Raw genomic sequence first — 56613 nt, forward strand, 5'->3', positions numbered from 1 at the left:
CGACCTGGCTGCCGCCGTACGTGAAGTCGTCCTCCAGCTCCTGGTAGCGCTCGGCGCGGGTGCGCCGGTCCCGCAGCGGCACGACGGTGCCGGCCTCGATGTCCGCGCCGCGCTCGGTGATCTCCGTCTTGATCCGGTAGACGTCGAAGTCGACATTGACCCCGTCGGCGACGGCCTGCTCGTAGGTGTACTCGGACACCAGGTTCTGCTGGAAGAAGCCGAGCGTCTGCTTGACCGGCGTGGCGGTCAGCCCGACCACGAACGCGTCGAAGTATTCGATGACCGCCCGCCACTTGCCGTAGATCGAGCGGTGGCACTCGTCCACCACGATCAGGTCGAACGTCTCCGGTGGGAGCTGCGGGTTGTAGGACACCTCGGCCGGCTCGTCCAGGTCGTAGCTGTCGTAGTCGCGGTCGTCCAGGTCGACGTCGGGCAGCTCGACCCCGCGCAGGGCGCCGTAGAGGCGCTGGATGGTGGAGATGACCACGGCGGACGAGTCGAGCATTCCGGTGCCGGAGAGCCGGTCGACGTTGTAGAGGTCGGTGAACTTCCGGCCGTCGTCGGGGGCCTGGTAACCGGCGTACTCGCGCAGCGTCTGCTTGCCGAGGTTGTTGCGGTCGACCAGGAAGAGGATCCGGGCGGCGCGGGCGTGCTTGAGCAGCCGGTAGCTGGCGGTCACCGCGGTGAAGGTCTTGCCCGCACCGGTCGCCATCTGGATCAGCGACCTCGGGCGGTCCTCGGCCAGCGACCGTTCCAGCCCGGCGACGGCGTCGACCTGCGCGGGTCGCAGACCCAGCCGGTCCAGCGCCGGCATCCGCCGCAGCCGGGCCCGCAGCGTCGGCACGGCCGGATCGTCGTCGGCCTCCCGCATCCACCGGGCGAGGGTCGCCGGCTGGTGGAAGGCGAAGACCTCCCGGGTACGCGGGAACGGGTCCAGCCGGTTGACGAAGGCGGTCTCCGTACCGGTGGCGACGTACCCGAACGGCAACGGCTCGTCCCGCCGCCAGGCGCTGAGCTTCTGCGCCGGGGTGAGCCCGCTCAGGTAGCGGTCGAGCTGCGCCTCCACGCCGCGCGGGGCGGTGCCCTCCCGCTTCGCCTCGATCACGCCGACAAGTCGCTGGTCCACGTAGAGCAGGTAGTCGGCGCGGCCGGTAGCGAGCGTCACCTCGCGGACAGCGACGCCGGTGGCCGCGAACAGGTTGATCTGGTTCTCGTCCTGCACCACCCAGCCGGCGGCCCGCAACTGCCTGTCGATCTCGGCCCGGGTCTGCACCTCGTTGAGCGGTTCGTGCGAGGCGCGACGGGCACGGGTGATGAACTCTTCCCGCCGGGCAGCGGAAACCCGCCCGGGCTTGCGCAGCTCGGCGGCTCGCTGGGCCTCCTGCGCCGCCGGCTCCAGACTCGCCACGAGGGCAGCGGCCTCGCCCTGGCGGGCGCTCGCCTCCCGGACCGCCCGTTCCGCCGCCGCCTGCGCGTCGGCCTGGGCCTGCACCAGCGACGGCTTGCCGTCGAGCAGCAGCTTGGTCTGCGCCAGCTCGTTCTTGTAGCGCTCAAGCTCGGCCGCAAGCGCGTCGGCGACGCTCTGGGGCACCTGCTGAGGGGGCGGCGTGGGCGGGACGAAGCCGATCGGCGAGCGGTCGCCGGTCAGCGCTCGGTGGAACCAGACGCCCAGCTCGAAGCAGGTCCGCAGCAGCTCCAGCGCGGCGCGCACCTCACCCAGATGATCGTGTACGGCGCGGTTGCCCTGGTCACGAAGCCGATCGAACGCGCGGTAGATCTCCGGAACGAGCGTGCCGTTGGTCTGGAGCGCCTGCACGCGGTGGAAGAACTTCTCCGACTGCGGCCGGGCGTCGGTGCGGCGCACCAGATCCTTCGCCAGCTCGTCGCCGAAGGCGCGGATCTTGAACATCGCCGCCTGCGCGTCGACGTAGACGAGCAGCTCGGCGCCGGCGCCGTACCAGACCAGGAGTGGATGATCCTTGAGGAAGCCGAAGTTGGCGGACTGCTCTGCCAGCCGTCGTACCTGTCGCTGATCCACAGCTCTCCACGCGCGTCGCCGGGGAATGAACACGTCAGGATAGGAACGATCGATGCTTCACGCAGCACAATCGAACGCCGGAATCAGGTATCCGACAGAACCCGTTGAGCCCCTTGTCGCCGTCGATCTTGGTACGCGCACGCCCCGCGAAGGGCGGGCGCGTACCAAGATCTCGCCTAGCGTGGTGCAACGCGGCAGCCGGTGTCGGGGCCGGTGTCGGCTACGCCGCAGTGGAACACCTCGACCGGGGCGGCGTCCACGTCGGGCACCTTCGCGACGGTGAGCAGCGCCAGCCGCTTCGCGACCGGTTCACCGGAGTCCGGGGCGTACCGGATGAGGCCGCTGACCCCCGGGTAGCCGCCGGCGGCGTTCTGCCGCAGCACCTCAGCGTGCACTCCGACCGGGTTGACCGAGCGGGGCTCCCAGCGGCGGCCGGTGTCGGCGTGGCGCAGCCGGGCGGCGAGGCTCTCCAGCGCGCGTACCGTCATCATGGTGGCGTCGTAGGCCAGGCTGACCCGCTCGCCGACCGGTGGGCCGGTCCCGGCGCGGCATCGGGGCGGGTCGAGCAGGCCGTCCGCGCCGATCCAGGTGAGGAAACTGCCGCGGGCGTCATCGCGCCCGGCCTGCGCGGCCCGCAGCGACGCGCAGGTGGCGAGGGCCGCCTTGGACACGTACGTGACCGGCAGGTTGCCCGGCGCGCTGGCGCGCAGCCCCGGGTTGGCCATGTAGCGGTTCACCGAGTCGTCGGCGACCAGGTGCCGGGGCGGGTTCGCGCCGCACTCCTTGAGCGCGCGCATGAACCCGTCGAACTCCGACCAGCGGCCGGCGAAGAAGAGCATCCCGGGGTAGCCGCACTCCTGGGTGAGCCGCCGTCCGCTGCGCCACTCGTCGAGCCGGCTGATGCGATCGCCGAAGCGCTCCCGCAGTCCGTCGACAAGCGTGGCGACGTACAGGTCGTCGGCGAGCGAGCTGCCCTCGCCGGTGGTCCAGTAGACGTGCGCCTCCCCCACCCGCAGCACCTGCCGGGCGTACGCCTCGACCATCCGGGCCTGGTCCCGGTTCGGCGCGGACATGGCCAGGTAGAGGCTGGAGTTGGCGTCCATCCGGTCGGCGGACAGCGTCGGGGCGAGCACCGGCAGGCCGACCCGGTTGAGTTCGCGCAGCGCCGCCGCCGTGCTGGTGCGGCTGTCCACCAGCCCGATCACGCCGAGCACGGTGGGGTCGTCGCGGGCCAGCCCTTCCAGCATCCGTACCGCGTTGTCGGCGTGCCGCATCTGCCGCCCGGCGTTCGCCACCACGATGTGCAGCAGCGCCGCGTCGTCCGCCGCCGCCGACTCCTGGAGCAGGGCGTACTGGGCGGTGGCCATGCCCTCCAGTTCCTCCCGCTCGGAGACGTAGGACTCCTCGTCCGCGCGGGTCCGGTTGCCGGTGAGGCTGCCCAGGTAGACCAGCGTCAGGTAGGGGCGGCGGTGCTCGCTGCGCCGCCACACCTCCTCGGCGGCCCGGTTCTGGGCGAAGATGCGCCGCTGCACGGCACGCAGCCGGTCCTGCCCGGGTTCGCTGTTGAAGACCTGCCCGGCGGTGTCGCTGTAGCCGACGCACTCCCCGGCCACGAGCCGGACGGCGACCCGGTCGGCGGGCCAGGGGCGGCAGTCCGGCGCCCACCGCCCGTGCGCCCACACACCCAGCCCGGCGACGAGCGCCAGGGCCACCGCTGCGGGCAGGAACCGCCGTGCCCACCAGGGCGGGTCGGGCGCGACCAGGGCGGGCGGGACGCCTCCCACCGGGACGTCGACGTCCCTGTCGTCCGCCTCCAGCAGCATCAGCCAGGCGCCGGGGCGGCGCAGCCGGCGGTTCTCCGGCAGCGCCTCGGCCCACTCCTCGTACGCCTCCTCGGCCTGGTCCAGCGGCCGGCCCGCTGCCGGTTCCGGCGGCGGGCCGGCGGCGACCGCGACGACGAGCAGCGGGTCGTTGCGGCCGGTCTCGTTGCGCACCTCGTCGACGAGCCGGACCAGCGTGTGCCCGACGTCGTCCGGCCGCGCGCCGTCGAGCACCAGCACCGGATAGGCGGTGCGGCGCCAGTCCCCGGGCCGCCAGAACCGCCGCCGGTACGCCAGGCGCAGGTCCTCCAGGAACGCGTGCAGCAGCAGCTTCTCCACCTGGGCGGGGTGTTCGCCGTCGCGCCATCCGGCGGTGAGCCGCTCGGCGAAGCCGAGGAACGTCACCGACTGCCGGGGCGCCAGGTACTGCTGGCGCATGAACCAGCGGTACTGACGCCCCACGAGCGGCACCCGGCCGGAGACGGCGATCCGGAACACGACGCTGGGGACGGCCCGCCACAGCAGCCAGAGCAGCAGGTGCAGTGCGGTGCCGAGGCCGGAGTCGCCGCCGACCTGGGGGTCCTCACCGGCCCGTCGCCCGCGCCAGTCCCGCAGCCGGCGCACCAGCGCGGCCCGGCCGCCGTCGGCGGCGTCCAGGTCCACGGCGAGCGTCTGGTGCATCAGCCAGTCGGCCAGCGGGTAGTGCCGGAACCGCAGCCGGGGCGCGCCGAACGCCTCCACGGAGAGCTGCCGGTGCAGCTCGCGCAGCACGGCCGCGACGTCGTCGCCGGCGGGCCGGCCGGTCAGGTCCAGCACCGCGTGCGGTACCCGGCGCCCGGCCCGGCGCGCCGCGAAACGCCGCAGCAGGGCCGCGACCGCGCCGTCCCCGGCGGGCCGGACCAGCCAGAGCAGCGGGAGCCGGCGGTCGCCGCGGCGGGGCCGCCGCAGCAGCCGGGCCAGCAGGGTGAGCAGTTCCGGGCCGGCGGCCGGGAGCTGCTCACGGACCGGCCGCGGCCGGGTCACCGGTTCGCGCATGGTCACCTCCGGGTCGCACGGGGTGTCGCACCATTGTCGATGCTCGATGCAACCCGGCAAGGGCGGGGCCCCGCTCGACGGACGGATGCCGAGCGGGGCCCTCTCCTCACATGCGGATCAGCCGATGGCGGCGGTCAGCGCGGCCAGGTAGCCGTAGCGGTAGCCGTCCGCGTTCGGGTGGTACGCCTCGATGACGCCGCTGACGTCACGGATCCACGGCTCGGCGGCGCACACGCCGTGCCCGGCGAAGAACGGCCGCGCGTCGACGAAGGTGCCCCCGGCCGCGGCGGCCCGGCCGGAGATGACGCCGTTGAGCGTGTCGGCGGCCTGGTTGAGGATGGTGCGCTTGTAGCTGCTCATGGCGAGCAGTCCACAGGAGCCGGTCTCGAACAGCCGCGGGTAGCCGAGCACCACCAGCCGGGCGTTCGGGGCCCGGTTGCGGATCGCGGTGTACGTGGCGTCGAGCCGGCCGGGCAGCGTCGCGGTGGTGAACGCCTTGGACTCGTTGACCGCGCTCTCGCAACTGGACGTGCTGCCGAAGCGGCAACTGGTCATCACGTCGGCGAAGCCGGCGTCGTTGCCGCCGATGGTGATGGTGACCAGCGTGGTGCTGCTGCTGAGCTGGCCGACCTGGTTGGCCAGCACGTCGGCGGTGACCGCGCCGCCGCAGGCCGGGAACTTGAAGCTGGTGACCGAGTGCGCCGCGGCCCAGAGCGGGGCGTACGACTTCTGGCTGCGCAGGCAGGTGGACAGGTCGTACGGGCTGGCGCCGACGCCGGAGGAGTAGGAGTCGCCGAGGGCGACGTAGTTGACGGTGGCCGCCCGGGCGGCGCCGGGCAGGAGCACGGCGCCGAGAACGGCCGCCAGTACGGCGGCGAGCGCGGTACGGACGCGACGGGACATGACAGAGCCTCCACGGGGCAGGGGTGGTGGAGCCCGTTGACCGCGCGCGTGGCCGAGGGATCGATGCTGTTACTGGTCGGTAATGCTATCGAAACATTCGCAGAAATTGAATAGCCGAGATGGCCGGACGGGACAGATATGTTCACATGTGTCGATTAGCTTGACGGTGACGACACCCGACGGAGGGAGTCCCACCGTGCGACGTGCACTCACGGCGGCCATCGCCGCCCTGACCCTCACCGCGGCCGGCACCACAGCGACCGGCGCACCCGCCCAGGCCGTCCCCGGCGGATGGGGCCGGCCACAACCCGGGGCGGCCACCCCGACGCCGGGTGGCCCCGGGCTGGGCGACAGCTACTTCCCCGACTACGGCAACGGCGGCTACGACGTCGGCCACTACGACATCCGGCTGCGCTACGAGCCGGCCACCGACCGGCTCAGCGGCACCACCACGATCCTCGCCACCGCCACCAAGGACCTGTCCCGGTTCAACCTGGACTTCGCACTCGACGTCGAGTCGGTGCGGGTGAACGGGTGGGTGGCCGGCTTCACCCGGGCCGGCGACCACGAGCTGGTGATCACCCCCGCCCGGCCGCTGACCAAGGGCCAGCAACTCACCGTCGTGGTGAAGTACGCCGGCGTGCCGTCACAGACCACCGTCTACGGCTACACCGCGTGGACGCGTACCGCCGACGGGGCGCTCGCGGTCAACGAGCCCGAGTCGGCCTGGTGGTGGTACCCGAGCAACGACCACCCGAAGGACAAGGCCACCTGGGACGTCTCGGTCTCGGTGCCCACCGGCGTCGAGGTGATCAGCAACGGCGTGCAGCCGCGTGACCCGCTGCCCGAGGCCGGCAACCGCACCCGGTGGAGCTGGCGCAGCGTCAAGCCCGGCGCGACGTACCAGGCGTTCCTGGCCATCGGGCAGTACGACATCGTCACCGACACCGCGCCGAACGGGCAGCCGGTGGTGAACGCGTACAGCACCACGCTGGGCGAGCGCCTGCCGGCCGCGCGGGCCAGCATCGAACGCACCGCCGAGATCGTCGACTGGGAGAGCGGGCTGTTCGGCCCGTACCCGTTCGAGGCGCAGGGCGGCGTGGCCGGGCCGGTCGACGGCATCGGCTTCGCGCTGGAGACGCAGACCCGCCCGGTGTACGGCCCCGGCTTCTGGCGGCGCGGCGCCAACCCGTACGTGGTGGTGCACGAGAACGCCCACCAGTGGTTCGGCGACTCGGTGTCGGTGGCCGACTGGCGGCACATCTGGCTCAACGAGGGCTTCGCCTCGTACGCCGAGTGGCTCTGGTCGGAGGAGCAGGGCGAGGGCACCGCGCAGGAGCTGTTCGACTTCACCTACGACAGCTACCCGGCCGACTCCGAGTTCTGGCGGGTGCGCCCCGGTGATCCGGGCCCGAGCGGGATCTTCGACGACGCCGTCTACGACCGGGGCGCGATGGCGCTGCACCAGATCCGGCTCGCCGTCGGCGACGCGGCGTTCTTCCGCATCCTGCGCACCTGGACCGCCAAGCGGCAGTACGGCAACGGCACCGTCGGGCAGTTCCAGGCGCTCGCCGAGCGGATCTCCGGGCGGGATCTCGACGCGGTGTTCACCACCTGGCTGTTCACGCCCGGCCGGCCCGACGTGGCCATCGCCGCGCGCACGACCGCCGCCCCGGCGCAGCCCGCCTCGTGGGCGAAGATCCGGGCGGCGCACGACCTGCTCGGCCGCTGACCGGCGCCAGCCGGACCGCTCCCCACGACGGGGGCGGCCCGGCCGGTGCGGGGTCAGCGCGCGGCGAGCGGCTGGCGGGCCGGGTCGACCGGGGCGGGCAGCTCGCCCACCCCGCCCAGGTACGCGTGGATCGCCGCCGCGGCGGCGCGTCCCTCGGCGATCGCCCAGACGATGAGCGAGGCGCCCCGGTGCATGTCGCCGGCGACGAAGACGCCGTCGGCGGCCTGCCAGTCCGGGCGGGCGTCGACAGCGCCCCGGCCGTTGCGGGTCACCCCGAACTGCGCCAGCATGGGCTGTTCCTCGGTGCCCTCGAAGCCGATGGCGAGCAGCACCAGGTCGGCCGGGATCTCCCGCTCGGAGCCGGGCAGCGGGGTGACGATGCGGCGGCCGTCCACCTTCTCCACAGTCACCTCGGCGATCCGGACCGCGCGGACCTGGCCGGTGCCGTCGTCCACGAACTCCTGCACGGCGACGGCGAACACGCGCTCGCCGCCCTCCTCGTGCGCCGGGTAGGTACGCAGCAGCCACGGCCAGGTCGGCCACGGGTCGCGGGCCGCGTCGCGCTCTGTGGGCGGCTGCGGGTAGAGGTCGAGCTGGTGCACGCCGGCCGCACCCTGCCGGTGCGCCACACCGAGGCAGTCCGCCGCGGTGTCGCCACCACCGATGATCACCACGTGCTTGCCGGCGGCGTCGATCGGCGTACCGTCGGGCAGCGTCGCGAGGGCGGGCCGCCCGTCCCCGGCGGCGGCCACCACCCGGTTCGCGGCCACCAGGTGCGACATCGCCTGGTGCACGCCGCGCAGCGCCCGGCCGGGCGTGGCCGGGGTGTCCCGGCCCTGCAACGCGCCGCACGCCAGCAGCACCGCGTCGTGCTCGGCGCGCAACTGCTCGGCGGTCACGTCGACGCCGACCTCGACGCCGGTCCGGAAGCGCACGCCCTCGGCGGTGAGCTGGGCCAGCCGCTTGTCGATGTGCTGCTTCTCCAGCTTGAAGTCGGGGATGCCGTAGCGGAGCAGGCCGCCGATCGCGTCGTCGCGCTCGTACACGGTGACCGTGTGACCGGCGCGGGCGAGCTGCTGCGCGGCGGCCAGCCCGGCCGGGCCGGACCCGACCACCGCTACCGACCGGCCGGTCAGGGCGGAGGCGGGCCGGGGCCGCAGGCCGTCGCGGGCCACCGCCGCGTCGGCGATCTCCACCTCGACCTGCTTGATGGTGACCGGCTGCTGGCCGCCGAGGCCGAGCACGCAGGCCGCCTCGCACGGCGCCGGGCAGAGCCGGCCGGTGAACTCGGGGAAGTTGTTGGTGGCGTGCAGCGACTCCACAGCGGCGTCCCAGTTGCCGGTGCGGACCAGGTCGTTCCAGTCCGGGATGCGGTTGCCCAGCGGGCAGCCGTCGTGACAGAACGGGATGCCGCAGTCCATGCACCGGGTGGCCTGCTCGCGGATCAGCTCCTCACCGGCAGGCGGGTACACCTCGCGCCAGTCGGAGATGCGCACCGGCACCGGACGGCGGGCCGGCAGCCGCCGGTCGTAGCGCAGGAAACCGTTCGGGTCAGGCACGAGCCACCTCCTGGGCGACCACCCGGGGCGCGGGCGGTACCGGCGCGGCCGACGGCACGCTGAGCGCGCTCATCACCGCGTCGTCGACGTCTCGGCCGGCGGCTTCGGCGGCCCGCATGATCTCCATGACCCGGCGGTAGTCCCGGGGCACCACTGCGGTGAACTCCTCCACCGCCTGCGGCCAGCGCTTGAGCAGGTCCTCGGCGACCGCCGAGTCCGTCTCGGCGAAGTGCCGCTGGACCAGCTCGTGCAGCCGGTCGCGTTCCTCGTCGCGCAGCGGCGACAGGTCCACCAGCTCGGCGTTGACCAGCCGCTGGTCGAGCCGGTGCACGAACGCGGTGCCACCGGACATGCCGGCGGCGAAGTTGCGCCCGGTCGGCCCGAGCACCACGACGGTGCCGCCGGTCATGTACTCGCAACCGTGGTCGCCGAGGCCCTCGACCACCGCCACCGCGCCGGAGTTGCGCACCGCGAACCGCTCCCCCACCCGGCCGCGCAGGAACACCTCGCCTCCGGTGGCGCCGTACAGGATGGTGTTGCCGGCGATGATCTGGTCCTCGGCGCGACGGCCCGCTGCGGCGTCCACGCCGACGAACGGCGCGTCGGCGTCCGGCCGGACCACGATCCGGCCGCCGGACAGTCCCTTGCCGACGTAGTCGTTGGCGTCGCCGTACAGGCGCAGCGTGACCCCGCGCGGCAGGAACGCGCCGAACGACTGGCCGGCGGTGCCGCGCAGCCGGAACTCGATCGTGTCGTCGGGCAGGCCGGCGCCACCGAAGCGGCGGGTCACCTCGCCGCCGAGCATCGCGCCGACGCTGCGGTGCTCGTTGCGGACCTCGACCTCGACCCGGACCGGAGTACTGTCGCGCAACGCCGGCCCGGCCAGCTCGATGAGCCGGTTGTCCAGCGCCGCGTCGAGGCCGTGGTCCTGGGCGCGTACGCCCCGGCGGGCCGCGCCCTCGGGCAGCTCCGGCAGGTGCAGCACGCGGCTCAGGTCGAGCCCGTGGCCCTTCCAGTGGTCGATCGCGCCGACCACGTCGAGCAGCTCGGTGTGGCCGATCGCCTCGTCGATGCTGCGGAAGCCCAGCTCGGCCAGGTAGCCCCGGACCTCCTCGGCGAGGAAGAGGAAGAAGTTCTCCACGAACTCGGGGCGGCCGGTGAAGCGCTCACGCAGCACCGGGTTCTGGGTGGCGATGCCGACCGGACAGGTGTCCAGGTGGCACACCCGCATCATCACGCAGCCCTCGACGATCAGCGGCGCGGTGGCGAAGCCGAACTCCTCGGCGCCGAGCAGCGCCGCGATCAGCACGTCCCGGCCGGTCTTGAGCTGGCCGTCGACCTGCACTGTCACCCGGTCGCGCAGCTTGTTGAGCAGCAGCGTCTGCTGCGCCTCGGCCAGGCCCAGCTCCCACGGGGTGCCGGCGTGCTTGAGCGAGTTGAGCGGGGACGCGCCGGTGCCGCCGTCGTGTCCGGAGATCAGGATGACGTCGGCCTTGAGCTTCGCCACGCCCGCCGCGACGGTGCCCACGCCCACCTCGCTGACCAGCTTCACGTGCACCCGGGCGGCCGGGTTGACGCACTTGAGGTCGTGGACGAGCTGGGCCAGGTCCTCGATGGAGTAGATGTCGTGGTGCGGCGGCGGGGAGATCAGGCCGACGCCGGGGGTGGCGTGCCGGGTCCGGGCGATCCACGGCCAGACCTTGTTGCCGGGCAGCTGCCCGCCCTCGCCGGGCTTCGCGCCCTGCGCCATCTTGATCTGGAGGTCGTCGGCGTTGACGAGGTATTCGCTGGTCACGCCGAACCGGCCGCTGGCGATCTGCTTGACCGCGGAGCGCCGGGCCGGGTCGTGCAGCCGCTCGACGTCCTCGCCGCCCTCGCCGGTGTTGGACTTGCCGCCGAGCCGGTTCATCGCGATGGCGAGCGTCTCGTGCGCCTCCGCCGAGATCGACCCGTACGACATGGCGCCGGTGGCGAAGCGCTTGACGATCTCGCCGGCCGGCTCGACCTCGTCCAGCGGCACCGCCGGGCGTACGCCGGTGCGCAGCGTGAACAGCCCGCGCAGCGAGCCCGCCTGCGCGGCCAGTTCGTCGACCTTCGCGGTGTACTGCCGGAACACGTCGTACTGGCGGCTGCGGGTGGCGTGCTGGAGCAGGAAGACGGTCTCCGGGTTGAACAGGTGCAGCTCACCCTCGCGGCGCCACTGGTACTCGCCGCCGACCTCCAGCCGGTCGCTCGCCTGCGCGCCCGGCGCCGGCCAGGCCCGCCCGTGCCGGGCCGCCACCTCGGCGTGGATCTCGGCCAGCCCGATGCCGCCGATGGTGCTCGGTGTGCCGCGGAAGTACCTGTGGACCAGGCGGGTGTCCAGGCCGACCGCCTCGAACACCTGCGCGCCGCAGTACGAGGACACGGTCGAGATGCCCATCTTGGACATGATCTTCAGGACGCCCTTGCCGAGCGCCTTGACGTAGTTGCGGACGGCCTTGACCCGGTCGACGCCGCTGAGCACGCCGGTGGAGATCATGTCCTCCACCGACTCGAACGCCAGGTACGGGTTGACCGCCGCCGCGCCGTACCCGATCAGCACGGCCGCGTGGTGCACCTCGCGGCAGTCGCCGGACTCGACGACCAGCGCCACCTGGGTACGGGTCTGCTCGCGGACCAGGTGCTGGTGCACCGCCGCGGTCAGCAGCAGCGACGGGATCGGGGCCAGGTCGGCGTTGGAGTCCCGGTCGGAGAGCACCAGGATGCGCACGCCGTCCTCGATCGCCTCGGAGACGTGCCGGCAGATCTCGGTCAGCCGGGCCTTGATGCCGGCGCCGCCGTCGCGGATCCGGTACAGGCCGGAGACCCGGACCGCCTTGAAGCCGGGCAGGTCGCCGTCCTCGTCGATGGACAGGATCTTCGCCAGCTCGTCGTTGTCGATCACCGGGTACGGCAGCACGATCTGCCGGCAGCTCGCCGGGCCCGGGTCGAGCAGGTTGCCCTCCGGCCCGATCGTGGACGCCAGGCTGGTCACCAGTTCCTCCCGGATGGCGTCCAGCGGCGGGTTGGTGACCTGGGCGAAGAGCTGATGGAAGTAGTCGTAGAGCAGCCGCGGCCGGGTGGACAGCGGGGCGATCGGGGTGTCCGTGCCCATCGAGCCGATCGGCTCCGCGCCGCTGCGGGCCATCGGGCCGAGCAGGATCTTCAGCTCCTCCTCGGTGTAGCCGAACGTCTGCTGGCGGCGGCGTACCGAGTCGTGGGTGTAGACGGTGTGCTCGCGCGGCGGCAGGTCGTCCAGCTCGATCAGGCCGGCGTGCAGCCACTCCTGGTACGGCTGCTCGGCGGCCAGCTCGGTCTTGATCTCGTCGTCGGAGACGATCCGGCCGTTGACGGTGTCGACGAGGAACATCTTGCCCGGCTGGAGCCGGCCCTTGGCGACCACGGTGGCCGGGTCCAGGTCGAGCACGCCCGCCTCGCTGCCCAGCACCACCAGGCCGTCGGCGGTGTGCCACCAGCGGCCCGGGCGCAGGCCGTTGCGGTCCAGCACCGCGCCGACGATCTCGCCGTCGGTGAACGCGACCGACGCCGGACCGTCCCACGGCTCCATCAGGCTGGCGTGGAAGCGGTAGAACGCGCGCTTGTCGGCGCGCATGTCCGGGTCGTTCTCCCACGCCTCGGGGATCATCATGAGCACCGCGTGCGGCAGGCTCCGCCCGGCCAGGTGCAGCAGTTCGAGCACCTCGTCGAAGTTGGCCGAGTCGGACGCCGCCGGGGTGCAGACCGGAAAGACCCGGCGGATGTTGCCGGGGATGCTCGGGCTGCGGAGGAGCGCCTCCCGGGCCTGCATCCAGTTGCGGTTGCCGCGGATCGTGTTGATCTCGCCGTTGTGCGCGATGAACCGGTACGGGTGCGCCAGCGGCCACGACGGGAACGTGTTCGTGGAGAAGCGCGAGTGCACCAGCGCGATGGCGCTGACCACCCGCTCGTCGGTCAGCTCCGGGTAGAACGCGGGAAGCTGGTCCGGGGTGAGCATGCCCTTCCACACCATGGTGCGGCCGGACAGCGACGGGAAGTACGCCGGCACGCCTCGCTCGGCGGTCTCCCGCTCGACCTGCTTGCGCAGGCAGAACGCCACCCGGTCCAGGTCGAGCCCGGTCAGCGGGGAGCCCGCCGGGCCGGCCGGCGATCCGGTCAGCCGGTGGGCGGCCACGAACAACTGCCGGACCCGGGGCATCGCCGCGAGCGCGGTCTCGCCCAGCCCGGACGGGTCGGTCGGCACCTCCCGCCAGCCGAGCACGTCGGCGCCCTCGACCAGCGCGTACTTGTCGACCACCTGGCGGGCACGGGCCTCGGCCGCGTCGTCGTCGGGCAGGAACACCAGGCCGGTGGCGTACTGACCGGCCGGGGGCAGCGGGAAGTCGACGGTGGCGCGCAGGAACGCGTCCGGCACCTGGATCATGATGCCCGCGCCGTCCCCGGTGTTGTGCTCCGCGCCCCGGGCGCCCCGGTGGTCCAGCCGGCACAGCGCCCCGAGGCCGTTCGCGACGACCTGGTGCGAGCGCCGCCCGTGCAGGTCGGCCACGAAGGCCACGCCGCAGGCGTCGTGCTCGTACGCGGGGTCGTAGAGCCCGGTCGCCTGTGGGGCCGACTGCGGGCTGTGAGGGTACGGAAAGGCCACCGGGCCTCCTGTCGTCACTCAGGATGGATCATGATGGGGACGACGTCGGCCCTCTGCGGTTTATTGAGTCTACGTTAGGGCTTCCGGCGCAAGGCCAGTTCAGATTGATCACACTTCCAGATGCTGGGACGTGTAGTCTCGCGCGGTGGATCTCGCACGTGCTGACGCACTCGCCCGGTTGGAGCGGTTCTACGACGCGGTGCCCCGCGACGGGGCCCGGACCGAGGAGTACGGCGCCCTGGTGCTGTTCGTCCGGAACGGCGCCGGATGGCCGTTCTACGCCCGGCCCCGGCTCGACGCCGACGAGCCGCCCACGCTCGCCGACGTCACAGCCGTCCGCGCCCGGCAGCGGGAACTGGGCCTGCCGGAGGCGTTCGAGTGGGTGCACGAGCACCAGCCGGATCTGCTCGCCGTGGCCCGCTCGGCCGGGCTCAGCGTGCTGGAGGCGCCGCTGATGCTGCTGGAACCGGAGCGGCTGCCCGACCCGGGGACGCTCAGCGACGTACCGGTGCGGGTGCTGGACCCCGGCGACGCCGGCTTCGCGGCGGACATCGCGCTGCGGCGGGCCGTCGCGGCGGTCGGCTTCGCCAACGGCGGCAACGCGCGCGGCGACGCCGGGCCGGCCGAGCGCGACGCCGCCCTCGCCCAGCTGGACGTGGCGGCGCTGGAGGAGGAGGCGACCCGGGTCGCCGACGGGCGGCGCATCTCGGTGCTCGCCGGTACGCCCGACGAGGGCGCGCTCGCCAGCGGCATGGCGATGCGGGTGGACGACGTGGCGGAGATCGCCGGGGTGGCCACGCTGCCGTCCGCCCGGCAGCGTGGGCTGGGCGCGGCGGTGACCGCCACCCTCGCGCGGGAGCTGCGCGCCGCCGGCACCGACCTGATCTTCCTGAGCGCCGGCAGCGAGGACATCGCCCGCGTCTACCTGCGGGTCGGGTTCCGCCGCGTGGGCACCGCCTGTATCGCCGAGCCCGCCGCCGTCATCTGAGCACCGGCCGGCCGCCCGCCCGCGCCGTCGTGGGGCGGGCCGCTTCCGGCCGGGCCCGCTGCGGGACGGTCAGCGTCGGGACGGTCAGGACGGCGGCTGCCAGGCGGCGGCCGCCGCGGCGGCGGTGTTGCGCAGTCGCGGGCTGATCGTGCCCAGGGCCGCGTCCCGGGCACGCAGCGCCAGCCGGCCCCGGGCCTGCAGGACCGCCGACATCCGCCGGGTCTGCCGGACCATCGTGGCCGCACGGGGGCGGCGCAACCTGTCGTACGCGGTCACCGCGTCCGGCAGCCGCGACTCCCGCAGCAGCCCGGCCAGCGTCGCCGCGTCCTCGAACGCCAGGCAGGCGCCCTGCCCGAGGTGCGGCGGCATGGCGTGCGCGGCGTCGCCGAGCAGCACCACGCCGCCCGGGCCGGCCGGGAAGCCGTACGCCTTGGGCAGCGGGCGCAGCTCGCGGATCTCCTGCTGGACGACGTCCTCCGGGTCGGTCGCCTCCAGCAGCGTCCCGATCGGGGCGGGCCAGCCCGCGAACCAGCGTTTGAGCAGCGCGAGCTGGATCTCCGGCGGCTCCGGCCGGGGCGCGCCCGCGGCGGTGGCGACCCAGTAGACGCCGCCTCGGCGGGACGCGCCCGCGGTGCCCCGCTCGCCGAGCGAGGCGGCCAGGAAGCGGTACCCGGCGCCGAGCGTCTCGCCGTGCACCGGCTGGTCGTCCGGCAGCTGCGGGGCCCGGTACCAGGGGATGACCGCCCGCCAGGCGGCGCACCCGGAGCTGACCACCGCGGTCTCCGGTGCGAGGTGCCGGCGGATCTCGCTGTCAGTGCCGTCGGCGGCCACCACCAGGTCCGCCTCGTAGGTGTGCCGGCCGTCGCCCACCGCCGGACGCTCGCCCGACGCCGCGCGTACCGTCCGCACGGTCACGCCGGTACGCAACTCGACCCGGTCGCCCAGGCCGGCGATGAGCGCGTCGTGCAGATCCTCCCGGTGCACCACCACCGGCATCCGCTCGGCCGGCGTGGACCGGGCCTGCACCAGCCAGTGGCCGTCCGGCCGGCGCACGCCGCCGTCGGGCAGCGGGGTGGCGATCGCGTCCAGCCCGTCGCCCAGCCCGAGGGCGCGCAGCGCGCGTACCCCGTTGGGCCAGAGCACCACGGCGGTCGCCTCCGGGCGGACCCGGTCGGCGCGTTCCAGCAGCGTGACCTGCCAGCCCGACCGGGCCAGCACACCGGCCGCCGCCATTCCGCCGAGGCCGGCGCCGACCACCACCGCGCTGCGCATGACTCCCCCGCTCAGCTGTCCCGGTCCGCCGGGCGCCCGCCGCCGTCGGCCCGGCCGGCGTTCGTCCGCTCGGCGTCCGCCCGCTCCGGTTCGGTGTCGTCCTCGGTGTCGTCCCCGTCCGCCCGGTCGGCCGTCGCGCTGTCGTCGTCCGTGCGGCCCGTCGCGGCGTCGTCGGCGGCGGACTCGGCCCGTGCCGGTTCGTCATCCGGCTCCGGGGGCAGCACGCCGGTCTCCCGGTACGCGTCGAACTGTTCCTCGGTCACCACCCGGTAGCCCTCGGGCGCGGCCGGCCCTGCGGTGGCCTCCCGGGCGGAGAGGTCGACCTGGGACACGTCGCCGGCCGGACCGGCCGCGGGGGCCGGCTCGCCCACCGGCACGAGGTATTCGCGGGGACCGCGGACCCGGATGAAGTAGGCCAGCGCGCCGAGGAAGACCAGCGCGGCGGTCCACACGTTGAGGCGTACGCCGAGGATCAGGTTCGCCTCGTCGGTGCGCATCAGCTCGATCCAGAACCGGCCCGCCGTGTAACCCATCACGTAGAGGGCGAACGCCCGGCCACGCCCGAGCCGCAGCTTGCGGTCGAGGAACAGCACCAGTGCGGCGACGCCGACGTTCCAGAGCGCCTCGTAGAGGAACGTCGGGTGGTAGAGCCCCGGCTGGAGCACCGGGTTGCCGGCGTCGTCACGCAGCGCGTGACCCGGGTTGTCCGGGTCCATCACGTGCACTTCCATGCCCCACGGCAGCGTGGTCCGCCCGCCGTACAGCTCGTTGTTGAACCAGTTGCCCAGGCGGCCGACGGCCTGCGCCAGGGGCAGCCCCGGGGCCAGCGCGTCGGCGATGACGGTGAACGGGACGCCGAGCTGCCGGGCGGCGAACCACGCGCCGACCGCGCCACCGGCGACCGCGCCCCAGATGCCGAGACCGCCCTCCCAGATGTAGAGCGCCTTGATCGGCTCGCCGCCGGCGCCGAAGTATTTCTCCGGCGAGGTGATCACGTGGTAGATCCGCGCGCCGATGATGCCCGCGGGCACGGCCCAGACGGCGATGTCGAGCACCGCGCCCGGCGCCACACCGCGGCGGCGCAGCCGGTACTCGGTGACCACGCAGGCCACCACGATGCCGAGGATGATGCAGAGCGCGTACGCCCGGATCGGAACCGGACCGAGCTGCCAGACGGCGGTGCTGGGGCTGGGCATGGCCGCCAGTGGGGTCATCGGGGCGAGGGTCACGGGTGCACACGGTACCGGTGCGGACTGTGTGTGCGGCACCCCGGGCCGCCTGCCGCGCGGGTCGGATGACTTCTGGTTTGCACGGTCGTAGGCTCTTTGTCCATGAGCCCGCTCACCTGGGCGGTCGCCGCTGTCGTCACCGACGGGTCCGGCCGGCTGCTGCTCTGCCGCCGGTCCGAGGGGGCCCGCCGCTGGGGGTTGCCGGGCGGGCGGCCGCGTCACGACGAGAGCCCGGCGGACGCCGCCGTCCGGGCGGTCCGGGCGGAGACCGGGTGGGCGGTGGACCTGGTCGACCTGGTCGGCCTCTACCGGGTCACCGACCCGGATGCCTCCCCGCCACCGGCCGGGCGGTGCGGCGGGCGGCCGGACGTGCTGGTGCACGTGTTCCGCGCCGCGCCGGCCGGTGTCGAGCCGCTGAGCGAGCCGGTGGCCGGCTGTCTGGTGCAGTGGTGGCACCCGGAGGGGCTACCCGGTGCGCTGACCCCCACCACGCGTGCGGCGGTCGCGGACGCGCTCGCCGGGCGCTCCGGCGTGCTGCGCCGCACCACCGTCGCCGACGGTTCGACGGCGGAACCCGCAGACGGTCCGCGCACCCCACCCGGCCAGCGCGCGTCCGGGCCGGTCGACAGCGGCAAGCGCTGACCGTCGAGGTTGCCCGACCGCTTTCCAGATCTTGGTACGAAGTGGCCCTCACAGGGGCCGTTTCGTACCAAGATCTCGGGCGGAGAGGCGGCCCGTCAGCGAGCGGGGTTGCGGACGCCGTCGGCCAGCTCGGCGCTGAGCTTGCGCAGCGCGGTCAGGCCGGCGGCCTGGTCCGGTGCGTCCAGCACGCAGCGGACCAGCGCGCTGCCCACGATCACCGCGTCGGCGTACCCGGCGACGGTGGCGGCCTGCGCGCCGGTGCCCACGCCCAGGCCGACACCGACCGGAATGTCGGTGACCTCGCGCAGCCGGGAGACCAGCACCGGGGCCGCCTCGGAGGTCTGCGCCCGGGCACCGGTGACGCCCATGATCGCGGTGGCGTACACGAACCCGCGGCAGTGCTCGGCGGTCATCCGCAGCCGCGCGTCGGTCGAGGACGGGGAGACCAGGAACGTGCGGTCCAGGCCGTGCGCGTCGGAGGCGGCCAGCCACTCGGCGGCCTCGTCGGGGATCAGGTCCGGCGTGACCAGGCCGGTGCCACCGGCGGCGGCCATGTCGCGGGCGAACGCGTCCACGCCGTACTGCTCGATCGGGTTCCAGTAGGTCATGGTGACCACGCTCGCCCCGGTCGCGGCGACCGCCTCGACGGCGCGCAGCGTGTCCGCGACGCGGACGCCCCCGGCGAGCGCGATGTCACTCGCCTTCTGGATCACCGGGCCGTCCATCACCGGGTCGGAGTACGGGATCTCCACCTCGATGACGTCCACGCCCGCCTCGACCATGGCCTTCATGGCGGCGATGCTGCCCTCGACGGTCGGGAAGCCCGCCGGCATGCAGCCGACCAGCACCGCCCGCCCGTCCGCCCGCGCCTTGTCGAAGGCGACCCCGATGCGGCTCACGCTGTCACTCCTTGTCGAGGATGCCGAAGTACGCGCCGGCGGTGTGCACGTCCTTGTCGCCCCGGCCGGACAGGTTGACCACGATCACCGGCTCCCGGCCCAGCTCCTCGGCGAGCCGGGGGGCGATGGCGCGGGCGCCTGCGAGCGCGTGTGCGCTCTCGATCGCCGGGATCACGCCCTCGGTGCGGCAGAGCAGCTCGAACGCGGCCATCGCGTCGGCGTCGTCGACCGGCAGGTAGGTGGCCCGGCCGGTGTCGTGCAGCCAGGCGTGCTCCGGGCCGACGCCCGGGTAGTCCAGGCCCGCCGAGATCGAGTGCGACTCGATGGTCTGCCCGTCGGCGTCCTGGAGGACGTACGTGCGGGTGCCGTGCAGCACGCCGGAGGAGCCGCCGGTGATGCTGGCGGCGTGCCGGCCGGTGTCGACGCCCTCGCCGCCGGCCTCGAAGCCGTAGAGCCGGACCCCGGTGTCCGGCACGAACGCGTGGAAGATGCCGAGCGCGTTGGAGCCGCCGCCGACGCAGGCCGCGACCGCGTCCGGCAGCGCGCCGGTCAGGTCCAGGCACTGCCGGCGGGCCTCCTCGCCGATGCCGCGCACGAAGTCCCGGACCATCTCCGGGAACGGGTGCGGGCCGGCGGCGGTGCCGATCAGGTAGTGGGTGTCCTCGACGTTGGCGACCCAGTCCCGCATCGCCTCGTTCATCGCGTCCTTGAGCGTGCGCGAGCCGGCGGTCACCGGGACGACGGTGGCGCCGAGCATCCGCATCCGCGCCACGTTCAGCGCCTGCCGCTCGGTGTCCACCTGGCCCATGTAGACGACGCATTCCAGGTCGAACAGCGCGGCGGCGGTGGCGGTGGCGACGCCGTGCTGGCCGGCGCCGGTCTCCGCGATGACCCGCCGCTTACCCATCCGTTTGGTCAGCAGCGCCTGGCCCAGCACGTTGCGGACCTTGTGGGCGCCGGTGTGGTTGAGGTCCTCGCGCTTGAGCAGTACCCGCGCGCCGATCTGCGCGGAGAACCGCCGGGCCTCGTAGAGCAGCGAGGGCGTGCCGGCGTAGTCGCGCAGCAGCGCGCCGAACTCGGCGAGGAAGTCCTCGTCGCCCATCGCCTTCCGGTACGCCGCGTCCAGCTCGTCCAGCGCGGCGACCAGCGCCTCGGGGACGAACCGGCCGCCGAACCGGCCGAAGTGACCGGCGGCGTCGGGGACCTGGCCGGTTGCGGGTGCGGCGCTCATCGCGGGCGTCCTCTCGGATCGGGTGCCCGGCGGCTCAGCGCACCGGGCGGGGCGTCGCCGGGTGGTTACCGGCGTTGACCAGCTCGGCGACCGCTTCGCGCGGGCTCTTCTGAGTGACCAGGCCCTCGCCCACCAGCACGGCGTCGGCGCCGGCGGAGGCGTACCGGATCAGGTCGTGCGGACCGCGCACCCCGGACTCGGCGATCTTGACGACGCTGCTCGGCAGGCCGGGCGCGATCCGCTCGAACACCGAACGGTCGACCTCCAGGGTACGCAGGTCACGGGCGTTCACGCCGATGACCTGGGCGCCGGCCTCCAGGGCGCGGTCCGCCTCCTCCTCGGTGTGCACCTCGACGAGCGCGGTCATGCCGAGCGACTCGATCCGCTCCAGCAGCCCGACCAGCACGTTCTGCTCCAGCGCGGCGACGATCAGCAGCACCAGGTCGGCGCCGTGCGCGCGGGCCTCGTGCACCTGATAGCTGGAGACCACGAAGTCCTTGCGCAGCACCGGCACGTTCACCGCGGCCCGCACCGCGGCGAGGTCGTCGAGCGACCCGCCGAACCAGCGGCCCTCGGTGAGCACACTGATCGCCCGCGCGCCACCTGCCGCGTAGTCCCCGGCCAGAACGGCCGGGTCGGCGATCTCGGCCAGCCGCCCCTTGGACGGCGACGAGCGCTTCACCTCGGCGATCACGGCCACACCGGGGCGGCGCAGGGCCGCGTACGCGTCCAGCGGTGGCGGCGCGGCGGCGGCCAGTTCCCGGATCCGCTCCAGCGGAACCTGCTCCTGGCGCCGGGCCACGTCCTCGCGCACACCGGCCAGGATCTCGTCGAGCACCCCTGCGGACGGCGCCGCTCCGGCGTCGTCCCCCTCCGCGTGCGCATGCTCAGCAGTCACCAACGGACTCCCCTCTCCGGGCGTCATGGGCCGATGCTAGGGGGCGCCACCTGGCGACGAGTGCCGGGGGGTATGGCGCACCTCACGACATGGGCTGTGGCATGATGCCCGACTTCTGGTGAACGCCATGTCACGCAGCGCCACCGATGACATCGACCGTCACCCATCCCCTATCTCACCACGATCGTTCCGGGCGCGCAGGACGGGTCCCGGCGGCCGCTGTGACCAAGCTCAAGGACCTCCGGCCCTGCCCAGGTCGCCCGCGGTGCGACAGCGTTGACCTGTGCTTCACGGCGGCGAAACGTCCGCCCGGAAGCATCGTCGTCGGGCACACTCGACGCCGGCGGCTGCCGACCGTCGCCAACGATCTCGTATGGGGTGACCATGAGCGCCAACGGGCCGACCGAGACCATCGGCTTGACCACCATCTCCCGTACCGTCGCCTCGCTCGCCGTCGGCGTGGTGCACACGCTCGAACGCGCGGTGGCCGGTGACGGCCGGATGCGTACCGCCCGGGGCAACGCCTGGGAGGCGGTCTGCGCCGACCGGGCCCGCGCCGCCCAGCGCCGCGAGCTGGAGCGGCTGGTGGCCGAGTTGGCCGCCGCGCGGGCCGCGGCCCGGCAGCGGCGCGACGCCCGCGAGGCGCAGCCGGTCAGCTGACCGTCGGGTCCTCGCCCCGGTCCAGCGCGTCCCACGCGTCCCGGGTGCCGCGCTCGACCGCCGGCCGGCCGGGCTCGTCCGCCGGAGCGGACCGCCGCTCGTACCGGGCGCCCATCGCCGGCCAGCCGTCGCCGCGCAGCGCGGTGAACGCGCCGCCGGCCGCCAGGGCCAGGCCGCCCGCCAGCACCAGCGCCGGCCACTGCCGGCTCACCCCGGCCTCGGTCAGGCCGATCCCGCCGCCGACCGCCACGGCCACGCCGACAGCGGCCAGCAGCACACCCAGCAGCCGGCGCAGCCGGCCCCGGGTGGCGAGCACCGCGCCACCGCCGGCGAGTCCCACGTACGTCAGTGCCAGCACCCAGGGCAGCAGCTCCGTACCGGTGCGCTCGGCCCGCCCGGACGGCAGCGACGCCCGGGCGGTCACCTCGACCGACCAGGTCCGGGTCACCGCCCAGCAGGCCAGGCCCGCGCCGGCCAGGCAGAGCAGCACCGCGTACGCGAGTTCGCGCCGCCCGCGGGCCGGCGGCGCGGTGGCGCCGGGCGCGCTCACCGGGCGGCCCGCAGCGTCTCGGCGGCCGCGATCGCGGCGAGGACGGCGGCGGCCTTGCTCCGCGTCTCCTGGTCCTCGGCGGCGGGGTCGGAATCAGCCACGATCCCGGCGCCGGCCTGCACGTAGGCGCGGCCGTCGCGGATCAGCGCGGTACGGATCGCGATGGCCATGTCCAGGTCGCCGCCGAAGGCGAAGTAGCCGACGGTGCCGCCGTAGACGCCGCGCCGCACCGGCTCCAACTCCTCGATGATCTCCATGGCCCGCACCTTGGGCGCGCCGCTGAGCGTCCCGGCCGGGAACGTCGCGGCCAGCGCGTCGAACGCGGTGCGGTCGTCGCGCAGTTCCCCGACGACTGTGGAGACGATGTGCATGACGTGGCTGTAGCGCTCGATGGTGGCGAACTCGGGCACCTCGACGGTGCCCGGCCGGCACACCCGGCCCAGGTCGTTGCGGCCCAGGTCGACGAGCATCACGTGCTCCGCGCGTTCCTTGGGGTCGGCGAGCAGCTCGGCGGCGAGCTTGGCGTCGCCGTCCGGGGAGCCGCCGCGCGGCCGGGTGCCGGCGATCGGGTGCAGCAGCGCCCGCCGCCGCCCGTCCGGCCCGGCGCTGACCTTGAGGTGCGCCTCCGGCGACGAGCCGACGATGTCGAAGCCGTCGAAGCGCAACAGGTACATGTACGGGCTGGGGTTCGTGGTGCGCAGCACCCGGTAGACGTCGAGCGGGTCGGCGTCGGTGGGGCGCTCGAAGCGCTGGCTGAGCACGATCTGGAAGCACTCGCCGGCCCGGATCGCCTCCTTGGCCGCCTCCACCGCCTCCGGGTAGGCGCCCGCGGGGGTGCGGCTGACCACCTCGCCGACGCCGGGCCGGCCGACAGTCGAGACCATGGGCGGAATCGGCCGGGACAACGCGCTGGTCATCGCGTCGAGGCGGCCGACGGCGTGGTGGTACGCGGCCTCGACCCGCTCGGCCCGGTCGGGGTCGTCCAGCGGCGGCAGCACCGCGTTGGCGACCAGGATCGCGGAGCCCTCGTAGTGGTCGAGGACCACCAGGTCGGTCGCGAGCATCATGCCCAGCTCGGGCACGTCCAGCTCGTCCTCGGTCAGCTCGGGCAGGCGCTCGAACCGGCGGACCAGGTCGTACCCGAGGTAGCCGACCAGGCCGCCGGTCAGCGGCGGCATGTCACCGGCCGGATCCCAGCCCGGCCCGGCGAGCGCGGCGACCGTCTCGCGCAGCACGGTGACCGGGTCGCCCTCGGTGGGCACGCCCGCCGGTGGCGTGCCGGTCCAGCTCGCCGTGCCGTCGCGCTCGGTGAGCGTGGCGCCGCTGCGTACCCCGATGAACGAGTAGCGCGACCAGGCCGTGCCGGCCGAGCCGACGCCCTGTTCGGCGGACTCCAGCAGGAACGTGCCGGGACCGCCGGCCAGCTTGCGGTAGACCCCGACCGGCGTCTCCGCGTCGGCGAGCAGCCGCCGGGTCACCGGCACGACCCGCCAGCGGGCGGCCAGGTCGGCGAAGGTGGACCGGTCCGGGTTGACCGTGCCGTCGGTCACGGGGTCGCCTCCGGGGAGCTGACCGGCAGTTCGGTGAAGAAGCAGGTGCGCTGCCCGGTGTGGCAGGCCGCGCCGACCTGCTCGACGCTGACCAGCAGCGCGTCGCCGTCGCAGTCGAGCGCCACCGAGCGCACGTACTGGTGGTTGCCCGAGGTGGCGCCCTTGACCCAGTACTCGCCGCGGCTGCGCGACCAGTAGGTGGCCCGCCCGGTGGTGAGCGTGCGGTGCAGCGCCTCGTCGTCCATCCAGGCGACCATCAGCACCTCGCCCGAGTCGTGGGCGCGGACCACGGCGGCGACCAGGCCGTCCGGGGTGCGGCGGAGCCGGGCCGCGACGGCCGGGTCGAGCCGGGACGGACGGGCCGGTCCGGGAGCGGGGGCGCCGGTCAGCGGCGCGTCAGGGGCGGGCACGGTTGACCATTCTCCCGCACGCGGTCCGGGCACCGCCGACGTGTCCCGGGAGGCGGGCGTCACCGTCCCCAGCGCCCGGCCCAGCCCGCCGAGGTAGCGGTCCACCCGGCCGTCGACCAGCGCCTCGGCCAGATCCGCGCCGTGGGTGGCGGCGATCTCGTCGGCGTACGGGCGGATCAGCGGGAGGATGCCGGTGACCAGCCGTCCGGCGGCGGCGCCGACCTCGGCCGGGTCACCGGCGCGCAGCCCGAGGCAGAGCAGCATGTCGTGGCGGTAGCCGGGCGGGGCGACCGGCAGGTCCAGCGCGGCGGTCAGGGCGGCCCGGCGGGACACCACACGGACGGTCGGGTTGGCCGGCCGCAGCACCGAGGGGCAGAGCCGGGCCAGGTCGGCCGCGGCGAGCCGGACCCCGACCGGGTCGTCGGCGACGCGGGCCGCGGCGACCTTGCCCAGCGTCGCGATCAGCTCCTCCAGGCGCGGCTCGTCGGCGGGCTGGCAGAGCACCGGCAGGTCGATCCGGCGACGCCATTCCGGTACGGCCCACAGCAGCCGGGCGGGCGCGGTGACCGGGAGCCCGAACGCCCAGTCGGCGGGCTGGCCCAGGCGGCGTACCCAGGAGCGGATGTCGCGGGCGGCCACGGAGACGTGCACGAGGCGACCGGCGAACTCGGTCAGGTACGCCCGCCGGGCCGCGTACGGCGTGCCGCGGCGGGACGTGGCCTGTCGGGCGCCCGCGCCGGCGGCCCGTCCGTCGTCGGCGGCCACGAGCACGTCCACGTCCACGTCGCTGTGCTCGGTGGCGGCCCGCCGGGCATGGCTGCCGCGCAGCATGATCCCGACGACCGGCCGGTCGGCGGCCTGCCGCAGGCGGGCGGCCCAGTCGTCGAGGAACGCGGTGTCGGGCAACTGCGCTGGACCCACGGCGCCATGGTGCCGAAATCCGATCTTCACCGCAATGACCGTTGCCGGACCCCGTGTCCGCCACTGGGGCGTTCAGCCGGATTCCTCCTCGGCCCGGCGGTACGCGTCGATCTTGTGTTCGAGGACCTTCAGGTCCTCCTCCAGCTCGGCCATCCGGGCCAGTACACGGGCCCGGTGCGCCTCGAACAGCGCCCGTCGCGCGCCGAGCGTGCTGTCGCCGTGCCGGGCCAGTTCGGCGTAGCGGCGCATGTCGCGCACCGGCATCCCGGTGCGGCGCAGCCGGGTGAGCAGGAACAGCCAGTTGACGTCGGACTCGGTGTAGCGCCGGCGGCCCGACGAGTCCCGCCCGACGCGGCCCACCAGGCCCTCCTGCTCGTACCAGCGCAGCGTGTAGGTGGTCAGGCCGACCCGTTCCGCCGCCTCACCCACGGTGAGGCTCATCTCCCGCGTGCTGATGTCCACGTCCTCCAGGCTTCCAGTTCGAGCGCACTCGAAGTCAAGTACCTCGTTGCCCTCGGGGAGGAATTCACCTACCGTTGAGTTCAACGGGCGATGAATTGACGGAGGCGAGCATGGACGACGCGGTGTCGGTCCGCGAGCTGGTGGTCGACCGGGGCGGTCGGCGGGTGCTGCACGGCATCACCTGCGGGGTGCCCCGGGGCACCGTGACCGGGCTGCTCGGGCCCAGCGGCAGCGGCAAGACCACGCTGATGCGCGCGGTGGTCGGCGTGCAGACGGTCGGCTCCGGCGCGGTCGACGTGCTCGGCCGCCCCGCCGGCTCCGCCGACCTGCGCCGCCGGGTGGGCTACCTGACCCAGGCGCCGAGCGTCTACGCCGACCTGACCGTGCGGGAGAACGCCCGCTACTTCGCGGTGCTCCAGGGCCGGGGCCGCGCCGAGGCCGACCGCGCGGTGAACGACGTCGGCCTGGCGAGCGCGGCCGACCAGCTCGTCGGCACGCTCTCCGGCGGCCAGCGCAGCCGCGCCTCGCTCGCCTGCGCGCTCGTCGGCGAACCGGAACTGGTGGTCCTCGACGAACCCACTGTCGGCCAGGATCCGGTGCTGCGGGCCGACCTGTGGGCCCGGTTCCACGCCATGGCCGCGAACGGCACCACGCTGCTGGTGTCCAGCCACGTGATGGACGAGGCCGCCCGCTGCGACCGGCTGCTGCTCATCCGCGAGGGCCGGCTGGTGGCCGACGACACCCCGGCCGCGGTCCGCGCCGCCACCGGGACCGACGACCTGGAGGAGGCGTTCCTGCGCCTGATCCGCGACGCCGAGGGAGAGGCGCGATGAACGGACGGATCCTGGCCGCCACCACCGGGCGCATCCTGCGCCAGCTCCGGCACGACCGGCGGACCGTGGCGCTGCTCGTGGTGGTGCCGTCGGTGCTGCTCACGCTCGTCTACTTCATGTACGTCGACCAGCCCGCCCCGCCCGGCGCGCCCGGCACGTTCGACCGGGTGGCCCTGATCATGCTGGGCTTCTTCCCGTTCATCATCATGTTCCTGGTGACCAGCATCGCCATGCTCCGCGAGCGCACCACGGGCACGCTGGAGCGCCTGCTCACCACGCCGCTGGGCAAGCTCGACCTGCTGTTCGGGTACGGGATCGCGTTCGGCCTGGCCGGAGTGCTCCAGTCCACTGTCGCCTCGATCGTCGCGTACCGGGTGTTCGGGCTGGAGACCGCGGGCAGCGCGTGGCTGGTCGTGCTGATCGCCGGTGTGAACGCGGTGCTCGCGGTGGCGCTCGGGCTGTTCTGCTCGGCGTTCGCCCGCACCGAGTTCCAGGCGGTCCAGTTCATGCCGGTGGTGGTGGCCCCGCAACTGCTGCTGTGCGGCCTGTTCGTGCCGCGCGACCAGATGGCCGGCTGGCTCCAGGCGGTCAGCGACGCGCTGCCCCTGTCGTATGCGGTCGAGGCGCTGCAGGAGGTCGGCGCGCACGCCGAGCCGACCGGGACGATGTGGCGGGACGTGGCGATCGTGGCCGGGGCGGCGGTGGCGGCGCTGGTGCTGGCCGCCGCGACACTGCGCCGGCGCAGCGGGTGAGCGCGCGGCGCACCGGGCGGCGGCCCGGCAGCCCGGACACCCGGGAGGCCATCCTCGCCGCGGCGCGGGAGGCGTTCGCCGAGCGCGGCTTCGACGCCGCGTCGATCCGGGCGATCGCCACCGCGGCCGGTGTGGACCCGGCGCTCGTGCACCACTACTTCGGCGGCAAGGAGGAGCTGTTCCGGGCCGCGACGGCGTTCCCGGCCGACCCGGGGCGGCTGCTGCCGGCGGTGCTGGCGGGCGACCGGGACGGCGTCGGCGAGCGGCTGGTCCGGGTGTTCCTGGAGGTCTGGGACTCGCCGGTCGGCGCCGCCGGGGTGGCGCTGCTGCGCTCGGCGGTGAGCAACGACTGGACCGCCCGGCTGCTGCGCGAGTTCCTGGTGACACAGGTGCTGCGCCCGGTCCTGGACCACCTCGCCGTCGACCCGGCGCAGCGCCCGCTGCGCGGCGGACTGGTCGCCACCCAGCTCGCCGGGCTGGCCATGATGCGGTACGTGCTCCGCTTCGACGCGGTCGCCGACGCCGAGCCGGCGACGCTCGTGGCCGCCGCCGGTCCGACGGTCCAGCGTTACCTCACCGGCGACATCACCTGAGCCCGGCCGGGCCTGCCACGTCACTCACCCGGGGGCAGAGCATCGGGTGCAGCAGGCGGGACAGCTCCGCCACGCCGGCGACGGGCCGGGGGAAGGCGAGCCGGGCGCGCCGGGTCGCGCCGGGCCGCCCGTGCGCGACCAGCAGCCCGTACCTGTCGATCCGGACCACCCGGGGAACCTGGTCGCCGGGCAGGTCGAGCCGCCGCCGCAGGTAGTCGCCGACCTGCTCGGCGTGGTGGTCGGCCAGGTCCGCCAACAGGTCGGCCTCGACCGGGTGCAGCGGGTCCGGCTCGGCCTCCGCGTACGCCTCCGGGTCGACCCGGCGCACGCGCCCGGCGCGCTCCCAGCGGGCCTCGGCCACCTCGAAGCGGTGCAGGTGGAACCGGCTGCCCACGTCGAGCAGGTCGCCGGCCGGGTCGGTGGCGGCGAAGTCGACCGCCGCGCCGCGCGCCTCGTCCCCGTTCAGCCGGGCGGCCCAGCCGGACACCCAGGCCCGGCCGAGCGAGGGCGCCCCGGCCGCGGGCGGCAGGTCGAGCACGTCGAGCACGGTGGCCACGTCGGTGTCCCCCGCCGGCGGCACGAGCGCGGCGGCGAGGTCACTGACCACGGGTACGAGCAGCAGCACCCGCCCGTCGGGGTCGAGGGCGTGCCGGACCTGGTGCGGGCCGGGATGCCGGGCCAGGTGGACGAGGGCGGGCAACCGGCCCGCCACCAAAGTTCGCACGATCTCCGCCGGGCTGGGCCGCATGATCCCGACCTCCTCAACATAGGTTAGCCTTACCTAAGAAGTAGGCTAGACGATCGGAGACGTCGACGTGAACCACCCCCGGCCCAAGGCCCGGCTCTCCCGAGCCCTCGGCATCCCGCTGACCCGCAAGTGCGTGCGGTACTTCGAGCGGCGGCCCTATCCCCCGGGTGTGCACGGCCGATCCCGCCGTACCACCTCCGACTATCAGGTGCGGCTCCTGGAGAAGCAGCGGCTGCGCCACCAGTACAACGTCAGCGAGGCCCAGCTGCGCCGGCTGTTCGACGAGGCCGCCCGGGGCGCCGGCAAGACCGGCGAGACGCTCGTCGCCCTGCTGGAGCGGCGCCTCGACGCGGTGGTGCTGCGCGCCGGGCTGGCGCGCAGCATCTACCAGGCCCGCCAACTCGTCGCGCACGGCCACATCACGGTCGACGGGCGCAAGGTCGACCGCCCGTCGTACCGGCTGCGTCCCGGCCAGGTTATCGGCGTACGCGAGCGCAGCCGCGCGCTGCCGCCGTTCCAGCTCGCCGCCGCCGGCGCGCACGTCGACGAGCAGCCCCGGCCGTACCTGTCGGCGCAGCCGGGCGAGCTGCGCGCCACGCTGGTGCGCGAACCGGCCCGGCACGAGGTGCCGGTGATGTGCGACGAGCAGCTGGTGGTGGAGTTCTACTCCCGCTGACCGGTTACCGGGTCTGCTCGAGCCAGGAGGCGTACAGCAGCGCGTAGACCGAGTCGGTGTCGCGGACCAGCTCCTCGTGCGGGCCGCGCTGCACGATCCGGCCCCGGTCCACCACGATCACCTCGTCCGCCGCCTGCGCGGTGGACAGCCGGTGCGCGATGGCGAGCGTGGTCCGGCCCCGGGTCACCGCGTCGAGCGTCCGTTGCAGGCGGACCTCGGTGGCCGGGTCGACAGCGCTCGTCGCCTCGTCCAGCACCAGCAGGTCCGGGTCCGCGACGTACGCCCGGGCCAGCGCCACGAGCTGCCGCTCGCCGACGCTCAGCGCCTCCCCGCGCTCACCGACCGGCGTGTCCAGCCCGGACGGAAGCCCGTCCAACCAGTCGGACAGGCCCAGCTCGGCGAAGGCGGCGGTGAGCCGCTCGTCGGTCAGGTCGGGGCGGGCGAAGCGGACGTTCTCCCCCACCGTGGCGTCGAACAGGAAGCCGTCCTGCGGCACCATCACCACCCGGGAGCGCAGGGAGTCGAAGCGCACCTGCCGCAGGTCGACCCCGGAGAGCAGGACCTGCCCCTCGGTCGGGTCCATCAGGCGGGTGAGCAGCTTGGCGAACGTGGTCTTGCCGCTTCCGGTCTCGCCCACCACCGCCACCCGGCTCTTGGCCGGGATGTCCAGGGTCACGTCGTGCAGCACCGGCGGCCCGCCCGGATAGGCGAACGTCACGCCGGCGAACCGGGCGTCCAGCGGCCCCGGCGGCAGCTCCCGCCCCTGCTCGCCCGGGTCCGCCACGTCCGGGGAGACGTCCAGCACGTCCAGCACCCGGCGCCAGCCGGCGATCGCGTTCTGCGCCTCGTTGAGCACCTCGGTGGCGATCTGCACCGGCTGGATGAAGAGCGTGACCAGGAACAGGAACGCGGTGAGCTGGCCGATCGACAGCGTGCCGCCCGCACCCAGGCTGACCCCGACCACCACCACGCCGGCCAGCGCCAGCCCGGCGGCCAACTCCCCCACCGAGCTGCCCATGATGCTGATCCGGATCGCCCTCTGCTGGGCCACCCGCTGCCCGTCGATGGCCGTGTCCAGCCGCCGCGCGGTACGCCCGGCGATGCCGTACGCCCGGATCACCGGCGCGCCCACCACGCTCTCGCCGATCGCGCCGAGCAACGTGCCGGTGCGCTGCCGCACCAGCCCGTACGCCCCGGCGAGGCGGCGCTGCAACCGCCGGATCACCAGCACCGCGGGCGCGAACGCGACGAGCACCACGAGCGTCAACTGCCAGGAGTACGCGAGCATCACTGCGGTGGTCACCAGCAGCTGGCCCAGGTTGACGATCAGGATCACGCCGCCCCACTGGAGGAACTGGGTGATCTGGTCGACGTCGCTGGTGACCCGGGAGACCAGCGACCCGCGCCGCTCGGACTGCTGGTGCAGCATGGACAGGTCGTGCACGTGCCGGAACGCCCGGGTGCGCACCCCGGCCAGCGCGGTCTCGCTCACGGTGAACAGCCGGCGCATCATCAGATAGCCGCAGGCGGTGGTGACCACCAGCACCCCGGCGGTGATCGCCACGGTGAGCGAGATGACGTTCAGGTCGAGCCCGCCGACGATGCCGTGGTCGATGCCTCGCTGCACCGCCACCGGCACGGCGACCCGGCCGACCATGTAGACCAGCGCCAGCGCCAGCGTTCCGGCGAGGCCGGTGCGCAGCTCCGGGGAGAGCGCCAGCCCTCGCCGCAACGTCTGCCAGGTGGTCTCGGTGCTCTCGCTGTTCTCCCCCGTGGTCGTACTCACCGGTCCACCTCGATCTCCAGGCCCGAGGGCAACGGGGTGACCTCGTCGTACGTCCGATTCTGCTCGCGTTCCTGCTCGGCCTGCTCGTACGCGGTGACCAGGTCGGCGTAGCCGGGCACGGTGGCCAGCAGCTCGGTGTGGGTGCCGCGCGCGACCACGCGGCCCTGCTCCACGTAGATCACCTCGTCGGCGAGCGCGATGGTGGCCCGGCGGTACGCCACCACCAGGATCGACGCCGGGGCGCCGCCGTCGGCGGGCGCGCGCAGCCCGGCCAGGATGGCCGCCTCGACCCGCGGGTCGACGGCGCTCGTGGCGTCGTCGAGCACCAGCAGCCGGGGTCGCCCGGCGAGTGCCCGGGCCAGTGTCAGACGCTGACGCTGTCCGCCGGACAGCGACGTGCCCCGCTCGCCGACCATGGTGTCCAGCCCGTCCGGCAGCGCGGCCACGAAGCCGTCCGCCTCGGCCAGCCGCAGCGCCGCCCACACCTCGTCGTCGCCGATGCCGGCGCGGTCGAGCGCGATGTTGGCCCGGACCGTGTCGTCGAAGACGAACGGCACCTGCGCCACCAGCGCCACGTTGCCGGCGAGCGAGGCGGCGGTCAGCTCCCGCACGTCCACGCCGTCCAGCGTGACCCGCCCGGCACCCGGGTCGACCAGGCGCACGGCGAGCGAGGCGATCGTGGACTTGCCCGCGCCGGTGGGGCCGACCAGGGCGACGGTCTTCCCGGCCGGGACGGTGAACGTCACCTCGCCGAGCACCTTGGCGCCGGGCAGGTGCGCCTCGGCCGGCTCGTACGCGAAGTGCACGTCGTCGAAGGCGAGCGTGGCCGGCTCGCGGGTGGCCGGGTCGAGTGTCGTCGTGCCGTACGGCATCTCGCCGGTCGCATCGAGCACCCGGCGGACCCGGTCCCATCCGGCGACGCTGCGCGGCAGTTCGGCCAGCACCCAGCCGATGGCGCGTACCGGGAAGGCCAGCACTGTGAACAGGAACGCGACGCTGACCAGCTCGGTCACGCTGATCGCGCCCTGCCGAAACCGGATCGCGCCGACCACCAGCACGGCGAGCGTGCCGAGGCTGGGCAGCGTCTCCAGCATCGGGTCGAACACGCCGCGCAGCCGGCCGACCGAGATCAGCGCGTCGCGCAACTCACCGGCGCGGGAGGCGAAGCGGGCCGTCTCCTGGGCCTCGCGGCCCATCGTCTTGACCACCAGCGCGCCGTCGAAGCTCTCGTGCGCGATGCCGCTGACCTCGGCCCGCAGCCGCTGTGCCCGGGCCTGCCGGGGCGCCATCCGGCGGGAGTAGACCACGTTGAGCGCGAACAGCGCGGGGAACACGGCGAGGCCGACCAGGGCCAGCGCCCAGTCGGTGAAGAACAGCGAGGCCACCGCGCCGACGAGCATCACCAGCGTGCCGACCGCGAACGGCAGCGGCGCGATCGGGTACCAGGCCGCCTCCACGTCGGAGTTGGCGTTCGACAGCAGCGTGCCGGTGGAGTTGCGGTGGTGCCAGGCCAGCGGCAGCTCCAGGTAGCGCCGGGTGACCCGGCGACGGTAGGCGGCCTGGAGCCGGTACTGCATGTAACCGGCGCCGAGCCGGCGGCCGAAGATGCCCACCACCCGCAGCACGCTGATGCCGAACAGGGCCGCCGCGGCCAGCGCCAGCGCCCCGCGGGCCGCCTCGCCGCGCTCCACGGCCGGCACGACCACGTCGCCGACCACCGCGCCGACCACGTACGCGCTGGCGATCACCAGGAGGCCGAACAGCACGCTGCCGCTGACCGCGACCGCGAAGATCCGTGGCTGTTCCCGGATGGCCTGGCCGAGCACCCGTAGCCCTCTGCCGAGCACGTCCCGACTTGTCCCGCTCGCCACGCTCTCCCCCGCCGTAAGCCGCATCGTTCTCCCCCATCCTTACCGCTCGCCGCCGGTCCCGCCGACCCGGCCGGGATATGTCCGCCGTCACGTTCCCGCCGGACCTGGGTCGAGGGCGGCCGGAATCGGTCCGGCGGCGCGATCCCGCCGGGCGCGGCGCGCCGATCGGCCGGAACGGGCCTACGATCGGGCCATGCCGCGGTACGCCCGAGCGGAGCGCGAGGCGCTCGCCGACCTGATGCTGGAACTGGGACCGGACGCACCGACCGTCAACGAGGGGTGGACCACCCGTGACCTGGCGGCGCACCTTCTGGTGCGGGAGCGCCGGCCGGACGCGGCGGGCGGGATCCTGCTGCCGCCGCTGCGCGGCTACGGCGAGTCGGTCCGCCGGCGGATCGCCGCCGGGCCGTACGCCGACCTGATCGGCCGGGTACGCCGTCCCCCGGTGTGGAGCCCGGTGAGCAACCCGCTCACCGACGAGCTGGCCAACGGGATGGAGTTCTTCATCCACCACGAGGACGTCCGCCGGGCCGGGCCGGGCTGGCAGCCGCGTGACCTGCCCGCCGGGCAGCAGGCGGTGCTGTGGAAGCGGGTGTCCCTGCTGGCCCGGATGGCGCTGCGGCGGTTCCCGGCCGAGGTGCTGGTGCAGGCGCCGGGGCACGGCGAGCTGCGGGCCGGTGGCGGCGGCGAGCGGCTGCGGCTCGTCGGCGCGCCGGGGGAACTCGTGCTGTTCCTCACCGGACGGCAGCGGGTGGCCCGGGTCCAGGTGGACGGTCCGGCCGACCGCGCCGAGCGTCTGCGTACCGCCGAACTGGGCTTGTGACCGAGGGTGTGTAGCCGGTCGGCGGCCGACAGTGGAATGTGGACACCCGAACGTCGATAACGGTTGCGTACTCCCGTACGCTCCTGCGCACCGGCCCGACCCCGCGGGGCGGCGGACAGGGGGACGACGATGCGCGACTTCGCCCTCTCGGCACTGCACGAGCCGCCCTTTCCCTCCCGGCGTCACCCCGCCGTCGACCAGGCGGCCGCGGAGAGCGCCGCCTGGGTACGCGACTTCGGCCTGGTGGAGGACCAGGCCGGACGCCGGCGGCTGGCCGGGGCGTACGCGGCGGAGCTGGCCGCTCGCGCCTGCCCCGAGGCGTCGCCGTACGGCCTGCGCCTGCTCACCGACCTGATCAACTGGCTGTTCGTGGTGGACGACGCCTGCGACGACGACGGGCTCGGCGCGGCGCCCACGCTGCTGGCACCCACGCTGGCCGCGCTGCTGGCGGTGCTCGACCGGCACGGCGACCCGGACGCGCCGGCGCCGGCCGACGGCGGGCCGATCGCCCTGGCGCTGCACGACCTGTGCCGGCGGGCCCGCGACCGGGGCCGGCCGGCCCACCTGCTGCGCCTGGTCAGCCAGTTGCGGGAGTACCTGCTGGCGCTGCTCTGGGAGGCCGCCAACCGGGAGCGACTGCGGGTGCCAGGGGTGGCCGAGTACACCCAGATGCGCCGCCACACCGGCGGCGTCCGCCCGAGTTTCACGGTGACCGACCTGGCCCGCCCGTCCGCGCCCAACGCCGACCAGCGGGTCGCGCCGGCGCTCACCGCGCTGGACGCTCTCGCCACCGACCTGATCTGCTGGTGCAACGACCTGTTCTCCTACGGCAAGGAGCGCGGCGCCGCCCCGGAGGCGCACAACCTGGTCACCACGATCGCGGGTGAGACCGGGCAGGACGAGTCGGCGGCGCTGTACGCGGCGGCGGACCGGTTCAACAAGGCCCTCGCCACGTACGCGGAGCGGGACGCGGCGCTGAGCGCCGTGGCCGACGAGGGAATGCGGGTCTTCCTGGACACCCGCCGGGACTGGATCAGGGCCACCTACGACTGGTCCCGCGCGGCCAGCCGGTACGCCTGAACGGGTCCAGCAGGCGGGACCGGGGGCGACTCGACCGATCGGGGCTAGCCGCTGGCCGGGTGCAGGCAATACCCTTCGGTAACCGCAGATCGGCGTGACCCCCGTCACGTCCCTCCACCCCTGAAGGCGGCTACAGCGATGGCTCTCGATGTACCGTACCGTTCCGTACCGGACATGTTCCTCAAGCGCGTGGCGGACTCCCCCGACCGGCACGCCTTCGCCCACCCCGCACCCGACGACTCGGGCCCGGTCTGGCTGACGTGGGAGCAGGTCGGGCAGCGCGCCAAGGCGATCGCTGCCGGGTTGCACGGGCTCGGTGTCGGCCTGGAGAACCCGGTCGCGATCCTGGCCAACACGCGCCTGGACTGGGTGCTCGCCGACTTCGGCATCATGTGCGCCGGTGGGGCCACCACCACCGTCTACCCCACCACCGAACCCGAGGACGCGATCTACATCATCGCCGACTCCGGCTCTAAGGTGCTGTTCGCGGAGAACCCGGCCCAGGCGGCGAAGATCGCCGGGGCGGACCTGCCCGCGCTGACCCACGTGGTGCTCTTCGACGGCACGCCCGACCCGGCGGCGGCCGTCCCGCAGCTCACCCTGGCCGAGCTGGAGGAGCGCGGCACAGCCGCGCTGAGCGCCGAGCCGGACCTGATCGACATGCTCGTCGCCGGCATCGGCCCGGACCACCTGGCCACGCTGATCTACACCTCGGGCACCACCGGCCGCCCGAAGGGCGTGGAGCTGCTGCACGGCGGCTGGTGCTGGGAGGGCGTGGCGCAGGCCGAGCTGGGCCTGCTGCGCGTCGACGACCTGCAGTACCTGTGGCTGCCGCTGTCGCACTCGTTCGGCAAGACGCTGCTCTGCGGCGCCACCCACGTCGGCCTGCCCACCTACGTCGACGGCCGGGTGGACAAGCTCGTCGACCTGCTGGGCGTGGTGCAGCCGACGCTCATGTGCGGCGCGCCCCGGGTCTTCGAGAAGGTCTACAACAAGGCGGTCACCACCGCGCAGGGCGCCGGCGGCGCCAAGGCCAAGATCTTCGCCTGGGGCGTCGGGGTCGGCAAGGAGAAGGTCGCGCTGGAGCAGGCCGGCAAGCCGGTCCCGGCCGGGCTGCGGATGAAGTACGCGCTGGCCGAGAAGCTCGTGTTCAGCAAGCTCCAGGCGCGGCTCGGCGGCCGGATGCGGGTGCTGGTCTCCGGCGCGGCGCCGCTGAGCAAGGAGATCGCCACCTTCTTCGCCGCCGCCAACCTGCCCATCTCGGAGGGCTACGGTCTGACCGAGACCAGCGCGGGCGCGTTCGTGAACCCGCCCGACGGGCTGAAGATCGGCAGCGTGGGCCGCGCCATGGGCGACCTGGAGTGCCGGATCGACACCGACGGCGAGGTCCTGCTGCGCGGCAAGCCGGTCATGCGCGGCTATCACAACCTGCCCGAGGAGACCGCCGCCGCGTTCACCGAGGACGGCTTCTTCCGCACCGGCGACATCGGCACGCTCGACGCCGACGGCTACCTGCGCATCACCGACCGGAAGAAGGACCTGGTCAAGACGTCCGGCGGCAAGTACGTCGCGCCGTCGCACATCGAGGGCATGTTCAAGGCGGTGTGCCCGTACACCTCGCAGGCGGTGGTGATCGGGCAGGCGCGCAACTACTGCACCATGCTCGTCACGCTGGACCCGGACGCGATCAAGGGCTGGGCCGCCGGCACCGCGCTGGAGGGCAGCGACTACACCACGATCGTCACCTCGCCGCAGGCGCGGGAGATGGTCGAGGGGTACGTGGCCGAGCTGAACGCGAAGCTCAACCGCTGGGAGACGATCAAGAAGGTGTCGATCCTCCCCCGTGACCTCACCATCGAGGACGGCGAGGTCACGCCGTCGCTGAAGATCAAGCGCCGTAGCGTGGAGACGAACTTCGCCTCCGAGATCGACAAGATGTACGAGGGCACGCTCGCCGAGCTGTAGCCGCACCGCCGTACCGTCGCGCCGGCCGTGCCCCACCGTCCCGGGGCACGGCCGCGCGCCGTTCACAAGTGCTTCTGCCGCCAGTGGCTCTGCTCGGCCTCGGCGGCGATCTGCTCCTCCAGCGCGAGCCGGCGTACCCGGCGCCGGAGGCCGTCCTCGCGGCGCGTCTCCCAGGTGACCCCGGCGCCGGTGATCATCCCGAGCACACCGAGCGCGATCAGCTCCGGGATGCGGAAGACGAACGGACCGACCACGGCCAGCGCCACCACCGCGGCCAGCAACGGCCAGTGCACCTCGCGCAGCGCGAGCCACCAGCACCCGGCGAGGCTGAGCAGGTACAACGCCACCCCGCCGAACAGGATCGCGCCCCAGAAGTCGCCCAGCGGCAGCCCCCAGGCGGGCGTGGCCGGGTCGGCGGCCTCGGCCAGCAGGTCCTTGAGGCCGAGCGCGTAGAGGATGACCCCGGCGACCATCGGCAGGTGCATGAACGTGTACACGTCCCGGGTGAGCCGGACCCGGGTTGCCTCGTCCCGGGCGTGGTGCAGCGCCTGTTCCATCGCGAAGGCGAGCGTGTCGAAGTACGCCCACCACAGCGCCGCGACGACCACGATGCCGAGCAGCGCCGACACCGCCACCGGCCCGGCCAGCGGCAGCCCGTGCTTCGGGCCGAAGCCGAGCGCGATGATCGACTCGCCGAGTGCGACCAGCACGATCAGCGCGTGCCGTTCCGCCCAGTGCCCGGCCGAGACCACCACCCACCACTGGCGGGCGAGCGTCACCCCGCCGACGTACTCGACGAGCAGCGCCAGCGTCCAGAGCGCCAGTTGCAGCGGGATCGCGAACCGCTCCTGCGGCAGCCGCGTCGGCACGGTTCCGGCGATGACCAGCAGCACGGTGGCGACGGTCGGGAACACGGCGCGCAGGAGCAGCCGGCGGCGCCGGACCGGGTCGGCGCGGTCCACCCAGCCGAAGACCGTGAGCTGGGCCATCCGGATCACGAAGTAGCAGCCGGCGAAGACCAGCGGGCCGGGCAGCCCGCCGGGGAGGTCCTCGAACGCGCTGGGCTCGCTGAGCACCAGCATGAACGTCGCCGCCACGGTGACGAAGCCGACCAGCGGCAGCACGCCCTGGTCGGCACGGAAGAAGTTGCCCATCCGGGCGAAGCCGGTCCACGACCACCAGAGCAGCGCCAGCACCAGCAGGAAGCGGTACAGGTTGGCCGGCGTGAGCTCCGAGGCGGTGAGCGTGGTGACGTTCAGGAACGCGAAGACGAAGACCAGGTCGTAGAAGAGCTCCAGCCGGGTGGTGCGGGAACCCGGGGCGGCGGACCGCACGGTCCACGACCGCCGGACTCCCCTCCCGTTCCCCACCCGGGCAGTCTGCGGGCACCGGACGGGCCGGAGCCGCACTTCGGGCCGATCACCACCGGATCGGGCGGCCGGGCGGGTCAGGCGATGACGCTCGGCTCCCGCCACTGCGGACGGCTGGTGCGGTCCAGGTCGTAGCGGACCGCCGCGAGGCGCCCGACCGCCTCCACCAGCTCGTCGGCGGGCAGGGTGAAGGGCAGCCGCAGGAAACGCTCCAGCGTCCCGTCCAGGCCGAACCGGGGACCGGGCGCCAGCCGTACGCCGACCTCCTCGGCGGCGCGGGCCAGCGCGCTGGAGATCGGGCCGTCCAGCTCGGCCCAGAGCGTGACGCCGCCGCTCGGTACCCGTACCCGCCAGTCGGGCAGCCGGTCGGCGAGCGCGGCGACCAGGGCGTCCCGCTGGGCGACGAGCTGGGCCCGGCGGGCCGCCACGATGGCCGGCGCCTCGGTGAGCAGGTGCACGGCGACGAGCTGGTCGAGCACCGGGCTGGCCATGTCCACCCCGACCCGGGCCGCGGCGAGCCGCTGCACCTGGGGCGCGGAGGCGCGGACCCAGCCGATCCGCAACCCGCCCCAGTAGGGCTTGCTCATGCCGCCGATGCTGATCACCCGGGAGTGCCTGTCGAAGACGGCCACCGGCGGCGGCAGCGTGGTGTCGTCCAGCGGCAGGTCGACGAAGGACTCGTCGACCACCAGGTCGGTGCCGGCCGCGTGGGCCGTGCCGACCAGCCGCTCGCGCAGGTCGGCGGCCATCAGGTGGCCGGTCGGGTTCTGGAACTCGGGGATCACGTACGCGAGCTTCGGCCGGGTCTGCCGGAGGCTGCCGAGCAGCAGTTCGGCGTCCCAGCCCTCGTCGGACAGGCCGTGGGTGGCGATCCGGGCCCGGCGGGCGGACAACGCGGCCAGCGCGTTGGGGTAGGTGGGCGACTCGACGAGCACGCCGCCGCCGGGCGACAGGGCCAGCCGCAGCACCAGGTCCAGCGCGTGCTGGGTGCCGCTGGTGACCATGATCTGTTCCGGGCTGGTGGGCAGGCCGCGCTCGGTGTAGGCGCGGGCCACCGCCTCGCGCAGCTCGATGATGCCGGTCGGGTGGTAGCCGGCGCCGCCGAGGTAGCGGGGCAGGTCCTCGGCCGCGGCCCGGGCGGCCGGGACGAGCTGCGGCGGCGCGGACAGCGCGGCCACGCCGAGGTCGATCATGTCGCGGTCGTCGAGCGGCGTCCACAGCCCGGTGCTGGCCACCCGGTGTCCGCCGGGCAGCATGGTCCAGCTCCCGGCGCCCCGGCGGCTGGCCAGGTGGCCGCTCTCCCGCAGTTCCCGGTACGCGGCGGTGACAGTGGTCCGGCTGATCCGCAGCGCCTCGGCCAGTTCCCGCTCGGCCGGCAGCCGTACCCCGAGTGGGAGCCGCCCGTCGGCGAGCAACCCGCGGACGGCGCCGGCGAGCGCGGCGTAGTCGGGGCTGCGCCGGCGGCCCGGCAGGGCGTGCCACTGGCCGAGAAGCCGCGCCAATTGGACGCCGCGCACCTGGCTGGTCATGGCCACACCTCCGGAATTGGCACCCTTGAGGACCGCGATTGGCCCCTAGGGTGGCATGCATGGCACAGCTTGGCAATCTCCGGCACCGGCCGGCGCGACGGCTCACCCAGCTCTACGCCGGGCTGGTCCTGTACGGCGTGAGCATGGCGCTGATGATCCGGTCGGAGCTGGGGCTGGACCCGTGGGACGTGTTCCACCAGGGGCTCGCCCGGCAGACCGGCCTGTCGTTCGGCACCGTCACCATCGCCGTCGGCGCGCTCGTGCTGCTGCTCTGGATCCCGCTGCGGCAGCGTCCCGGCCTCGGCACGGTCAGCAACGTGGTGGTGATCGGGCTGGTCGTCGACGCCACCCTGGCCGTGCTTCCGCCCGGGGAGGGCATGCCGGCGCGCGTCGCGCTGCTCGTCGCCGGGATCGTCGCCAACGGCGCCGCCACCGGCCTCTACCTCGGCGCCGGGCTCGGCCCCGGCCCGCGCGACGGCCTGATGACCGGGTTCGTCGCCCGCCACCCCCGGTTCTCGGTCCGGCTGGTCCGCACCGTCATCGAGATCACCGTGCTGGCGCTCGGCTGGCTGCTCGGCGGCACCGTCGGCCTCGGCACGGTGGCCTACGCGCTGACCATCGGCCCGCTGGCCCAGTTCTTCATCCCGGTCTTCGCGCTGCCCGCACGACCGGCGGCCGGTGCGTACGCTACGTGACCGCGGCCGGGCCGACCGCCACGGCCGGGCACGAGCCGCAACGCGCTGAGCTGCGACGACGCAGAACCGGGAAACCAGGTGTTTCCTCCGCCGTCGCCGCCGGGCATCATTCCTGCATGGGGGAGAACGGATGGCGTTGGAGCGACGCCTGGATCTTCGTCGCGTTGGTCATCGCCAGTGGCGCCGGCCGGCACCGGCGGGCCGCCGCGACACGCCGCCCCGAAGGCGTACGGCTGGCCGACGTCCTCTCCACCGCCGACCACCTCAACCAGGCCATCCCGGAGCGGCACGAGGTGGAGGGGGCGGTCCGGCGGCTCGTCGGCGCGGGCCTGGTCAGCGTCGCCGACGGCTGGTTCCGGGTCACCCCGGACGGTGAACGGCTCTGGCGCACCCGGCCCAGCGCCGGGCTCGGCACCACAGTCGACACGGTGCAGGGCGTGCTGACCCGGCGGCACCCGCCCGCCGAGTCCGAGTGGCAGCTCGACGAGGACGACCACGCCGCCGCCGTGCAGGAGTACGTGGTCCGGTCCATCCCGATGCCGCGCCGCTCCCCCGAGGGGCACTCCGGCCGGCAGTGACCGCCGCCTCAGCGCACCGGGTGCCCGGCGCCGCGCAGCGCGTCCTTGACCTCGCCGACCGTGAGTTCGCCGAAGTGGAAGACGCTGGCCGCGAGCACCGCGTCCGCCCCGGCGCCGATCGCCGGCGGGAAATGGGCCACCTCGCCCGCGCCCCCGCTGGCGATCACCGGCACGTCGACCACCTCGCGGACAGCCTGGATCAGCGGCAGGTCGAACCCGGCCTTGGTGCCGTCGGCGTCCATCGAGTTGAGCAGGATCTCGCCCGCGCCCAGCTCGGCGCCGCGCGCCGCCCACTCGACCGCGTCCAGCCCGGTGCCCCGCCGGCCGCCGTGCGTGGTCACCTCGAAGCCGCTCGGCGTCGTGCCGTCCGGGGCGCGGCGCACGTCGAGCGAGAGCACCAGGACCTGGCGGCCGAACCGGTCGGCGATCTCGGCGATCAGCTCCGGCCGGGCGATGGCGGCGGTGTTCACGCCGACCTTGTCCGCACCGGCGCGCAGCAGCGTGTCGACGTCGGCGACCTGGCGTACGCCGCCGCCCACCGTGAGCGGGATGAAGACCGACTCGGCGGTGCGCCGCACCACGTCGAGCATGGTGCCCCGGTCGCTGGACGAGGCGGTGACGTCGAGGAAGGTCAGCTCGTCCGCGCCGGCCCGGTCGTACGCCGCCGCCAGCTCCACCGGGTCGCCGGCGTCGCGCAGGTCGAGGAAGTTGACCCCCTTGACCACGCGCCCGGCGTCCACGTCCAGACACGGGATGACCCGTACCGCCACCGTCATGCCCCGAGCCTAACGAACGCGCGGGCGGTGGTGACCCGCCGGTGAGGCCGGTCACCACCGCCCGCGGTGGAGTGGTTCGCGCCGGTCAGAGACGGACCAGCATCTTGCCGAGGTTCTCGCCGCGCAGCAGGCCGAGGAACGCCTCGGGGGCCTGCTCGATGCCGTCGACGATCGTCTCGTCGTACGACAGCCGGCCCTCGCGCAGCCAGCCCGCCACCTCCTGCACGAACTGCTCCCGCAGGTGACCGTGGTCACCGACGAGGAATCCGCGCAGCGTCAGCCGCTTACCGATCACCAGCGCCAGGTTGCGCGGCGCGGCGGGCGGCTCGGTGGCGTTGTACTGCGCGATCATGCCGCAGATCGCGGCCCGGCCGTGCAGGTTCATCGCCCCGATCGCGGCCTCCAGGTGCTCGCCGCCGACGTTGTCGAAGTACACGTCGACGCCGTCCGGGGCGGCGGCCCTGAGCTGCTTGTACACGGGGCCGTCGTGGTAGTCGAAGGCGGCGTCGAAGCCGAGCGCGGTGAGGCGTTCCACCTTCGCCGGGGAACCGGCGCTGCCGATCACCCGCCCGGCGCCGCGCAGCTTCGCGATCTGGCCGACCATGCTGCCCACCGCGCCGGCCGCGCCGGAGACGAACACGGTCTCCCCCGGCTTCATCGCGGCCACGTCGAGCAGCCCGGCGTACGCGGTCAGCCCGGTCATGCCGAGCACGCCCAGGTACGCGGTGACCGGCGCCAGGCCGGGATCGACCTTGCGGACGCCCTTGGCGTCCACCAGCGCGTACTCGCGCCAGCCGAGCCCGTGCAGCACCGTGTCGCCGGGCTTGACGTCACCGGCCTCGCCGGCCACCACCTCACCGATCGCGCCCCCGTCGAGCGGGGCGTCGAGCGCGAACGGCGGCACGTACGACTTGACGTCGTTCATCCGCCCGCGCATGTACGGGTCGACGGACATGAACCGGTTGCGGACCACGACCTGCCCGGGGCCCGGCGTCGGCACCTCGGTGGTGACCAGGCGGAAGTTCTCCGGGGTCGGCCAGCCCTCCGGCCGGGACGCCAGGTGGATCTCCCGGTTCACCCGCGCCTCGCTCATCGTGCTCACAGGGCCGCGCGGACCGTGCGCGTGACCTCGACGTTCCCACGCGTCGCGTTGGAGTAGGGGCAGACCTGGTGGGCCGCGTCCACGAGCTGCTCGGCGGCGGCGCGCTCGACCGCGGGCAGGTCCACCACGAGCGTCACGGCCAGGCCGTAGCCGCCGCTGCCGTTCGGGCCGATGCCCACCTCGGCCTCGACGACCGAGCCGGAGACGTCCGCCTTGGCCTGGCGGGCAACCACGCGCAGCGCGGAGTGGAAGCAGGCCGCGTAGCCGGCCGCGAAGAGCTGCTCCGGGTTGGCCGCGCCGCCGGCGCCGCCCATCTCCTTCGGTAAGGCGAGATCCAGCTCGACCGTGCCGTCGGAGGTCCGGACGTGACCGTCGCGGCCGTCGCCGGTGGCGCGGGCGGAGGCGGTGTAGAGCACCTGCATGTCACTGCTCCTTCTGTCGGTGGATCGTCTCGGTGACCCGGGTGAGGATGCCGTGGAGGAAGACCAGTTCGGCCTCGGTGAGCCCGGTCGCGGTGGCCACCCGGCGCGGCACGTCACCCATCCGCTCCCGCAGGGCCCGGCCCTGGCCGGTGAGGCCCACCTCGACCCGGCGCTCATCGGCAGCCGAGCGGGTACGCACCACCAGGCCGGCCGCCTCCAGCCGTTTGAGCAGCGGGGAGAGCGTGCCGGAGTCGAGCCGGAGCGCGGCGCCGAGTTCGGAGACCGTGGGAGCGTCGTCGTCGCGCTCCCAGAGCACCAGCAGCACCAGGTACTGCGGGTAGGTCAGCCCGTGCTCGTCGAGGATGGGCCGGTAGACGTCGGTCAGGGCACGCGACGCCGCGTAGAGCGCGAAGCACACCTGCCGGCGCAGTACCAGATCATCGGCCACGCCCTGAAAGGTAGCGCGCAATCAAGTTGTGCGCAACTTATCGGGCTGCGAGGCGAGGCCGACCACTGCGGGCGGCACCGCTCAGCGGTCCGGCAGGTACGCCTCCAGCTCGACCTCGACCAGCAGATCCGGGTCGATCAGCCCGGCCACCACCACCATCGTCGCCACCGGGCGCACCGGGCCGAACACCGCGTTGTGTGCCCGGCCCACCTCGTCGGCGTAGATCCGGTCGGTCACGTACATCCGCGTCCGCACCACGTCACCCGGCCCGGCGCCGACCTCGGCCAGCGCGTCCAGGCCGATCCGGATCGCCTGCGCGGTCTGCGCAGCCGCGTCACCCGCGTGCGCCACCCGGCCGTCCACGGTGGAGGTGCAGCCGGCGGTGATCGCCAGTGAGCCGGCCCGGACCACCCGGGAATAGCCGTAGAGCGCCTCCCACGGGCCGCCAGAGCCGAGCCGGGTCACCACCCCGGCGTCCGCCGGCGTCCGGGCCGGCTCGGCCGTCACGCGCCGGCCCGCAGAGTCGCCAGCGCCTCGGCGACGGTGAACGCGCCCGCGTAGAGCGCCTTACCGGCGATCACGCCCTCCACACCCACCGGCTCCAGCGTGGCCAGCGCCCGCAGGTCGTCCAGCGTGGACACACCGCCGGAGGCGATCACCGGGGCATCGGTACGGGCGCACACCTCGCGCAGCAGGTCCAGGTTGGGCCCGCGCATGGTGCCGTCCTTGGTGATGTCGGTGACCACGTACCGCGCGGCGCCGGCGGCGTCGAGCCGGGCCAGCACCTCGTAGAGGTCACCGCCGTCGCGGGTCCAGCCGCGCGCCGACAGGGTACGGCCGCGCACGTCCAGCCCGATCGCCACCCGGTCGCCGTACTCGCCGCAGATCCGGTCGCACCACTGCGGGTCCTCCAGCGCGGCGGTGCCGATGTTGACCCGGGCCGCCCCGGTGCCGAGCGCCGCCCGCAGCGACTCGTCGTCGCGGATGCCGCCGGACAGCTCCACCTTCACGTCCAGCTTGCCGACCACCTCGGCGAGCAGCGCGGCGTTGGAGCCCCGCCCGAACGCGGCGTCCAGGTCGACCAGGTGGATCCACTCCGCGCCGTCGGACTGCCAGGCCAGAGCCGCGTCCAGCGGGTCGCCGTACGCGGTCTCGCTACCGGCGGCGCCCTGCACGAGCCGGACGGCCTGGCCGTCGGCGACGTCCACGGCGGGCAACAGGGTGAGGCTCAACGCTTCTCTCCTCGGATCCTCAACGACGGTCCAGCGCGATCACCACGACCGCGGGCAGGACCAGCAACAACAACACGACCAGCACCAGCCGCAGCGCGAGGTCGTCCACCAGGTTCCAGATGGCGACCACCGCCACCACGGTGAGCACCAGGATCGTCGCCCGCTCGCGGCGGGTGTGCCGGCGCAGCCGGCCGGTACGCCCGCGCCGCATCGACGGCGTCAGCCGGCGTACCAGGGAACGACGCCGCTCCCGGCGCGTCACCCGGCGGGCGCGGACGGCGCGCGCCCGCTCCTGCTCGGCCTCGCGCTCCGCGCGGCGGCGGGCCCGCTCCTTGCTCACGCGAACACTCGCGGGCGCCCCGCCCGCGTGCCCCGGACCGGTCCGGTCACAGCGTGCCGAGCCAGTTGCGCAGCAGCGCGGCGCCGGCGTCGGCCGACTTCTCCGGGTGGAACTGCGCGGCCGACAGCGGCCCCCGCTCCACCGCCGCGACGAAGTCCGCGCCGTGGTGCGCGGTGGTCACCGCGGCACCCGCCTCGGCCAGCGCCGCCGGGTCGGTCACGCCATAGGAGTGGACGAAGTAGAACCGGGTGTCGCCCGGCAGCCCGGCGAACAGCGTCGAGCCGGCCGGTGGCTGCACGGTGTTCCAGCCCATGTGCGGCAGCCGCCGGGCGGGCAGCCGGGTCACGCCGCCGGGCAGCAGCCCGAGCCCCTTGGTGACCACGCCGTGCTCCTCGCCGTGCCCGAACAGGATCTGCATGCCGACGCAGATGCCCAGCACCGGCCGCCCGGCGGCGACCCGGTCGGCGATGACCGGCCCGGCGCCCAGCGCCTCGATCCCGGCCATGCACGCGGCGAACGCGCCGACGCCCGGCACCACCAGGCCGTCGGCCGACGCGGCGGCGTCCAGGTCGTCGGTGACAGTCACCTCGGCGCCGGCCCGCTCCACCGCGCGCTCGGCCGAGCGCAGGTTGCCCGAGCCGTAGTCGAGCACCACCACCCGTGCCATCAGCTCTCCCCCGGCAGCAGCCAGAGCACCCCGGCGACGGTGGCCAGCACGGCCAGCAGGCCGGTGATCACCACGGCGGCGCGGGGCGCGCCCTGCTTGAGCAGCGACCACGTCCCGCCGACCAGCAGGCCGGCCAGGATCAACAGAAGTGTGGGCAGCACCTTCATCAGAGCCAGCTTCCGTTCGCGACTGCGGGACTCCGCTTCGCTGCGTTCCTCGCGCTCATCAGAGAGCGCCCTTCGTGGAGGGGACCACGCCCGCGTTACGCGGGTCCAGCGCGGTCGCCTCGCGCAGCGCGCGGGAGACGGCCTTGAACTGCGCCTCGACCACGTGGTGGGCGTCCGGGTGACCGCCGGGCCGGGCCGCGCGGAGCACGTCCACGTGCAGCGTGATCCGGGCCGACTGACCGAACGACTCCCAGATGTGCCGGGTCATGCTCGTCGGATAGACCGGCCCGATGTACGGGGCCAGCGCCGGCTCGTCGTGCACCACGTACGGGCGGCCGGACAGGTCGACGGCGGCCCGGACCAGCACCTCGTCCATCGGGACGGTGGCCGAGCCGTACCGCCGGATGCCGGCCTTGTCGCCCAGCGCCCGGTCGAATGCGGCGCCCAGCGCGAGCGCCGTGTCCTCCATCGTGTGGTGCGCGTCGATCTCCAGGTCGCCGACGGTGTGCACGGTCAGGTCGAAGCCGCCGTGCCGGGCGATCTGGTTGAGCATGTGGTCGTAGAAGCCGACGCCGGTGGAGATGTCGGCCTTGCCGGTGCCGTCGAGGTCGATCTCGACGAGCACCTTCGTCTCGTTTGTGACCCGCTCGATCCGGGCGATCCGGCTCATGAAACTGTCTCCATCGCGGTGAGGAAGGCGTCGGTCTCGGTCGGGGTCCCGGCGGTGACGCGCAGCCAGCCGGGCAGGCCGACGTCGCGCACCAGCACGCCGGCATCGAGCAGGGTACGCCAGGCCACCGCCTGGTCCCCCTCGACGGCGAACAGCACGAAGTTGGCGTCGCTGTCGGCCACCCGGTGACCCCGGGCGCGCAGCTCGGCGACGATCCGGTCCCGCTGCTGCATGATCGCGGCCACGGTGCCGAGCAGGGCGTCCCGGTGCGCCAGCGCCGCGCGGGCGGCGGCCTGGGTGAGCGCGGACAGGTGGTACGGCAGCCGGACCAGCTGCACCGCGTCCACCACCGCCGGGTCGGCGGCCAGGTAGCCGAGCCGGCCGCCGGCGAACCCGAACGCCTTGCTCATGGTGCGGGTCACCACCAGCCGCGGGTGGCCGGGCAGCACGGCGAGCGCGCTGACCGTGCCGGGCCGGGCGAACTCGGCGTACGCCTCGTCGACGATCACCATGCCGGGCGCCTCGTCCAGTACGGCGGCGACCACCGCCGGGTCGAGCGCGGTGCCGGTCGGGTTGTTCGGCGAGCAGAGGAACACCACGTCCGGCCGGTGCTCGCGGATCTGGGCCACCGCCTCGCCGGCGGTGAGACCGAAGTCCGCGCCGCGCCGGGCGGGCACCCACCGGGTGCCGGTGCCGAGCGCCAGCAGCGGGTGCATCGAGTACGCCGGCGTGAAGCCGAGCGCGGTGCGCCCGGGACCGCCGAACGCCTGGAGCAGCTGCTGCTGGATCTCGTTGGAGCCGTTCGCCGCCCACACGTGGTCCGCGGTGAGCCCGTGACCGAGGTATGCGGCCAGGTCGGCGCGCAGCGCCACCGCGTCCCGGTCCGGGTAGCGGTTGAGGTCGCGCAGCTCGGCGGCGACCGCCTTGCCGATCGCCTCCACCACCGGCTCGGGCACCGGGTAGGAGTTCTCGTTGGTGTTCAACCGCACCGGCACGTCGAGCTGCGGCGCCCCGTACGGCGTCCGCCCGCGCAGGTCGTCGCGGATCGGCAGGTCGTCGAGCGTGGTCACGACGCGCCGCCCTCGGGGAACCGGACGCTGACCGCCTGGCCGTGCGCGGGCAGGTCCTCCACCGTCGCCAGGGTGACCACGTGCGGGGCCACGTCGCGCAGCGCCTCCTGGGTGTATTCGATCAGGTGCACGCCGCGCAGGAAGGACTGCACGGACAGGCCGGAGGAGTGCCGGGCGCAGCCGCCGGTGGGCAGCACGTGGTTGGAGCCCGCGCAGTAGTCGCCGAGCGACACCGGCGACCAGGCGCCCACGAACACCGCTCCGGCGTTGCGCACCCGCAGCGCCCACTCGCGGGCGTTCTCGGTCTGGATCTCCAGGTGCTCGGCCGCGTACGCGTCGACCACCCGCAGGCCCGCCTCCAGGTCGTCGACCAGGACCACGCCGCTCTGCTCGCCGCGCAGCGCGGTGCCGATCCGCTCGGCGTGCTTGGCCGCCGGCGCCTGCCGGGCCAGCTCGGCGTCGACCGCGTCGGCCAGCGCGGTGGACGGCGTGACCAGCACGCTCGCGGCCAGCGGGTCGTGCTCGGCCTGGCTGATCAGGTCGGCGGCGACGTGCGCCGGGTCGGCGGTGTCGTCGGCCAGGATCGCGATCTCGGTCGGGCCGGCCTCGGCGTCGATGCCGACCACGCCGCGCAGCAGCCGCTTCGCGGCGGTGACCCAGATGTTGCCCGGACCGGTGATCATGTCGACCGGCTCGCAGCGCTCGTCCCCGGCCGGGTCGACGCCCGCGCCGTACGCGAGCATCGCGACCGCCTGGGCGCCGCCGACCGCGTACACCTCGTCCACGCCGAGCAGCGCGCAGGCGGCGAGGACGCGCCGGTCCGGCAGGCCGTCGTTGTCCTTCTGCGGCGGGCTCACCACCACCAGCGAGCGCACCCCGGCCGCCTGGGCCGGTACCACGTTCATCACGACAGTCGACGGGTACATGGCCAGGCCGCCGGGGACGTAGAGGCCGACCCGGTCGACCGGCACCCACCGCTCGGTCACCGTGCCGCCGGGCACCACCGTCGTGGTGTGGTCGGTGCGGCGCTGGTCGTCGTGGACCTTGCGGGCCCGGGTGATCGACTCCAGCAGCGCGGCGCGGACCTGCGGATCCAGCTCGCCCTCGGCGGCGCGGATCGTCTCGACCGGCACCCGCAGCCGCTCCGGGGAGACGCCGTCGAACCGTTCGCTCGCCTCCCGGATCGCCGGGTACCCATGGTCCCGGACCGCCTCCACGAGCGGGCGGATCCGCTCGACCGCCACGGAGACGTCGAGCTGGGCACGGGGCAGCAGGCGGCGCGGGTCACGGGCCCCGCCGCGCAGGTCGATCCGATTCAGCACGCCTGCGAGTCTAGGCCGCCGCCGGTGTCACCGGCCGGGCCCGCCCGCACGCCGGGACGGTGAGCCGGGACACGCGCGGGCGGGCCCGTTGGCGATACGCTCGATCACGTGAGCGCACGGCTGCCGGTGTTCCCGCTCGGGACCGTCCTCTTCCCCGGGCTGGTCCTTCCGCTGCACATCTTCGAGGAGCGCTACAAGGCGCTGGTGCGTCATCTCGTGGGGCTGCCCGAGGGCGCGCCGCGCGAGTTCGGCGTGGTGGCGATCCAGGCCGGCTGGGAGGTCGCGCCGGCCGGGCCGCCGGGGCGTTCCGGGCCGGCCGGCGGCGAGGTCACGCTGCACGAGGTCGGCTGCACCGCCGAGCTGCGGCAGGTCACCGAGCTGGCCGACGGCGGCTTCGACATCGTCACCGTCGGGCGGCGGCGGTTCCGGGTCGCCGACGTCGACGACTCCGCCGAGCCGTACCTCACCGCCGAGGTGGAGTGGCTGCCGGAGCCGGACGGCCCGGACGAGGTCTCCGACCTGCTGGCGGCCCGGGTGATCTCGGTGTTCCGGCAGTATCTGGGCCTGATCCGGCCGGACCAGCAGGAGATCACCGAGCAGCTGCCCGAGGATCCGACGGTCCTGTCGCACCTGGTCGCCGCGACCGCCGCGCTGACCGTCGCCGACCGGCAGCGGCTGCTCGCCGTCGACGACACGGCCGGCCGGCTGCGCGCCGAGCTTCGCCTGCTCAACCGGGAGACGGCGTTGCTGCGGCAGGTGCGCGCGGTGCCGGTGCCGCTCAGCGAGCTGGCTGGTCCCCCGGCGCCGAACTGAACCCGGGTGGGGGCGGCCAGGCCGCGTCGGGCTCCGGCTCCGGCCGCAGCGACGGCCACCGCGACCAGCCCGCCAGCAGCGTGTACGTGACTGCCGCGCCGAACGCGGCGAGCAGCAGGTTCCCGTGCGGCAACGGCAGCGGGCCGTACCAGTCGACGCCGCCGGCACGCAGGTCGACGGGTTTGGTGAACGCGGTGCCCGGCGGCGCGGTCTCCACCAGCCGCTGGAACGTCGACAGGCCGATCCGGCGGCCGACCTGCCAGGCCACCACCGCCGCGCCGAGGCCGCCGAGCGTCACCGCGAGCAGACCGGCCGGGCCGCGCCGACGGCGCAGCAGCACCCACAGGGCGACGGCGGCGAGCACACCGAAGCCGAGCGTCAGGAGGCTGAACCAGCCGTCCGCGGCGATCGGCTGCTCCGGCTGCGTGGTCGCGTAGACCGCGCCGGCCGGGGTCTGCCGCACCGGGGTGGCGGGCGCCGCCCACGCCCACAGCAGCCCCAGCGGCACGCCGAGCGCGGTGAGCAGCGCGACCACGCCGAGCGCGGTGACCAGCGGGCGGCCGGACCGGGCGGCGTCGGCGCCGGGCAGCTCCGCCACCACGCCGGGATACCCGGCGAGCGGGTCGGCGCCCGGCGCGGTGACCGGCGTGCCGGCGGGTACCGGCAGGCCACCGGGCCAGCCGGGCGGCTGCTCGCGCTCGGGCCACGCGGCGTCACCAGGCCACGGGGCGTCGCCGGGAGGCGGGAGGGCGTCGCCGGTACGCGCGTCGGTGCCGTCGGTGCGCTCGCGCGCCCGCTCGGGCTCAGGGGTGTCCGGACTCACCCGTTGATCCTCTCAGGCCCGGGCACGGCGCGGGGCGGTGGTCGGCGCTCAGCGCGCGAACGGTTCCAGCATCACCGCTGCCGCCTTGAGCCAGGCGTTGCGGGTCTCGGCCTGGAGCTGGTGGTACTCGATCGAGGAGCCGGTCTCCAGCGCCGGGTCGTAGGGCACCACGGCGACCGCCCGGGTACGGGTGGCGAAGTGCCGTTCCAGGTCGTCCTGCAACGAGGTACGCCCCGGCGTGGGGCAGGAGATCAGCGTGACCGCGTTGTCGGCCAGCTCGCCCATGCCCACCTCGTGCAGCAGGTCGAGCATCCAGTCCGCGCTGAACGCCGCGTCCTCACGCGGCACGGTGGTCACCACGAGCTGGTCGGCGGCCTGCATGACGGTGCGCCAGTTCGGGCTCTCCACGTTGTTGCCGGTGTCCACGCAGACCACCTCGTGGGTGCGGCGCAGCAGCTCCAGCACCCGCTTGACGGTGAACTGGTCGAGCCGCTGGGCGAAACGCGGGCTCTCCTCGCCGGCCAGCACGTCGTACGAGCCGTCGGAGGCGTGCCGCAGGTAGTCGTCGAGGTGCGACAGCAGCGTGTTGCCCTCGAGGATCTCGATCTGCGCCAGGTCGTGGATCAGGTGGCGGATGGTGCGGGCGTGCCGGGCGCTGCCGGCCCGCAGACCGAGCGTGCCGCGCAGCTCGTTGTCGTCCCAGGCGAGCACGCCGCGCCCGCGTACGCTGCCGACCGTCGCGGCGGCGAGCACTGTCGCGGTGGTCTTGTGCACCCCGCCCTTGGGGTTGGCGAAGGCGAGCACCCTCGGGGTGCCCAGCTCGCGGCGGAGCACGCTGGTCGCCCGTTCCAGCTCCGGGTCCGGCTCCGGGGCGCGCCACTGCACCTGGGCCGCGTCGACCCGGCCGGAGCGGCCCTCCAGCGGGCGGCGGGGCGCGGGTACCACCGGCTCCGGGGCGGGCGGCGTGTCCGGCCGGTAGCGACCCCGGTCGAGCAGCGCGTAGCGGGACTCGGGCGGCGGCGGCGCGGGCCGGTAGCCGCCGTCGAGAAGGGAGTACCGGGACTCGGCCGGCGCCTCGGCCCGGCCGCGCGGCTCCGGCCGGGCCGGCTCGGGCCGCCAGGACGGTTCCGGGCGCGGCTCGGCGGTGAAGGGCTGCTCGGGTGCGAACGACGGGTCGGGCGGGAACGACGGGTCGGGCGCGAGCGACGGGTCGGCGCGCCAGGATGGGTCGGGCGGGTAGGGCTGCCCGGCGCGCCAGGTCGGCTCCGGGTCGCTGCGGTACGCCGGTTCGGCCCGGTAGGCCGGCTCGCCGTCGTGCCGGGGATCGGCGCGGAAGGCCGGGTCGACCCGGAACGTGGCCTCGGCCCGGTAACCGGGCTCGGCGCCGTACGACCCGTCGGGGGCGCGGCCGACGGCGGTGGCGCGGCCGGTCCACCCGGTGCCCGCGCCACGGCGGGGCAGCGGGTCGGGCGGCGGCGCCGGTTGCTCCTCGACGTGCCGGTCGGCGTCGGCGTGCTCCGCGCCGCGACCGCCGAGCCGGGCCCGGTCGAGCAGCGCCCGCCACCGCGGTGCCGGCTCGCCCTGCCGACCCCAGCCGGTCTCGCTGCCGTCCAAGGATTCGCCCTCCCCCAGCCCATCGATCTCCGCCTGACAGGCTACGAACGAAACCCTATTCGGACCACTCCCCGCGCCGCACATCGCCCGGTGGCCCGCCGCACCATGGGATCGGCCCGGTAGCCGTGCGCCCCGATGTCTCAGGAGGTGGGAGCGGGATTGGGCGCTCCGGAGCCGGTCACGGACGCGGGGGCGGTGGGTGAAGGTCCGCTCACCGTCCGTGCGGCTTCCGACGAATCGCCCATTCCGCCTGCCTCGGCCGGTCCGGTGTCGGCCGGCGGCCGGACCACGTCACGCTGCTCGGGCAGCGGCGGGGTGAACACGGTCCGGTCCAGACGGGTCACCTCCGGCGCCGGGTCCACCACCCGCACGCCCGGACGCCCGGCGAGCGCGCGCAGGGCGTCCGGCGCGGCACCGACCACCGCGGCGTAGACGCAGGCGCAGCCCGCCCGGTACGCCTCCGCCTCGCGGGCGGCGACCTCGGCGCCGCTGTCGTACGCCCGGCGCAGCTCCGGATCGGCGGCGGCCGCGGCGGCGCGGGACCGGTAGTCCGCGGCCTCCCGGTCCTTGCGCGTCGCGACGCCGGTCATCCCGGCCACCACGTCCTGCGGCAGGCGCAGCGCCGCGATCCGGACGATCTCGGTCTGCCGGCCGGGCAGCGGCACCCGTGCCACCACCGCCGAGACCCGCGTGCCGTCCAGCGCGGCGGCCGCCCGCGCCGGGGTCAGGTAGTCGCCGAACGACACCAGCGCGTAGCCGTCGGGCGCGTCGAGGCGGGCCAGCTCGTCCCCGGCGGCGCGCAGGTACGCCGGGATGCTCGCGCCGTCGGTCACGCCGACCCGGGTCACCTCGCCGACCGTGCGGTCGCTCACCGGGCGGTCCCGCCGCTGCGCCACCGCCACCACCAGCACCACGAGCGCGCAGGCCAGCGCGAGCCAGGTCAGCGCGGCGGACCGGGACCGGCGCGGAGGCGCGGGATCGTCGCTCACGTCAGTCGCGCAGGATCTCCAGCGCCCGGGCCAGGTCGTCCGGGTACTCGCTGACGAACGTCACCTCGTCACCGGTGGCCGGATGCGCGAAGCTCAGCGAGCGGGCGTGCAGCCACTGCCGGGACAGCCCGAGCCGGGCCGACAGCGTCGGGTCCGCGCCGTAGGTCAGGTCGCCCACGCAGGGGTGCCGCATGCTGGAGAAGTGCACCCGGATCTGGTGCGTGCGCCCCGTCTCCAGCCGCACGTCGAGCAGGCTGGCGGCGGGGAACGCCTCGAGCGTGTCGTAGTGCGTGATGCTCGGCTTGCCGCCGGAGACCACGGCCCAGCGGTAGTCGTGGTGCGGGTGCCTGTCGATCGGCGCGTCGATGGTGCCGCGCAGCGGGTCCGGGTGGCCCTGCACCACGGCGTGGTAGCGCTTCTCCACCTCGCGCTCCTTGAACGCCCGCTTCAGCGCGGTGTACGCGCGCTCGCTCTTGGCCACCGCCATGATGCCGGTGGTGCCCACGTCGAGCCGGTGCACCACGCCCTGCCGCTCGGCGGCGCCGCTGGTGGAGATGCGGTGACCGATGCCGGCCAGCCCGCCGATCACGGTCGGGCCGGTCCAGCCGGGGCTCGGGTGCGCGGCCACCCCGACCGGCTTGTCGACCACCACGATGTCGTCGTCGGCGTACACCACTGTCAGGCCGGGCACCGCCTGCGGCACCACGGTCGGCGGGGCGGGCGGCGCGGGCAGCGTGACCTCCAGCCACGACCCCGCCTTGACCTTGTGCGAGTTGGGCCGGGCCACGCCGTCGACGAGCGCGTCCCCGGCGTCGATCAGGCCGGCAGCGGCGGTGCGGGAGAGCCCGAACAGGCGGGACACGGCCTGGTCCAGGCGCATGCCGTCGAGGCCGTCCGGTACGGGCAGGGAACGGGTGTCGCCGCCGGCGGCGAATGCGGAGGTCACGCGCTCTCCCGCTGCTCGGCCGGGGCGGCGGCGTCGCGCTTCTCGTCGCGCAGCCGGGAGCCGTCGCGCTGCCGGCCGGTCAACTCCAGGAAGACCGCGAGCACCACGCCGCACACCAGCGAGCTGTCGGCCAGGTTGAACACCGGCCAGACCTGGCCGTACGGGTCGAAGAGGCTGATCATGTCGACCACGTGCCCGACGAAGTGCCCGGGCGCGCGGAAGATCCGGTCGATCAGGTTGCCCAGCGCGCCGCCCAGCACCAGGCCGAGCGACACCGCCCACGGCAGCGAGCGCAGCCGCAGCGCCATCCAGGCGATCCACCCGATCACCACGAACGTGATGATCGGGAAGACCCAGGTGTGGTCGGAGCCGATGCTCCAGGCCGCGCCGCTGTTGCGGGTGAGGCTGAGGTAGACCGCGCCGCCGAGCAGCGACACCGGCTCCCGGCCGGTCAGCTCGGCGAGCGCGAGCTGCTTCGTGCCGAGATCCGCCAGCAGCGAGAACAGGGACACGCCGAGCAGCAGGCCGACGGCCTTACGGCGGGGCGCGCCGGCGCCCGACTCGGTGGTGCCGGCCCCGGCGGGCGGTGCTGCGGTCATCTGCTCCCCATCGACGCTTGCGACGGTGTGGTCACCGTCTGCCGTACGGCCGCCGGGGAGCGGTGATCAGCGCCGCTCCTCCAGCTGCTTGCACGTCACGCAGAGGGTGGCCGACGGGAACGCGGCGAGCCGCTCCACCGGGATCGGGTTGCCGCACCGCTCGCACCAGCCGTAGCCACCCTCGTCGAGGCGCTCCAGCGCGCGCTCGACCTGCGTGATCCGTTCCTTGATGCTGTTGGCGAGAGAGATCTCCTGCTCCCGCTCGAACGTCTTGGTGCCGGTGTCGGCCTGGTCGTCCCCGGCCGAGTCGGTCAGCCGGTCGCGCTGCAGCTCGGTGATCTCGCTCAGCGTCTGATCGTACTCGGCGTTGAGTTCGTCCCGCCGTGCCGCCAGGGCGGCCCGGATCTTCTCGGTCTCCGCGGCGCTGCGGGTGGCCTTCGGCGCGGGCTTGCGGCCGGCGGTCCTGGTGTCGGCTGGCTTCGCCATGTCAGCTCCCTCAGCCGCGTGGCGCGGCGGTCAGCGGTACGTGGGCGGGGACGCCTTCGTCGGCGTCGTCCGCGTACGGAAGGGTGCACGGCGAGCGAGTCCGCCGTGCACTCCGGAGGTTGGCAAGAATACGGAACGTACAGGCGTCCGACAACGTGCCGCACCGTCGTCCCACGTATCCGCCCCGGACTGCCATCAATCGGGGCAAAAGGAACGGTAGCAGATCAGCGGGCCTGCTCCTCGCCGTACTCCCCGAACCACCTCGCCAGCCGACCCCGGCGGCTCACCGCCCGCAGCCGCCGCTCGGTCTCGTCCCGAACGCCGGCGGTGGCGACGATGAGCAGGCTGTCCCCGACCTTGAGCCGGGTATCGGCGCCCGGCACGAAACCGACGCCGTCACGCAGCACGAGCGTCACCGCGGCGCCGACCGGCAGCCGCAGCTCGTCCACGTGCACCCCGGCCAGCCGCGACCCGGTCGGCACCTCCAGCTGGAGCAGATCCGCGCGCATCCGTTCCAGCGGCGCGGTCTCCAGCAGGATCTCGCTCGCCTCCGCCGGCGCGGTCACCCCCAGCCGGCGGGCGGCCGGCGCCAGCGTCCCGGCCTGGAGCAACGTGAAGATCACCACCAGGACGAAGACGGCGTCGAACAGGCGGTCCGCCCCCGGCACGTGCAGCGACAGCGGGATGGTCGCCAGCACGACCGGCACCGCGCCGCGCAGCCCCGCCCAGGACAGGAACAGCTGCTCGCGCAGGTTCACCCGGAACGGCAACGCGGACACCGCCACCGACAGCGGCCGGGCGAGCAGCAGCAGCGCCAGCCCGGTGATCACCGCCGGCAGCACCGCCGCGTCCAGCCGGCTCGGCGAGACCAGCAGGCCGAGCAGCACGAACAGGCCGATCTGGGCCAGCCAGGCCAGCCCGTCGGCGAAACCGAGGATGGCCTGGCGGTGCGGCAGCCGCGAGTTGCCGAGCAGTACGCCCGCGACGTACACGGCGAGGAAACCCGAGGCGTGCAGCATCGAGCCGGCCGCGTACGCCAGCACGGTGAAGCCGACCACCGCGATCGGGTACAGGCCGGCCGACGGCAGCGCGGCCCGGCGCAGCGCGTACCGGCCGGCCAGCCCGGCGCCGACCCCGACCGCCGCGCCGGCGCTCAGTTCGTAACCGAGCAGCAGCACCTCGTACCACCAGGGGTGGGCGGCCTCGACCCCGGCGCGGGACAGCAGCAGCACCAGCAGCACGACCGGGGCGTCGTTCACCCCGGACTCGGCCTCCAGCGCGGCCACCAGCCGGGGCGGCAGGCGCAACCGGCGCAGCGTGGCGAACACGGCCGCGGCGTCGGTGGAGGAGAGCACCGCGCCGTAGAGCA

Annotated in this window: 52 protein-coding genes and 1 pseudogene (2 of these 53 only partly in view); 14 read left to right on the forward strand and 39 right to left on the reverse strand. The window is 74.3% G+C overall.

The features are described 5' to 3' along the window. The 3 genes from GA0070562_RS13540 to GA0070562_RS13550 all read right to left on the reverse strand — a co-directional run. Positions 1-2038 carry the 5' portion of a type I restriction endonuclease subunit R gene (locus tag GA0070562_RS13540; protein ID WP_139135454.1) on the reverse strand. The gene continues 1454 nt to the left of window position 1, outside the view, so 2038 of the gene's 3492 nt are visible here — the first part of the coding sequence; the start codon lies at positions 2036-2038; its stop codon lies beyond the left edge, outside the window. 176 nt (positions 2039-2214) lie between these two features. Next, positions 2215-4893 (reverse strand): type 1 periplasmic-binding domain-containing protein, encoded by a 2679-nt coding sequence (locus GA0070562_RS13545; protein ID WP_091420624.1) that lies wholly within the window; start codon positions 4891-4893, stop codon positions 2215-2217. Positions 4894-5010: 117 nt separating this feature from the next. Next, on the reverse strand, positions 5011-5796 hold the full coding sequence (locus GA0070562_RS13550; RefSeq protein WP_091420627.1) for an SGNH/GDSL hydrolase family protein: 786 nt from the start codon (positions 5794-5796) through the stop codon (positions 5011-5013). Between the two features lie 196 nt (positions 5797-5992). Between GA0070562_RS13550 and GA0070562_RS13555 the strand changes: the two genes are divergently transcribed. Next, positions 5993-7528, forward strand: a complete 1536-nt coding sequence (locus GA0070562_RS13555; RefSeq protein WP_091420630.1) for a M1 family metallopeptidase — start codon at positions 5993-5995, stop codon at positions 7526-7528. Between the two features lie 53 nt (positions 7529-7581). On the opposite strand, the gene GA0070562_RS13560 is transcribed toward GA0070562_RS13555, so the two are convergent. Beyond that, positions 7582-9087 carry a glutamate synthase subunit beta gene (locus GA0070562_RS13560; protein ID WP_091420633.1) on the reverse strand — a complete coding sequence of 502 codons (1506 nt, stop codon included), beginning with the start codon at positions 9085-9087 and terminating at the stop codon, positions 7582-7584. Next, positions 9080-13747 (reverse strand): glutamate synthase large subunit, encoded by a 4668-nt coding sequence (gltB, locus tag GA0070562_RS13565; protein WP_091420637.1) that lies wholly within the window; start codon positions 13745-13747, stop codon positions 9080-9082. The genes GA0070562_RS13560 and gltB overlap by 8 nt, the downstream gene beginning before the upstream one ends. Positions 13748-13892: 145 nt before the next feature. Here gltB and GA0070562_RS13570 point away from each other — a divergent pair, with 145 nt between their 5' ends. After that, positions 13893-14735, forward strand: coding sequence for a GNAT family N-acetyltransferase (locus GA0070562_RS13570; protein WP_091420641.1), 843 nt, complete (start codon positions 13893-13895; stop codon positions 14733-14735). An 84-nt stretch (positions 14736-14819) separates the two neighbouring features. Here GA0070562_RS13570 and GA0070562_RS13575 read toward each other — a convergent pair whose 3' ends face one another. Then, positions 14820-16007: an FAD-dependent oxidoreductase gene (locus GA0070562_RS13575; RefSeq protein ID WP_013287548.1), complete on the reverse strand. Its 1188-nt coding sequence runs from the start codon at positions 16005-16007 to the stop codon at positions 14820-14822. Positions 16008-16018: 11 nt separating this feature from the next. Further along, positions 16019-17236 (reverse strand): prolipoprotein diacylglyceryl transferase, encoded by a 1218-nt coding sequence (lgt, locus tag GA0070562_RS13580; protein WP_091420644.1) that lies wholly within the window; start codon positions 17234-17236, stop codon positions 16019-16021. 102 nt (positions 17237-17338) lie between these two features. Between lgt and GA0070562_RS13585 the strand changes: the two genes are divergently transcribed. Continuing rightward, on the forward strand, positions 17339-17878 hold the full coding sequence (locus GA0070562_RS13585) for an NUDIX hydrolase (protein WP_091420646.1): 540 nt from the start codon (positions 17339-17341) through the stop codon (positions 17876-17878). Positions 17879-17973: 95 nt separating this feature from the next. Here the strand turns inward: GA0070562_RS13585 and trpA are convergent, their stop codons facing one another. From trpA to trpC, 3 genes are read right to left on the reverse strand one after another with little or no spacing between them, the layout of a single operon-like run. Further along, positions 17974-18777 (reverse strand): tryptophan synthase subunit alpha, encoded by an 804-nt coding sequence (trpA, locus tag GA0070562_RS13590; RefSeq protein ID WP_091420650.1) that lies wholly within the window; start codon positions 18775-18777, stop codon positions 17974-17976. 4 nt (positions 18778-18781) lie between these two features. Next, on the reverse strand, positions 18782-20008 hold the full coding sequence (trpB, locus tag GA0070562_RS13595) for a tryptophan synthase subunit beta (RefSeq protein ID WP_091420653.1): 1227 nt from the start codon (positions 20006-20008) through the stop codon (positions 18782-18784). Between the two features lie 34 nt (positions 20009-20042). Next, complete coding sequence (gene trpC / locus GA0070562_RS13600; RefSeq protein WP_175438750.1) at positions 20043-20846, reverse strand: indole-3-glycerol phosphate synthase TrpC; 804 nt, start codon at positions 20844-20846, stop codon at positions 20043-20045. Between the two features lie 444 nt (positions 20847-21290). Here trpC and GA0070562_RS13605 point away from each other — a divergent pair, with 444 nt between their 5' ends. Continuing rightward, entirely contained in the window at positions 21291-21566 is a 276-nt protein-coding gene (locus tag GA0070562_RS13605; RefSeq protein ID WP_091421949.1) for a hypothetical protein, read from the forward strand. Here the strand turns inward: GA0070562_RS13605 and GA0070562_RS13610 are convergent. The 5 genes and pseudogenes from GA0070562_RS13610 to GA0070562_RS13625 all read right to left on the reverse strand — a co-directional run bounded on the left by GA0070562_RS13610 (position 21559) and on the right by GA0070562_RS13625 (position 25459). Next, entirely contained in the window at positions 21559-22116 is a 558-nt protein-coding gene (locus GA0070562_RS13610; RefSeq protein ID WP_091420659.1) for a Trp biosynthesis-associated membrane protein, read from the reverse strand. The genes GA0070562_RS13605 and GA0070562_RS13610 overlap by 8 nt on opposite strands. Continuing rightward, complete coding sequence (locus GA0070562_RS13615) at positions 22113-23666, reverse strand: anthranilate synthase component I (protein ID WP_091420663.1); 1554 nt, start codon at positions 23664-23666, stop codon at positions 22113-22115. The genes GA0070562_RS13610 and GA0070562_RS13615 overlap by 4 nt, the downstream gene beginning before the upstream one ends. Then, positions 23663-24076: a phosphoribosyl-AMP cyclohydrolase gene (gene hisI, locus GA0070562_RS30670; protein ID WP_091421954.1), complete on the reverse strand. Its 414-nt coding sequence runs from the start codon at positions 24074-24076 to the stop codon at positions 23663-23665. Before hisI ends, GA0070562_RS13615 begins: the two co-directional genes overlap by 4 nt. A gap of 189 nt (positions 24077-24265) precedes the next feature. Next, positions 24266-24907: pseudogene (locus tag GA0070562_RS30675) on the reverse strand (phosphoribosyl-AMP cyclohydrolase); the annotation flags it as partial. 162 nt (positions 24908-25069) lie between these two features. After that, positions 25070-25459, reverse strand: a complete 390-nt coding sequence (locus tag GA0070562_RS13625; protein WP_013287558.1) for a MerR family transcriptional regulator — start codon at positions 25457-25459, stop codon at positions 25070-25072. Between the two features lie 110 nt (positions 25460-25569). On the opposite strand from GA0070562_RS13625, the gene GA0070562_RS13630 reads away from it, so the two are divergent. From GA0070562_RS13630 to GA0070562_RS13640, 3 genes are read left to right on the forward strand one after another with little or no spacing between them, the layout of a single operon-like run. Beyond that, the gene (locus GA0070562_RS13630; RefSeq protein WP_091420667.1) at positions 25570-26292 is read left to right on the forward strand and encodes an ABC transporter ATP-binding protein; all 723 of its coding nucleotides are present in this window, start codon (positions 25570-25572) and stop codon (positions 26290-26292) included. Beyond that, positions 26289-27044, forward strand: a complete 756-nt coding sequence (locus GA0070562_RS13635) for an ABC transporter permease (protein ID WP_091420669.1) — start codon at positions 26289-26291, stop codon at positions 27042-27044. Before GA0070562_RS13630 ends, GA0070562_RS13635 begins: the two co-directional genes overlap by 4 nt. Then, on the forward strand, positions 27041-27637 hold the full coding sequence (locus GA0070562_RS13640; protein WP_091420671.1) for a TetR/AcrR family transcriptional regulator: 597 nt from the start codon (positions 27041-27043) through the stop codon (positions 27635-27637). Before GA0070562_RS13635 ends, GA0070562_RS13640 begins: the two co-directional genes overlap by 4 nt. Here GA0070562_RS13640 and GA0070562_RS13645 read toward each other — a convergent pair. After that, positions 27630-28385 (reverse strand): DUF2470 domain-containing protein, encoded by a 756-nt coding sequence (locus tag GA0070562_RS13645; RefSeq protein WP_091420674.1) that lies wholly within the window; start codon positions 28383-28385, stop codon positions 27630-27632. The two genes, GA0070562_RS13640 and GA0070562_RS13645, sit on opposite strands and share 8 nt — an antisense overlap. 67 nt (positions 28386-28452) lie before the next feature. Between GA0070562_RS13645 and rpsD the strand changes: the two genes are divergently transcribed. Beyond that, positions 28453-29061, forward strand: coding sequence for a 30S ribosomal protein S4 (gene rpsD, locus GA0070562_RS13650; protein ID WP_091420676.1), 609 nt, complete (start codon positions 28453-28455; stop codon positions 29059-29061). A 4-nt stretch (positions 29062-29065) separates the two neighbouring features. On the opposite strand, the gene GA0070562_RS13655 is transcribed toward rpsD, so the two are convergent. After that, the gene (locus tag GA0070562_RS13655) at positions 29066-30847 is read right to left on the reverse strand and encodes an ABC transporter ATP-binding protein (RefSeq protein WP_091420680.1); all 1782 of its coding nucleotides are present in this window, start codon (positions 30845-30847) and stop codon (positions 29066-29068) included. Beyond that, complete coding sequence (locus tag GA0070562_RS13660) at positions 30844-32742, reverse strand: ABC transporter ATP-binding protein (RefSeq protein WP_225853201.1); 1899 nt, start codon at positions 32740-32742, stop codon at positions 30844-30846. Before GA0070562_RS13660 ends, GA0070562_RS13655 begins: the two co-directional genes overlap by 4 nt. Positions 32743-32911: 169 nt before the next feature. Here GA0070562_RS13660 and GA0070562_RS13665 point away from each other — a divergent pair, with 169 nt between their 5' ends. The 3 genes from GA0070562_RS13665 to GA0070562_RS13675 all read left to right on the forward strand — a co-directional run bounded on the left by GA0070562_RS13665 (position 32912) and on the right by GA0070562_RS13675 (position 36586). Beyond that, the gene (locus GA0070562_RS13665) at positions 32912-33541 is read left to right on the forward strand and encodes a TIGR03085 family metal-binding protein (protein ID WP_091420688.1); all 630 of its coding nucleotides are present in this window, start codon (positions 32912-32914) and stop codon (positions 33539-33541) included. 129 nt (positions 33542-33670) lie between these two features. Then, on the forward strand, positions 33671-34621 hold the full coding sequence (locus tag GA0070562_RS13670; RefSeq protein WP_091420692.1) for a terpene synthase family protein: 951 nt from the start codon (positions 33671-33673) through the stop codon (positions 34619-34621). 138 nt (positions 34622-34759) lie between these two features. Continuing rightward, positions 34760-36586 (forward strand): AMP-dependent synthetase/ligase, encoded by a 1827-nt coding sequence (locus GA0070562_RS13675; RefSeq protein ID WP_091420696.1) that lies wholly within the window; start codon positions 34760-34762, stop codon positions 36584-36586. Between the two features lie 62 nt (positions 36587-36648). Here GA0070562_RS13675 and GA0070562_RS13680 read toward each other — a convergent pair whose 3' ends face one another. Then, the gene (locus GA0070562_RS13680) at positions 36649-37920 is read right to left on the reverse strand and encodes a low temperature requirement protein A (protein ID WP_091420700.1); all 1272 of its coding nucleotides are present in this window, start codon (positions 37918-37920) and stop codon (positions 36649-36651) included. A gap of 113 nt (positions 37921-38033) precedes the next feature. Then, the gene (gene yczR / locus GA0070562_RS13685) at positions 38034-39485 is read right to left on the reverse strand and encodes a MocR-like transcription factor YczR (RefSeq protein WP_091420703.1); all 1452 of its coding nucleotides are present in this window, start codon (positions 39483-39485) and stop codon (positions 38034-38036) included. A 59-nt stretch (positions 39486-39544) separates the two neighbouring features. Between yczR and yczE the strand changes: the two genes are divergently transcribed. Both yczE and GA0070562_RS13695 read left to right on the forward strand, forming a co-directional pair. After that, positions 39545-40180, forward strand: a complete 636-nt coding sequence (yczE, locus tag GA0070562_RS13690) for a membrane protein YczE (protein ID WP_091420707.1) — start codon at positions 39545-39547, stop codon at positions 40178-40180. Between the two features lie 116 nt (positions 40181-40296). Next, on the forward strand, positions 40297-40758 hold the full coding sequence (locus GA0070562_RS13695) for a hypothetical protein (protein WP_091420710.1): 462 nt from the start codon (positions 40297-40299) through the stop codon (positions 40756-40758). Positions 40759-40766: 8 nt separating this feature from the next. Here the strand turns inward: GA0070562_RS13695 and hisF are convergent, their stop codons facing one another. From hisF to hisD, 12 genes are all read right to left on the reverse strand, one after another. Then, positions 40767-41534: an imidazole glycerol phosphate synthase subunit HisF gene (gene hisF, locus GA0070562_RS13700; protein WP_091420714.1), complete on the reverse strand. Its 768-nt coding sequence runs from the start codon at positions 41532-41534 to the stop codon at positions 40767-40769. Between the two features lie 85 nt (positions 41535-41619). Then, positions 41620-42627: an NADP-dependent oxidoreductase gene (locus tag GA0070562_RS13705; protein ID WP_091421957.1), complete on the reverse strand. Its 1008-nt coding sequence runs from the start codon at positions 42625-42627 to the stop codon at positions 41620-41622. 5 nt (positions 42628-42632) lie between these two features. Further along, positions 42633-43058, reverse strand: coding sequence for an organic hydroperoxide resistance protein (locus GA0070562_RS13710; protein WP_091420718.1), 426 nt, complete (start codon positions 43056-43058; stop codon positions 42633-42635). Position 43059: 1 nt separating this feature from the next. Further along, positions 43060-43506: a MarR family winged helix-turn-helix transcriptional regulator gene (locus GA0070562_RS13715; RefSeq protein WP_091420721.1), complete on the reverse strand. Its 447-nt coding sequence runs from the start codon at positions 43504-43506 to the stop codon at positions 43060-43062. An 81-nt stretch (positions 43507-43587) separates the two neighbouring features. Beyond that, positions 43588-44013 (reverse strand): RidA family protein, encoded by a 426-nt coding sequence (locus tag GA0070562_RS13720; protein ID WP_091420723.1) that lies wholly within the window; start codon positions 44011-44013, stop codon positions 43588-43590. Continuing rightward, entirely contained in the window at positions 44010-44738 is a 729-nt protein-coding gene (gene priA / locus GA0070562_RS13725; RefSeq protein WP_018785235.1) for a bifunctional 1-(5-phosphoribosyl)-5-((5-phosphoribosylamino)methylideneamino)imidazole-4-carboxamide isomerase/phosphoribosylanthranilate isomerase PriA, read from the reverse strand. The genes GA0070562_RS13720 and priA overlap by 4 nt, the downstream gene beginning before the upstream one ends. 19 nt (positions 44739-44757) lie before the next feature. After that, positions 44758-45078, reverse strand: a complete 321-nt coding sequence (locus GA0070562_RS13730) for a hypothetical protein (protein WP_091420728.1) — start codon at positions 45076-45078, stop codon at positions 44758-44760. A 46-nt stretch (positions 45079-45124) separates the two neighbouring features. Continuing rightward, on the reverse strand, positions 45125-45745 hold the full coding sequence (gene hisH / locus GA0070562_RS13735) for an imidazole glycerol phosphate synthase subunit HisH (RefSeq protein WP_091420731.1): 621 nt from the start codon (positions 45743-45745) through the stop codon (positions 45125-45127). Then, positions 45745-45912 carry a hypothetical protein gene (locus GA0070562_RS30245; protein WP_013287581.1) on the reverse strand — a complete coding sequence of 56 codons (168 nt, stop codon included), beginning with the start codon at positions 45910-45912 and terminating at the stop codon, positions 45745-45747. The genes hisH and GA0070562_RS30245 overlap by 1 nt, the downstream gene beginning before the upstream one ends. A 58-nt stretch (positions 45913-45970) precedes the next feature. Then, on the reverse strand, positions 45971-46582 hold the full coding sequence (gene hisB / locus GA0070562_RS13740; RefSeq protein WP_018785239.1) for an imidazoleglycerol-phosphate dehydratase HisB: 612 nt from the start codon (positions 46580-46582) through the stop codon (positions 45971-45973). Further along, entirely contained in the window at positions 46579-47652 is a 1074-nt protein-coding gene (locus GA0070562_RS13745) for a histidinol-phosphate transaminase (protein WP_091420734.1), read from the reverse strand. Before GA0070562_RS13745 ends, hisB begins: the two co-directional genes overlap by 4 nt. After that, positions 47649-48974: a histidinol dehydrogenase gene (gene hisD / locus GA0070562_RS13750; protein WP_091420739.1), complete on the reverse strand. Its 1326-nt coding sequence runs from the start codon at positions 48972-48974 to the stop codon at positions 47649-47651. Before hisD ends, GA0070562_RS13745 begins: the two co-directional genes overlap by 4 nt. 108 nt (positions 48975-49082) lie before the next feature. Here hisD and GA0070562_RS13755 point away from each other — a divergent pair, with 108 nt between their 5' ends. Beyond that, positions 49083-49787 (forward strand): LON peptidase substrate-binding domain-containing protein, encoded by a 705-nt coding sequence (locus GA0070562_RS13755; protein ID WP_091420742.1) that lies wholly within the window; start codon positions 49083-49085, stop codon positions 49785-49787. Here the strand turns inward: GA0070562_RS13755 and GA0070562_RS13760 are convergent. From GA0070562_RS13760 to GA0070562_RS13790, 7 genes are all read right to left on the reverse strand, one after another. Next, positions 49753-50610 (reverse strand): DUF2567 domain-containing protein, encoded by an 858-nt coding sequence (locus GA0070562_RS13760; protein ID WP_091420744.1) that lies wholly within the window; start codon positions 50608-50610, stop codon positions 49753-49755. The two genes, GA0070562_RS13755 and GA0070562_RS13760, sit on opposite strands and share 35 nt — an antisense overlap. A gap of 48 nt (positions 50611-50658) precedes the next feature. Then, complete coding sequence (locus GA0070562_RS13765) at positions 50659-52224, reverse strand: ATPase (protein WP_091420748.1); 1566 nt, start codon at positions 52222-52224, stop codon at positions 50659-50661. Positions 52225-52364: 140 nt separating this feature from the next. Further along, the gene (locus GA0070562_RS13770; protein ID WP_091420752.1) at positions 52365-53213 is read right to left on the reverse strand and encodes a hypothetical protein; all 849 of its coding nucleotides are present in this window, start codon (positions 53211-53213) and stop codon (positions 52365-52367) included. Position 53214: 1 nt separating this feature from the next. After that, positions 53215-54159, reverse strand: coding sequence for an RluA family pseudouridine synthase (locus tag GA0070562_RS13775; protein ID WP_091420757.1), 945 nt, complete (start codon positions 54157-54159; stop codon positions 53215-53217). Further along, positions 54156-54758, reverse strand: a complete 603-nt coding sequence (gene lspA / locus GA0070562_RS13780; RefSeq protein ID WP_091420760.1) for a signal peptidase II — start codon at positions 54756-54758, stop codon at positions 54156-54158. Before lspA ends, GA0070562_RS13775 begins: the two co-directional genes overlap by 4 nt. A 66-nt stretch (positions 54759-54824) precedes the next feature. Continuing rightward, positions 54825-55244, reverse strand: coding sequence for a TraR/DksA family transcriptional regulator (locus tag GA0070562_RS13785; RefSeq protein ID WP_030500254.1), 420 nt, complete (start codon positions 55242-55244; stop codon positions 54825-54827). 224 nt (positions 55245-55468) lie between these two features. Further along, positions 55469-56613: the 3' portion of a potassium/proton antiporter gene (locus tag GA0070562_RS13790; RefSeq protein WP_091420764.1), read on the reverse strand. Its footprint extends 361 nt past the window's final position; the window shows 1145 of its 1506 coding nt (coding positions 362-1506); its start codon lies off the right edge, out of view; its stop codon occupies positions 55469-55471.

Source organism: Micromonospora tulbaghiae (assembly GCF_900091605.1).
In the GTDB taxonomy this organism is placed as follows: Bacteria; Actinomycetota; Actinomycetes; order Mycobacteriales; family Micromonosporaceae; genus Micromonospora; species Micromonospora tulbaghiae.

Coding starts and splice junctions, on each gene's coding strand:
- GA0070562_RS13635 (WP_091420669.1), top strand. CDS start 26,289: ATGAACGGACGGATCCTGGCCGCCACCACCGGGCGCATCCTGCGCCAG.
- yczR (WP_091420703.1), bottom strand. CDS start 39,485: ATGACCAGCCAGGTGCGCGGCGTCCAATTGGCGCGGCTTCTCGGCCAG.
- GA0070562_RS13630 (WP_091420667.1), top strand. CDS start 25,570: ATGGACGACGCGGTGTCGGTCCGCGAGCTGGTGGTCGACCGGGGCGGT.
- GA0070562_RS13705 (WP_091421957.1), bottom strand. CDS start 42,627: ATGAGCGAGGCGCGGGTGAACCGGGAGATCCACCTGGCGTCCCGGCCG.
- GA0070562_RS13605 (WP_091421949.1), top strand. CDS start 21,291: ATGAGCGCCAACGGGCCGACCGAGACCATCGGCTTGACCACCATCTCC.
- GA0070562_RS30245 (WP_013287581.1), bottom strand. CDS start 45,912: ATGAAGGTGCTGCCCACACTTCTGTTGATCCTGGCCGGCCTGCTGGTC.
- GA0070562_RS13545 (WP_091420624.1), bottom strand. CDS start 4,893: ATGCGCGAACCGGTGACCCGGCCGCGGCCGGTCCGTGAGCAGCTCCCG.
- GA0070562_RS13675 (WP_091420696.1), top strand. CDS start 34,760: ATGGCTCTCGATGTACCGTACCGTTCCGTACCGGACATGTTCCTCAAG.
- GA0070562_RS13550 (WP_091420627.1), bottom strand. CDS start 5,796: ATGTCCCGTCGCGTCCGTACCGCGCTCGCCGCCGTACTGGCGGCCGTT.
- GA0070562_RS13645 (WP_091420674.1), bottom strand. CDS start 28,385: ATGCGGCCCAGCCCGGCGGAGATCGTGCGAACTTTGGTGGCGGGCCGG.
- GA0070562_RS13695 (WP_091420710.1), top strand. CDS start 40,297: ATGGGGGAGAACGGATGGCGTTGGAGCGACGCCTGGATCTTCGTCGCG.
- hisF (WP_091420714.1), bottom strand. CDS start 41,534: ATGACGGTGGCGGTACGGGTCATCCCGTGTCTGGACGTGGACGCCGGG.
- GA0070562_RS13710 (WP_091420718.1), bottom strand. CDS start 43,058: ATGCAGGTGCTCTACACCGCCTCCGCCCGCGCCACCGGCGACGGCCGC.
- GA0070562_RS13670 (WP_091420692.1), top strand. CDS start 33,671: ATGCGCGACTTCGCCCTCTCGGCACTGCACGAGCCGCCCTTTCCCTCC.
- GA0070562_RS13785 (WP_030500254.1), bottom strand. CDS start 55,244: ATGGCGAAGCCAGCCGACACCAGGACCGCCGGCCGCAAGCCCGCGCCG.
- GA0070562_RS13585 (WP_091420646.1), top strand. CDS start 17,339: ATGAGCCCGCTCACCTGGGCGGTCGCCGCTGTCGTCACCGACGGGTCC.
- lspA (WP_091420760.1), bottom strand. CDS start 54,758: ATGACCGCAGCACCGCCCGCCGGGGCCGGCACCACCGAGTCGGGCGCC.
- GA0070562_RS13575 (WP_013287548.1), bottom strand. CDS start 16,007: ATGCGCAGCGCGGTGGTGGTCGGCGCCGGCCTCGGCGGAATGGCGGCG.
- yczE (WP_091420707.1), top strand. CDS start 39,545: ATGGCACAGCTTGGCAATCTCCGGCACCGGCCGGCGCGACGGCTCACC.
- GA0070562_RS13660 (WP_225853201.1), bottom strand. CDS start 32,742: ATGCGGCTTACGGCGGGGGAGAGCGTGGCGAGCGGGACAAGTCGGGAC.
- hisB (WP_018785239.1), bottom strand. CDS start 46,582: ATGAGCCGGATCGCCCGGATCGAGCGGGTCACAAACGAGACGAAGGTG.
- hisH (WP_091420731.1), bottom strand. CDS start 45,745: ATGGCACGGGTGGTGGTGCTCGACTACGGCTCGGGCAACCTGCGCTCG.
- GA0070562_RS13665 (WP_091420688.1), top strand. CDS start 32,912: ATGCCGCGGTACGCCCGAGCGGAGCGCGAGGCGCTCGCCGACCTGATG.
- trpB (WP_091420653.1), bottom strand. CDS start 20,008: ATGAGCGCCGCACCCGCAACCGGCCAGGTCCCCGACGCCGCCGGTCAC.